Below are 55,886 nucleotides of genomic sequence, written 5' to 3'. Positions count from 1 at the left end.
CGGGAAGCGGCGGGCGACCGTCGGTCAGGCGCATCGCCGTGGCCGGGTCGAGGGCGCGGACGGGCGGGCGTTCGGGGCGGCGGGAGCCGCCGGTGGCGTGCTCGCCGTTCGCTCCCTGTGGGGCGTCGGGACCCGACTCTGACATCGACAACCTCCTGAGGGGCGGATGGTGTTGGAAAGACCCTTACACCCGACTGAGTGTCCGTACTCGTTTTCCTGATACATCGGGCCTCCCGAACTTTTTCCTCCCGAGACGTATCAAGCCCGGACGAGTCGACTCTGGGAGGTCAGGGGGAACGGTCACCGGGCTGCTACGGGGCGCTGCGGAGGGGCAGCAGGCCCGGTGACCTGCACAGGGGTTCGGGACTTCCAGGGGGCGGTCCCGTCCATGGGGCGCCGGGCCTGGCAGCACCGGCGCCCCTTCTCCCTGCCCATGGGACGAAAGGTGCCGTACCGGACACCGACCGCGTATGCCGTCGCCGCGCGTCGCGCTCGCGCGCTCGCTCCCGTCGGCGCATACTTCTCGGACGGCGCGGACGTCAGGGACCGCGACGTGAGCTCAGGGGAGTCAGGTGCACGGCATGGCAGGCGTTCGGAACGGTGACGGTCGACGGGGCGGGTTCGCCTCTGCTGCAGCGCTGGTCGTGCTCGGCCTCACGTTGACGGCCTGCAGCGGCACGACGCCGCAGACGACGTCGGCCGCCGAGTCCCCCTCGGTGACCGCCACGGCGACGGGCGCGGTCGACCCGGTCCCCAGCGACCCGGCCCCGATCCCGACCGTGACCGCTGACCCGCTGACGCCGACGAAGCCCACCCCGAGCGCGTCGGCCACGACGAGCGCCGCGCCGACGACGCCTGCTCCGACGCCGACCGACCCGGGAAGCGTCGCCGGTGCGTGCGAACGGACGCTGCCGGCATACCCCGTCCTCGAGCGCGGCGCGAAGGGTCCGGCGGTGCGGGCGCTCCAGTGCTTCCTCAACGACGCCGACTACGGCCCGGTCGTCGTCGACGGCGTCTACGGCGCCCAGACGCGTGCGGCGGTGAAGAAGGTCGAGGCGAGCCTCGAGGGGCCGGCGCCCAAGCCGGGGCGCATCGACGCCGGCATGTGGGTGCTGCTCATCTCACGGTCGCTCGGCGACGGCACGCTCGAGGTGGGCTCGAAGGGCGCCGACGTCGTGACCCTCCAGCGCGCGCTGCGGGCCGCAGGCGGCACCCTCACGGTCGACGGTGACTTCGGCTCCGAGACGAAGAAGGTCGTCCGGCGCTTCCAGCAGGCCAACCGGGTCGGGGACGACGGTGTCGTCGGCGACGAGACCCTCTTCCTGCTCAAGATGGGCGCGACGATCGGCTGACGCCGGTCGACGACGCTCGCCGGCCGGCCTCGGCTCAGGCGCGCAGGTCCTCGAGCCAGGTCCTGGCGCGGTCGAAGTCGTCGTCGGACGTGCCCGGCCGTGCGTCGGGGCGACCGCCGTCGGCGCGCGGGTAGGACCCGAGGAAGCGCACCTCGGCGCAGACCCGACGCAGGCCCATCAGGGTCTCGCCGACGCGCGCGTCGAGGACGTGGCCCTCGAAGTCGATGGAGAAGCAGTAGGAGCCCATGGCCGCGCCCGTGGGTCGCGACTCGAGACGGGTCATGTTGACGCCGCGGACCGCGAACTGCTCGAGCAGCTCGAGCAGGCCACCGGCGTGGTCGTCGCGCTGGAAGAGCACGACCGTCGTCTTGTCGGCGCCGGTCGGCTCGGGCAGTGTGCCGGGTCGCGCGACGAGGACGAAGCGCGTGACGGCCGACGCGTTGTCGCCGATGTCCTCCGCGAGGATCTCGAGCCCCTCGTTGCGTGCCGCGACCGGGGCGCAGACCCCGGCGTCGAACATGACGTCGCCCGGCTGCCCGAGCGCGGCGGCGCTCGCGGCCGTCGACAGGGTCGGCACGTACTCGGCCTCAGGCAGGTGCTGACCCATCCAGCCCCGCACCTGGGCCCACGCGTGCGAGTGGGTGCCCACGGTGCGGACCCCGGCGAGCGGCGTACCCGGTCGGGCGCACAGGACGAAGGTGATCGGGACGAGCACCTCGCCGATGACGACGAGCGGCTCGCCCGTCGCGAGCGAGTCGAGCGTCGCGGAGACGCCACCCTCGACGGAGTTCTCGATCGGCACCATCGCGGCGTCGATGTCACCGGCCCGCAGCGCCGAGAGCGCCGCGTCGACCGAGCCGAACGGCAGGTGGTCGCGACCCTCGGCGGCGTCCCACGCGTCGAGCGCCATCTGGGTGAAGGTGCCCCGCGGACCGAGGTAGCCGAAGCGGTGCAGCTCGTCTGGGGTGCGGGGCGGCGTCACGACGCGTCCTTCGTCCGGTCGGACTGGCCGGCGGGACGCCGGGGTCGACCCCTGCCCGGCTCGTCCTCGGTGGCCGAGGCCAGCGCCTGCTGCTCCTCGGGGGTCAGGCTGATGCTCGACTTCCCGCCGACGATGCCCTTGGCATACGTGCGGGACTCCCCGCGGGCGTGGATCGAGCTGATGACGATGCCGTCACCGAGGTCGTCGACGATCGCGGCGGAGAACGACAGCCGCCCACCCATGTCGCCGAAGGCGTCGTAGCGCACGACCGCGACGTTGCGCAGGCTCTGGCGCACGTCGTCCTCGGCGCTCGCCACGTGGTCACGCAGGCGGGTCAGCTCGGCCGTCAGCCGGTCGATGCGATGGTTCTGCGTGGCCGCGACGCGCGCGATGTCGGTCTGGCCGTCGTCGCCGAGGGCGGCGAAGTCGCGGCGGACCCCGGCAAGGCGGAGCTGGGCCCCGACGGCCAGGGCGAGGGCGAGCAGGGCGACGACGACGGCGGCGATGGCCAGGGTCGTCAGCGTCGAGGCGTCCACGATCGGCAAGGGTAGCCGCGCCCGTCGCGGGGGGCCCTTCGATTCCAGCCCGTGACCTCGCCCTACACGGACAGCCGCGGTTTGTAGTCTGTCCCCCGTGATCCGCCGCCACCCCGTCAAGACGCTCGTCGTCCTGCTCCTGGTGATGGTGGCTGCGCTCACGCTCGCCTACGTCAAGCGCACCACCGTCCCCGTCCCGCCCACCACCGCGCCGGAGCCCGGCGAGTCGCTCGTCGTCGTGGGTCTCGGTGGCCTCTCGTGGGACGACGTCTCGGCCGAGGACACCCCCATCCTCTGGGGCCTGCTCCGCGACGGCTCGGCCGGCTCGGTGTCGGTCAAGAGCCTGCGGCTGACGACGTGCCCGACCGACGGCTGGGCCACGGTCTCGGCCGGTGAGGCGGCCGGCCCGGACACCACCGAGTCCCGGCCCCAGTGCACCCCGCTGCCGCCGGTCGCGGGTGACGCCACCACGGGCTACCGCGTCATCGGCTTCGACGCCCTGGCGGCTGCGTCACGCGAGGCGGAGTTCCGGGCGCAGCTCGGGCTGCTCGGCGACAGCTTCGCGGCCGACAAGACGTGCATCCAGGCCGTCGGCCCGGGCGCCGGCCTCGCGGCCGCGACGTCCGACGGCAAGGTCGCGAAGTACTCCCCCTTCCAGGCGACGACCCTCGTGTCCGACCTGGCGCAGTGCCCGGTCAGCATCGTCGACGTCGGCGGCATCGACTCGACCGACCCCAACCCGACGCGGCACCTCGAGAAGATCAACGGCATCGAGCGCCGGATCGAGCTCGTCATGGACGCCATGCCCAACGGCGCCGACCTCGTCGTGGCCGGCCTCGCCGACCGTGACCAGCAGGAGCGCCTGCGGCTGCTGACGGCGAGCGGGCCGCACTACGCACCCGGGCTGCTCGCGTCGGCCTCGACCCGCCTCGTCGGCGTCGCCCAGCTCTCCGACGTCACCGCCACGATCCTCCAACGCGGTGGCGTCGAGCCGCAGTCCGCCATCGGGGGTCGAGCGCTCAGCGTCGTGCCGTCGGCCAACAACAGCGAGTCGACGGCCGCGGCCAAGCTGACGGTGCTCACCGACATCGACACCAAGGCCGACGCGATGCACAACGTCGTCGCGCCCTTCCTGCTCATCTGGCTCGTCGGCACGGCCCTGGCGATGGTCGTGCTGTGGCTCGTGATGCGCCGTGCCCGCCCGTGGAACCGCCGCTTCACCCGGGCGCGGGTGCTCCGGATGGTGCGCCTCGTCGGGCTCGTGTCGGCCGCGATGCCGGCGGCGACCTTCCTGGCCAACCTCGTCCCGTGGTGGCGCTGGTCGACCAACACGTTCGTGCTCGTGGCGGTGCTCTTCGTCCTCGTCCTCGCGATCAGCTCCGCGCTGACCCTCGGCTGCCTCAAGGGACCGTGGAGCAGCTCCGCCCTGGGGCCGCTGGCGGCGATGTCGGCGGTCACGGCCGGTGTCATCGGCACCGACCTGCTGACCGGGTCGCACCTGCAGATCTCGTCGATCTTCGGCCTCCAGCCGCTCGTCGGAGGCCGCTTCTACGGCATGGGCAACGTCGCCTTCGCGTTGTATGCCGCCGCCGTCCTGCTGCTGTGCGCCGCCATCGCGCACGCGCTCGTCAGGCGGGACTCCCCGCGGCTCGCCGTCTTCGCGGTCGTCGTCATCGGGGGCGTGGCGCTGGCCGTCGACGTGCTGCCGGCCTGGGGCGCCGACTTCGGCGGCCCGATCGCGCTCGTGCCGGCTCTCGGCTTCCTCCTCATGGGCGTGATGGGGTGGAAGACGTCGGTGCGCAACGTGTCCATCGTGTTCGTCGTGGCGGGCCTCGTCGTCGGGCTCGTCTGCTACCTCGACTGGCGTCGGCCGGAGTCCGAGCGCTCGCACCCGGGCCGCTTCCTGCAGACCGTCATCGACGGCGGAGCCTGGGACGTCATGTCGCGCAAGCTCGGGGCCAACATCTCCCTCGCGTTGCACCTGCCGGTGCTGCTCGTCATCGTCGTCGTGCTCATGGTGCTCGCCGTCATGATCGTGCTGCGCCCCGGCATCCTCGGCACCGAGCCGCTGCGCCGCCTGCTCGAGGAGGCCCCGCTCATGCGACGCGGCCTGCTGTCGGTCATCGTCATGGCCGTCATCGGCTTCCTCACCAACGACTCCGGCGCGGCGATCCCGCCGGTCGCGGCGATCTTCACCGTGCCCCTCGTCGTCTCGGCGGTCATGCACTTCCTGTCCATCGAGGCGCGCAACGCCCCGGTGCGCCGACGGCGCGACCGCCACCACATCTGAGGAGCGACCCCGTGGACCCGCAGACGCCGGACCGGCACCCGGACCGTGTGGGGCTGGCCCGTGACATCGACCGCGTCTGCCGCCTCGAGGGCGAGTTCGTCGTCCGGTCCGGCGCCGTCGTGTCGGAGTACTTCGACAAGTACCTCTTCGAGTCCGACCCCGTGCTGCTGCGCCGGGTGGCCGAGGCCATGGTGCCCCTCGTGCCCTCCGACAGCGACCTGCTGGGCGGCCTGGAGCTCGGCGGCGTGCCGATCGCGACGATGATGAGCAGCCTGACCGGCCTCCCGGCGCTCTTCGTCCGCAAGGCGCCCAAGGCGTACGGCACACGCCGGCTCGCCGAGGGAGCCGACGTGGACGGTCGGCGCATCACGCTCGTCGAGGACATCGTGACGACGGGCGGCGCCGCCCGCGATGCGACGGTCGTGCTCCGGGAGCAGGGCGCCACCGTCGAGGTGGTCGTCTGCACCGTCGACCGCAGCGAGCCGGGGGCGAACCGCCTCCACGAGCTCGGCCTCGAGACCCGCTCGGTGCTGACCCGCGCCGACCTCGACGCCGCCCGAGCGGGCCGAGCGGGCCGAGCGGGCTGAGCGGGCTGGGTCAGCCGGGGCCGAGGCGGCGACGCAGCCGGCGGACGCCGAGGGCGAGCGCGACGTCGCGGTACTGACCGGCCCGGTGCACCTGCGCGCGCCAGTCGGTGCCGGTGACCCGGTGCTGCAGGTCGCAGGGGACCTCGAGGATGGTCAGACCCGCGTCGAGCACGTCGACGGTCATGCCGACCTCGACACCCCAGCCGCGGGCGAAGGGCGTGGCCGCGGCGATCGCGGCCGGCGAGAGGCAGCGCATGCCCGAGAGCGGCTGTCTCGGCGACCACCCGGTCAGCTCCTCGATGCCGCGGCGGGCCAGGCCGACGACGAGGCCGTGCCCCCCGGCGCTGCCCTTCTGCTCGGGGAGCGTCGCGATCGTGAGGTCGGCCTCGCCGCGCGCGACGGGACCGACGAGGGCGCCGACGGCCTGGGCCGACGCCTCGAGGTCGGCATCGACGAAGAGGATCGACGTGCTGGCGTCGAGACGCCCGACACGACGCAGCCCGGTGACGCGACCGAGGCCGCTCATCATCGCGTCGGCCTTGCCGTGGTTGCGCACGTGACGGACGACCTCGGCACCCTCCCGGGCGGCGATGACGGCGGTCCCGTCGGTCGAGCCGTCGTCGACGACGACGACCGCGGAGACGCCCGGGATGGTGCGCACGCCCCGGATCGTCTCGGCGATCCGGGCCGACTCGTCCTTGGCCGGGATGACGACGGCGACGGACAGCGGTGGAGTCGTCGTCATCGGGGCGCGTCCTCTCAGCGCAGGGTGACCTGGCGGTTGGTCAGGCCGGCCTTGGCGCCGCGCTCGGCTGCGGTGAGCGGCTCGGTCGACGCGGCCGCGGCCTCGATCCGCGTCTTCATCGCGGCGACGGCGTCTTCGAAGTCGGCGGCCGAGGAGCCGGGGTCGACCTCCCACACCGGGATGAGCAGGCCGCTCGAGCGGAAGCAGCCGAGCAGGCGGCCGTCCTCACCGAGGTGGCTGTCGCCGGCGGCGTGGAGCCGCGCGAGGGCGCCTGTGGCCGTGTCCTCGTCGAAGGGCAGCACCCAACGGACGTAGGTGCGCTCGCCGATGCGGCACCAGAAGGCGGACGGCGCGGCGTCGAGCTTGACGGTCGGGATGGCCGACTCGTTGGCACGCTCGAGCGACTCCTTGCCGTCGGCGTCGAGGTCGGCGTCGGCGACCCAGAAGTCGAAGCCCTCGTGCAGCTGCATCTCGAACGCCGAGTCGGTGTCGAGGATGTCCTGCAGGCGCGGGGTGTCGGCCATCGACACGGGCAGCGTCGTCACCGGCGAGCCGGCCTCGGCGACCGACGCGAGGGCGATGGCCTGGGCGATGTCACGGCTCGTGTCGCCGCTCGCGTTGCCGGACTGGATGCCGACGAGCACCTCACCGCTCTCGCGGTGCAGGCCCGGCCACGCCAGCGGGAGCACGGTCGCGATCGTCACCTCGTCGGGCGCACCCTCCGGGGTCTTGCCCTCGGCGAAGCGGACCGTCGCGGTCGCGGCCGGCACGATCTCGCGCATCGCGACCCAGTCGGTCTCGTTGGGCAGGCCCTCGAAGGGGCGGGCCACGAAGGGGGCCGGAAGCGGACGTGCGGAACGGTCTGCGCGCTCGCTGCGCGGTCGTCGTGATGCCTTACCCATGCGCGCCACCCTAGTGGCCGGGCCGGGGTCAGCCGAACGCGGTCGCGAGCGGGGCGAGGGCCAGCACGTCGTCGGGGCCGTCGAGCCCGACCGGCGCGACGAAGGCCGTCGTGACGCCGAGGTCGGCGAGGCCCGCGAGCCGGGCCGCGTGCTCCGTCGACGTGCCCGCGTGGTGCCGGGCCGCGAAGGCCGCTGCGGCGGTGGGGCCGCGGTGCCGCTCGACGCGGGACCAGACGTCGTCGCGGTCGCGGCCGACGAGCGGGAGGTCGAGCACCGTCGCGTGGACCGTCGAGCGGTCGCGTCCTGTCTCCGCGACGAGCGCGAGGTAGCGCGCCACCTTGGCGAGACCCGCCTCGTCGGACGGCACGTTGCAGCCGTCGCCGAGGCGGGCCGCGATGCGCAGGGTGCGGTCACCGCCACCACCGACGATGACCGGGATGTCGCCGACCGGTCGGGGGTAGGACGTCGTCTCGGGCAGCGAGACCCGCCGTCCGGCATACGGCTTGGTGCCCGGGGCCCAGAGGGCCTTCATCGTCTCGATGCCCTGCTCCAGCGCGTCGAGCCGCGCTCTCGCGGAGGGGAACCCGAGGCCGTATGCCGTGTGCTCGCGCTCCCACCAGCCGGCACCGACCCCGACGAACGCCCTCCCACCCGTGAGCGCCGAGAGCGTCGCCACGGCCTTGGCGGTGATGCCCGGGGCGCGGAAGGTGACGGGCGTGACGAGGGTGCCGAGCTGGAGCCGCGACGTCGAGGCGGCGAGGGCACCCAGGGTCACCCACGGCTCGGGGATCGGGTCCCACGCCCGGCCGACCTGCGGGATCTGGATGAGGTGGTCCATGAGTGCGAGGCCTGCGAGACCGGCCTCCTCGGCGGCCCCGGCCATGTCACGCAGCCAAGCGAGCAGGTCGCCCTCGGCGGGGAAGCGCGAGAGCTGGAGCACGACGCCGCGCAGGTCCTCGTGCTGAGCGGGCGAAGTCGACGCGCGAGCGGACTCGGCCGCGTCACCGGTGGCGGCCCGCTCGTCCGTGGCGACACGGACGACCTGCCACCCCTCGGCCTCGAGCAGGTCGACCGTCGCCGCGACCGACGCCAGCTGGCTCGTGAGGACGCGGGAGGGGACCGGGCGGTCGCGGGCGGCGTTGCGCGAACGGCACACGCCGGCAGGGGTGTCGAGGAAGACGGCGACGGCCGGAAGGCCGACGGCCCGGGCGGCGTCACGCCAGCCGCGGCGGCGGGCGGGGTCGGTGCCGAGCGTGTCGACGACGGTCGTCAGGCGTCGGCCGAGGCGGGCCGCGACCACCTGCTCGAGGAGCGAGAAGGCGTCGGCGGAGGCGTCGAGGTCGTGCTCGCCGCTGCCGACGACACCGCGCAGCGCATCCGAGGAGACGACCTCGTCGGCGCGGTATCGCGAGGCGGCCCACGTCGACTTCCCCGACCCGGAGGCGCCCACGAGGACGACGAGCGCCGGGTCGGGAAGGGACACGGCGCGGGCTGCCCGTCGGCTCAGTGCGAGCGGCGGCGCGAGGGCCCGCCGAGGGACGCCCAGACCGTGCGGCCGTTGGGCTCCTCGATGACGCCCCACTCGTGCGCGAGCGAGCGGACGATGCGCAGCCCGCGTCCGCCGGGTGCCCACGTGGTCGGCGGTGCTGGGCGCGGGGCGGTCGGACCGCCACCGTCGGAGACCTCGACCTCGACGACGTTGTTCTTGACCTTCCAGTGGATGCGGATCGCACCGTCGGACAGGGGTTTTGCGTGGCGGATGGCGTTGGCGACGAGCTCGCTGACGACGATCTCCGCCTCGTCGATGACCTGCGGCGAGACCTCACGTGCCAGGAGGTCCTCGACGAGCTCCTTGCGGATGCGGGGAGCCGCGGACGGGGCCCACTGGATGCGGACCGTGCGCTTCTCGCCCAGCGGAACGGCTGGGACGTTGCTCATGGATCTCCTCGCGATCGCGTTGGCTCGTCGGGCGTCCACGTTCATGTGGGACGCCGAGCCGCTCCCCTGTGTGCTCGCCACGTCAGTCCTCCTCACGGGCGATTCGCATGCCCCCGTCGTTGAACGCTAACGAAACCTGCGCCGGACCTCAATGAAGTGTGAGTTTTTCCCGTGCCGCTGACCTGTCGATTCGTCCATATCAACCTCTCTAGCGCGGAGACTAGAGAAGGCGATACGGCCGCATCGACGGAGGCGGCGCGACACACCCGGCGTTCGACTCGATCCGCCCCGTACCCATGTGTCCGCCTCTTGCACAGCGAACAGTCGCGATATATCGTCGACCTATCGCGACTGTTCGTGAGTCGCGTTCACAGAAGGAGAACCACCATGCACGGACACCACCACCACCGACGTGAGTCCGGCTGGGACGGCAACTGGGGCGGCGGCTGGGGAGGCCAGGGCAACGGCCCCGGCTTCGGACCCGGTCGAGGCCCCTGGGGCGGTCCCGGAGGACCCGGCCCCGGCGGCCGTGGCCGCCCCGGGCCGCCCCCGTGGGTCGCCGACCTCGTCCGCCACTTCGGCGGACCCGGGTTCGGCTCCGAGTTCGGCGGACGCCGCGGGCCCCGCGCCCGACGCGGCGACGTCCGCGCCGCCATCCTCGACGTCCTCGCGGGCGACGAGATGAACGGCTACCAGCTCATCCAGCAGATCTCCGAGCGCACCGGCGGCGCGTGGAAGCCGAGCCCCGGCTCGGTCTACCCGACCGTCCAGCAGCTCGAGGACGAAGGCCTCGTCGAGGGCCGCGACGTCGAGGGCCGGCGACTGCTGCGCCTCACCGACGCGGGTCGCACCTACGTCGAGGAGAACGCCGAGGAGATGGCCGCCACCTGGCGGCCCTTCGAGGAGTCGACCGAGGAGGAGGCCCCCCGCCCCTCCGGCGGCGCCAACGACCTCATGCCGCTCGTCGGCCAGGTCATGGGCGGCATGTGGCAGGTCGTCACGACCGGCACGTCACAGCAGCGGGCGGAGGCGGCGGAGATCCTCACGGAGACCCGGCGCAAGCTCTACCGCCTGCTCGCCGACGGCGACCCCGAGTAGGCCGGAGTACGCCCGAGAACGCCGGAGCACGCCGCTCCGCCTGCACCCCGAGCGCGTTCAGTCGCGCTCGGGGTGCAGCACGAAGAAGCCGAGGTCGCGCCCGCCGGCGCGCTCCTCGTACGCCGTGTAGCCGCGGTAGAAGTCGAGCGCCGCCTCGCGCACCCGCTCCTTGTCCGGGCCCTGCACCTGCTCGGCCCGGACGCGGTGCACGACCCCGTCGACCTCGAGGGAGGCCTGCGGGTGGGCCCGGAGGTTGAAGTACCACGCCGGCGGGGTGGCCGACCCGTAGTGGGAGGCGATGACTCCCCACCCGTCGTCGAGCGGCGCGAGCATGAGCGGCACGGTGCGGGGCTGCCCGGNGGGGGGGAGCCACTGGCTCGGCAGGGTCCGGCCGGGCGCGAACCGGTGGGCCAGCAGGTCGAGACGGTGCAGCGTGCGCTTCGAGACCCACGCTCCGGGTTTGGACGCGACGAGCCGTCGGAGGGCGCGCTGGACCGGGTTGGCGTCGTCGACGGGGCGCAGCTGCATGCCTGCAGCGTAGGACCCGTCGGGACCATGCGGGCCTCGTCCGGCAGGATGGCTGGGTGCTCCCGTCCGCGCCCTCCGAACGCTCCGGCCCGTCCGGCCTCCTCGTCGCCGGCACGTCGTCCGATGCCGGCAAGTCCGTCATCGTCGCGGGACTCTGCCGGGTGCTCGCGCGCCGCGGTGTCCGGGTCGCCCCGTTCAAGGCACAGAACATGTCGAACAACTCGATGGTCTGCCTCGACGGCGGCGAGATCGGCCGAGCCCAGTGGCTCCAGGCCGTCGCCGCCCGGGTCGAGCCGACGACGGCGATGAACCCCGTCCTGCTCAAGCCCGGCACCGACCGCCGGTCGTTCATCGTCGTGCGCGGCGAGCCCGCCGGGACGCTCGAGGCGGGACAGTATGCCGCCGGGCGGGCCCACCTGGCCGACGCGGCGTTCACGGCCTACCGCGAGCTCGCCGACGCGTACGAGCTCGTCGTGTGCGAGGGCGCGGGCTCCCCCGCCGAGGTCAACCTCCGCTCGGGCGACTACGTCAACATGGGACTGGCCCGCGAGTTCGGACTGCCGGTCGTCGTCGTCGGCGACATCGACCGCGGCGGGATCCTCGCCGCGCTCTACGGCACGTGGGCGCTCCTCGACGAGGACGACCGGGCACTGCTGAAGTCCTTCGTCATCAACAAGTTCCGCGGTGACGTGTCGGTGCTCGAGCCGGGGCTCGACACCATCACCGACCGCACCGGCGTGCCGTTCCACGGCGTCATCCCGTGGCTGCTCGACGTGTGGCTCGACAGCGAGGACACCCTCGAGGTCGGCCACTGGCGTGCCTCGACGGCCCTGTCGGCGACGTCACGGGAACGGCTCAAGGTGGCCGTCCTCCGGCTGCCCCGCATCTCGAACGCCACCGACGTCGACGCGCTCGCTGCCGAGCCCGGCGTCGACGTGCTGGTCACGATCGACCCGGCCGTCGCCGACTCGGCCGACCTGCTCGTGCTGCCCGGATCTCGTTCGACTGCAAGCGATCTCGCGTGGTTGCGGGAGCGCGGCCTTGCTGACGTCGTCGCCCGGCGTGTCGCATCCGGGCGGCCCGTGCTCGGCGTCTGCGGCGGCTACCAGATGCTCGGGCACGAGATCGAGGACGACGTCGAGGGCCGGGTCGGGGTCGTGCCGGGCCTCGGACACCTGCCCGTCCGCGTCGAGTTCGGTGCGGACAAGGTGCTCGCGCGTCCGGTGGGTTCGTGGTCCGGCCACGGTGTGGACACGGCCTACGAGATCCACCACGGGATCGCGCGCCGACTGCCCGCGGACGACCAGGTGGTCGCGAACTCGCCTGAGCCGCATGCCTTCCTGGACGGCTGGAACGTCGGTGAGGTGTGGGGCACGATGTGGCACGGAGCCTTCGAGAGCGACGACTTCCGCCGCGCCTGGCTCGCGCAGGTCGCCCGAGCGGCCGGCTCGCACTGGCAGCCCGACGCGGACGCTCTCGGCTTCACGCAACGTCGCGAGCGGATGCTCGACACCCTCGCCGACGCCCTCGAGGAGCACGTCGACATCGACGCCCTCCTCTCGTTCACCCGGATGGGAGCCACACCATGATCGAGCGCATCCGCGTCATCGGGATCGGGATGGGCGATCCCGGGCACGTCACCGGCGAGGCGACGCGGGCCCTGGCCACCGTCGACGCCTTCCTCGTCGCCGACAAGGGCGACGCGAAGTCCGACCTCGTCGCCGCCCGGGACGCCGTCTGCGACGCCCTCATCCCCGCCGACCACGCCTACCGCGTCGTGGAGGTCACCGACCCGCGACGGGGGCCGGACGCCGAACGCGACGCGGCGGCATACGACCGCGGCGTCCGGGACTGGCACGCGGCGCGCGTCGAGGCGTACGCCGTCGTCATCGACGGGCTCGCCGACGGCGAGACGACGGTCGGCTTCCTCGTGTGGGGCGACCCGGCGTTCTACGACTCGACGATCCGGGTCGTCGACGCGCTCGTCGAGCGGTACGCCGCGGCCGGCGTCCGCGTGGAGCACGACGTCATCGCCGGGATCAGCGCGCCGCAGCTGCTCGCCGCGCGCCACCGCATCCCGCTCAACCGCATCGGTGCGCCGATCCACATCACGACCGGTCGCCGGCTCCTCGACGAGTACGACCCCTCGCTCGGCGACGTCGTCGTCATGCTCGACGGGCACCTCGCGTGCGCGGAGCTCGCTGGTGCCTACCCCGACCTCGAGCTGTGGTGGGGCGCCTACCTCGGCACGCCCGACGAGCAGCTCGTGCACGGGCGACTCGCCGACGTCGTGGACGAGGTGCGCCGCGTGCGCGCCGAGGCCCGCGAGCGGCACGGGTGGGTCATGGACACCTACCTGCTGCGACCCCCGGCCGGCGCACCGGAGCGCCCTGGCCCGCCGCCGTTCCCCGAGACGGAGCCGCTGACCGACGGCGTCGTCACGGTGCGCCCCCTCACGGCCGCCGACTGGGAGGTCGTGCGCGACGAGCACAACAACGAGGAGTCGCTGCGCTGGGACTTCGCGGGCGAGCCGCTGACCGACGAGGACGCGCGGCGCAAGACGGCCGCGGCCAGGCTCGAGTGGCGACGCGGACGGGCGGCGCGCTTCGTCATGACCGACGCGGAGTCCGGTCAGGGCGCCGGCGTCATCGGGATCATGCGGATGGGGCCCCCCGGGACCGGGCTCGTGGGCTACGGCGTGCTGCCCGCCTTCCGTGGCCGCGGTTTCACGACGCGGGCCCTGCGGCTCGTCTCGAAATGGGCGCTGGAGGACGCGGGTCTTGCACGCCTCGAGCTCGGTCACAAGGTGGGCAACGAGGCGTCAGGTCGGGTGGCCGCGAAGGCCGGCTTCCGGGCCGAGGGTCGGCTCAGCGGGCGCCTGCCCAACCCGGACGGAACCCGCTCCGACGAGATCTACTACTCCCTGACGCGCGAAGCACCAGCCGCGACCGGGCCCGCTGAACCCGGCGAACCCACCGAGCCCAACGGACCCACCGACCGGCCCGCCGGCTGACCACGGTCCACCCGAAGTGGTCCCGTGGGTGGTCACGAGGGTCCCTCGACGGTCCCGTCAGACCCGGGCGAGGAACTCGAGGACGCGCTCCCGCACGAGCGCCGCAGCGTCGGGGTCGTAGGCCGACGTGCTGGCGTCGGCGAAGAGGTGGCCGCACCCGGCGTACGTGAAGAGCTCGCCGTCCGCGGCGGCCGCGACGACGGCCCGGGCCGCGTCGACGTCACCCTCGTCCATGAAGAACTCGTCAGCCTCGCCGCCGTGCACCTGGACGGGAACGCCCGTGGGCCAGTCGGGCGCGAACTCCCCGAGCGGGATGGCCGAGTCGAGCAGGACGGCACCACGGGCCCCGGGCCTGGTCTGGGCGAGCCGCTGCGCCGCCATGACGCCGAGCGAGAATCCGGCGTAGACGAGGTCGTCGGGCAGGCCCTCGGCCGCGGCGACGCCCTGCTCCTGCAGGTTCCCGAAGCCGATCGACCGCGCGTTGGCCATGCCCTCGTCGAGGGTGGTGAAGCTCTTGCCGTCGTAGAGGTCCGGCGCATGGACGGTGTGCCCGGCGGCGCGCAGGGCGTCGGCGAAGGCGAGGAAGCCCGGGGTCTGGCCCTGGGCGTGGTGGAGGAGGAGGACGTCAGCCATGCTTGCTCCTGTGCTCGATGGATACCGCGCTGTTGATCCAACAATCTAGACTGATCCAACAATGTCGACCAATAGCCCGCAGCTGCCCGACTACGAGCTCCCCGACGCGGTGGAGCTGACGACGCCTGCCCAGCTGCGCGCGATCGCCGACCCCCTCCGGTCCTCGCTCCTCGACCTCGTGCTCGAACGGGCAGCAACGGTCTCCGAGCTGGCCACCGCCGTCGGCCGGCCCAAGAGCACCGTCGCGCACCACGTCGGCGTGCTCGTCGACGCCGGCATGCTCCGGGTCGTGCGCACCCGCCGCGTCCGGGCCATCGACGAGCGCTACTACGGTCGCACCGGACGCACGATCGCCATCGGCGTCGCCCGCCACCCCGGCGACCCGACGATCCCCGTGTGCGTCAACGGGCTCTCGGTCGCCGCCGCCGAGTCGGTCCCGGCCCACGAGGACGACACGCTCTACAGCACCCTGCGCCACGTCCGCATCCCCAGGGAGAGTGCGTCGGAGTTCTGGCGTCGGGTCGAGGGGCTGGTGCGCGAGTTCACCGCGCTGCCCCGCTCGGGTGACACGGTCTACGGCCTCGCCGTCGGCCTCTACCCCACCGACCAGCCCGTCCTCCCCGAGGCAGTGGCGACCGACGAGGAGCAGTCTTGACCCAGCCGCCACTCCCCCTTCGCGTCAGCGCCGTGTCGATCGACTGCGCCGACCACGTGGCGCTCGCGGCCTTCTACGCCGAGCTGCTCGGCGGCACCGTGCTCTGGTCCCACGACCACGCGTCGGCGGTCGAGGTCGACGGGCTGGTGCTCGTCCCGCAGGCCGTCGCCGGCTACGTGGAGCCGGAGTGGCCCGGCACGTCCGTCGTCCACCTCGACGTGACCATCGCCGCCGACGACCTCGACGCCCAGACGGAGCGCGCCGTGGCTCTGGGAGCCCGCCTCGCGGCACCGCAGCCCGACGGCCGCTGGCGCGTGCTGCTCGACCCCGCCGGCCACCCGTTCTGCCTGACGCCGTTCGCTCCCTGACAAAACGACCAGACGGGGCCCGTTCCCGTCATACGCTCGGAGTCACACCGCTGACGAGGAGTCGAGCATGAACGAGGGACCTTCGGCTCCCCCCGGCTGGTACCCGGCCGGTGAGGGCGAGCGCTACTGGGACGGTCGTGCGTGGACGCCGCACACCCGCCCTCCCATGGCCCCACCCGTGGTGGCGACGGACGCCCACGGGCTCCCCCACAACGTCCCGAACGCGCCGTGGGGACAGGCCGGGTGGCCACCACCGTCACGACCGTCCGGGCAGTCCGGGCCGCCCGGCATGGTCGGGACGCCGGTCTACTACACCCAGGTCGCCCCGAAGAACCCGGCCCTCGCCCTCATCGCGTCGTTCTTCGTGCCGGGTCTCGGCAGCATCATCAACGGCGATGTCGCCAAGGGGATCGGGATCTTCATCGGCTACGTCCTGAGCTTCGTGCTCGTGATCGTGCTCGTCGGGATCGTCGGCGTGTTCGGCTTCTGGGTCTGGGGCATGGTCGACGCCTACCAGGGCGCCCGCCGCTGGAACGCCGCCCACGGGATCCTCAGCTAGCGCGATTTCGCTCCCGCGACGGCGCCACCGGAGGAGACTCGGAAGATGGCGCGACGAAACCTCAAGTGCCTCATCCTCGGCCACCGCTACACGCGGTTGAAGCTGAAGGGACGCACGATCCTGACCTGCAAGCGGTGTGGTGACGTCGATGTCGTCGAGCACGACATGCGCGGCCTGCAGTTCTGACCCCACCCTCGAGAGCGTGATCACGCGCGCGATCGCGCTCTTCAGGGTGGGTCGACGTCGCCGCTGGGGCAGGGGTTGTAGAGGAATGTCCCACCGAAGGCGGTGTAGCAGCGGCTCGTCCGGTCGACGGACACCGGCGCTGTCGGCGCCGCCAACGGGAACTGCACCACGCGCGGCGACACGTCGAGTCCATGCCCCAACGGAGGACCGGGCAGGGGCGCCGTCTGGGAAACCCCGGGATGGCCACGCGACGTCGAGCCGGACAGGTCAGTCCTCGAGGTCGCCCTCGACGTCGAGGTAGACCTGCTGCAGGTCGGCCATCAGCTGCGGGTCCGGCTCCTTCCACAGCCCCCGGTCGACGGCCTCGTGGAGCCGCTCGACCATGCCGTGCAGCGCCCACGGGTTGGCCTGCTGGAGGAAGTCGCGGTTCTCCTTGTCGAGCACGTACGTCCGGGCGAGCTGCTCGTACATCCAGTCCGTCACGACTCCGGCCGTCGCGTCGAAGCCGTAGAGGTAGTCGACCGTCGCGGCGAGCTCGAACGCCCCCTTGTAGCCGTGCCGCCGCATCGCCGCGATCCATCGCGGGTTGACGACGCGGGCGCGGAAGACGCGCGCCGTCTCCTCGGTGAGGCTGCGGGTCCGCACGGAGTCGGGCGTCGTCGAGTCGCCGACGTACGCCTTGGGCTCGCGACCGGTGAGCGCGCGGACCGTCGCGACCATGCCCCCGTGGTACTGGAAGTAGTCGTCGCTGTCGGCGAGGTCGTGCTCACGCGTGTCGATGTTCTTCGCCGCGACGTCCATCCGCGCGTACGTGCGTTCCATGTCGGCCCGAGCGGGTATGCCGTCCAGCTCGCGCCCGTAGGCGAAGCCACCCCAGGTGGCGTAGACCTCCGCGAGGTCGGCGTCCGAGCGCCAGTTGCCCGACTCGATGAGGGGCAGGATGCCGGCGCCGTAGGAGCCCGGCTTGCTGCCGAAGATCCGGGTCGTCGCGCGGCGGGCGTCGCCGTGGTCGGCGAGGTCAGCGGCGACGTGGGCGCGCAGGTAGTTGTCGTCGGGTGACTCGTCGAGGTCGGCGACGAGGCGCACGGCGTCGTCGAGCATCGCGATGACATGCGGGAAGGCGTCACGGAAGAAGCCGGAGATGCGCACCGTCACGTCGATGCGCGGTCGGCCGAGCTCGGCGAGCGGGATCGCGTCGAGACCGACGACGCGGCGGGACATCTCGTCCCAACGCGGGCGAACGCCGAGGAGCGCCAGCACCTCGGCGATGTCGTCGCCCGACGTGCGCATCGCCGACGTGCCCCACACCGACAGGCCGACCGAGCGCGGCCACTCGCCCGTGTCGGCGCGGTGCCGGGCCAGCAGGTCGTCGGCGAGGAGCTGCCCGGTCTCCCAGGCGAGACGAGACGGTATCGCCTTCGGGTCGACGGAGTAGAAGTTGCGCCCGGTCGGCAGGACGTTCACCAGTCCACGCAGGGGCGACCCCGACGGACCGGCCGGGACGTAGCCGCCGTCGAGCGCGTGGAGGACCGCGTCGATCTCCCCCGTCGTGGCCCGCAGCCGCGGGACGACCTCGCGGCACGCGAAGGCCAGCGAACGGCATACGCCATCGGTGTCGACCTGCGGGTCGGCGCCCAGCTGCTCGCGGACGATCCCCGGCACGGCCGCCTCGTCCCAAGCGGCCTCGGCGAGCGCGGCGACGAGCGCGCTCGCCTGCTCCTCCGCGTCGTCGACGGACGAGCGCTCGGCGTGCCCCTCACTCAGACCGAGCGCCGTCCGCAACCCCGGCACGGCGCCGACGGCACCGGCGAAGACCTGGTTGGCCCGCAGGATCGCGAGCACGAGGTTGGCGAGGCCCTCCCCCGCGGGGGCCTCGCCAAGGACGTGGAGGCCGTCGCGGATCTGGACGTCCTTGACCTCGCAGAGCCAGCCGTCGACGTGCATGACGAACTCGTCGAAGGCGTCGTCGTCCGGTCGGTCCTCGAGCCCGAGGTCGTGGTGCATCTGCGCGGACTGGATGAGCGTCCAGATCTCGGCGCGCAGGGCCGGCGCCTTGGCCGGGTCCATGACGGAGACGTTGCCGTACTCGTCGAGCAGCTGCTCGAGTCGGGCGATGTCGCCGTAGGACTCGGCGCGCGCCATCGGCGGCACGAGGTGGTCGACGATCGTCGCGTGGGCGCGCCGCTTGGCCTGGCTGCCCTCGCCGGGGTCGTTGACGAGGAAGGGGTAGACGAGCGGGAGCGCGCCGATCGTCGCGTCAGGACCGCAGGCGGCGGAGAGCGCGAGGTTCTTGCCGGGGAGCCACTCGAGGTTGCCGTGCTTGCCCATGTGGACGACGGCGTGCGCGCCGAAATCCCTGGCGAGCCAGTCGTAGACGGCGAGGTAGTGGTGCGTCGGCGGCAGGTCGGGGTCGTGGTAGATCGCGATCGGGTTCTCGCCGAAGCCGCGTGGGGGCTGGACGAGGACGACGACGTTGCCGGCGCGGATGCTCGCGGCGACGAGCTCGCCGTCGGGGTCGGTGTGGCGGTCGACGAAGACCTCGCCGGGCGCCTCGCCCCAGTGCCGGGTCACGGCGTCGCGCAGCTCGGTGGGCAGTGCGTCGAAGTGCTCGCGGTAGCGGGCGGCCGGGATGCGCACGGGCTGCCCGCTCAGCTGCTCCTGGGTCAGCCAGTCCTCGTCCTGCCCGCCGGCCTCGATGAGGGCGTGGATGAGGGCGTTGCCGGCCGTCGTGTCGGGCGTCTCGCCGTCGACGGGCTCGAGCGGCCCGGTGCCGGGGATCTCGCCGGGCTCGCCGAGGTCGTAGCCCGCGTCGCGCATCGCCCGCAGCAGCCGGATGATCGAGACGGGGGTGTCGAGACCGACGGCGTTGCCGATGCGTGAGTGCTTCGAGGGGTACGCCGACAGGACGATCGCGATGCGCCGCTCGGCGGCTGGGGTGTGGCGCAGCCGGGCGTGGTTGACGGCGAGCGTGGCGAGCCGGGCGCAGCGCTCGGCGTCGGGCACGTAGTGGGGCAGCCCGTCGGCGTCGGTCTCCTTGAAGGAGAACACACCCCCGATGATGCGGCCGTCGAACTCGGGCACGGCGACCTGCGTCGCGACGTCGAGCGGGCTCATCCCGTCGTCGCTCGCGTCCCACTGGTCGCGGCTCCACGTCAGGCACAGCCCCTGGATGATCGGGACGTCGAGCGCGGCCAGGGCCTGCACGTCCCACGCCTCGTCGTCCTCGCCGGCACTGGCGGTGCCCGGCTTCGTGCCGCCCGCGGCGAGGACGGTCGTGACGAGCACGTCGTATGCCGTGAGGTGCTCGAGGAGGTCGGCGGGGGCGTCGCGCAGCGACGAGACGTGGACCGGCACCCCGATGCCGCCCGCCGCATCGACCGCGTCGGCGAGGGCGTGGACGTAGGCCGTGTTCTCGGCGGCGAACTGGGCTCGGTAGAAGAGGATCCCCACGCGGGGGCGGGTCCCGGACCGGTCGAACGGCCGGGGCTCAGGACGCTCGAGGACGCCCCACGTCGGCAGGGTGACGGGCGGCTCGAAGCCCTCGCCCGTCATGAGGAGCGTGTCGCCGAGGAAGGCGTGCAGCTCGCGCAGGTTGGCGGCCCCGCCCTCCGCGAGGTAGCGGTGCGCCTCGGCGACGACGCCGGGCGCGACGGTCGAGAGCTCCATGAGGGCGGCGTGCGGGGTCTGCTCACCGCCGAGCACGACCATGGGCTTGCCGCCGGCGCGGATCCGCCGGAAGCCCTCGCAGAGGTCCTGGGGCCCGCCGAGGATGCGGGCCACGACGACGTCGGCGGCCTCGATGGCCTCTGCCATCGAGGTGTGACCGGGACGCGACGGGTTGGCGAGCAGGTAGTCGGCACCGCTCCCGCGGGCACACAGCAGGTCGGTGTCGGACGTCGAGAGCAGCGCGATGCGCGTCACTGGAACTCCTCGGCGGGGTGTCCACGCCCCGCGGTCGAAAGGAAAGAGAAGCGCTGCCGGCAGTTCCTGACTCACCGCCTCCCTCACGGGTGGCGGCTCACAGTGGCGGGACCGTCCCGGATTCTCACCGGGTTCCTGGGTCGACGACGCTGGGCCCACCCTAGCCCGTGCCCGTCCCACCGTCGCGACGGAGGCCGCTCGATAGCGTGACCGGGTGCGCATCCTCGACCTCACCGACCTGACCGGACGTCCGGTTTCCGACTTCGGGAGCGAGGGGTTCTCGGTCGCCGGGCTCGCCCGGGGCACCGACACCCACGTCGTCGTCCTCGCGCTGGAGCCCGGCGGCATCATCGGCCGGCATCCCGCCGTGGGCCGCCAGCTGCTCCTCCTCGTGGCGGGCAACGCGCTCGTCAGCGGCGACGACGGGGTGCCCGTCGAGCTCGCCGCCGGACACGCGGCCGTCTGGGATCCGGGCGAGAGCCATGAGACCAGGAGCGCGACCGGGATGACCGCGCTCGTCGTCGAAGGTGACGTCACCCTGGCCTGAGACGGGCGTCTTGACCTCCTCGGGCTCGGGCCTACCATGTGCCGCGTGACCGCCCCGACGAGCCGAGAGCGCCGGGCAGGCGATGCCTGTCCCGGGGTCAGTCGACCCTTCGTCGCGGTCGACGGCTCCATCGTGCGGCTCCGTCCTGCTGCTCAGCCGGTGCGCCTCGAAGCGCTGTCCGGACTCATGGATATCGTTGCAGGACAGACAGATCCGGCGATCCAGCTGACGTCCCGCGGCGCGCTGCAGCTGAGAGGGCTGCCCGACCCGCTGACGCCGCGGATCCGCGACGCGATCCGGGCGACGGGCCTCGTCCCGTCCGCGACCCACGAGCTGGTCCGCAACGTCGTCGCCTCACCGCTCTCAGGTCTCGACGGCGCCGGGCACTGTGACCTGCGTCCCGTGACCCGAGCCCTCGACACCGCGCTCCGCGCCGACCCCGACCTCGCCCACCTCGGTGGCCGCTTCCTCTTCGTCCTCGACGACGGGCGTGGCGACGTCCTGGGCGAGTCGTTCGACCTCGGGGTGATCGCGACCGGACCCGGTCGCTGCGTCGTCCTGGCCGGAGGCACCAGTCGGGGCTGGGAGGTGCCGCTGGCCGCTGCCGTCCCACGACTCGTCGCGCTCGCCCACGAGTTCGTGGAGCGAACCGGCGGCGACGAATCCGTCTGGCACGTCAGCGAGCTCGCAGAGCCCCTCGGGCCCGAGCCGACGGCTCTGGTCGACCTGCCGCCGGCCCCGGAGCGCCCGCTGGGGGCAGTCGGGGAGCACGTCGTCGTGGCCGTGCCGCTCGGTCTGCTGCGGCCCGACCACCTCGCCGCGCTCGCGCGGGTCACGGATCGCGTGCTCGTCACCCCGTGGCGCTCCCTCGTCGTCGAGAACGCCGCCGCCGCACGTCCCGAGCTGGAGGGCGCCGGCCTCGCGACGCACACCGGCTCGCCGTGGACGCGACTGCACGCCTGCACGGGCCTCCCGGGCTGCGCGCGGTCCGCCCTCGACACCCGCGCCCTGGCCCGCGAGCTCGCCCCCGTCCTGCCCGGCGGGCACCTCCCTGTGCACGTCAGCGGGTGCGAGCGTCGCTGCGGCACGCCCGCGACGGCATACGTCGACGTGCTGGCCCCGACCTCAGTCGACGCGGCACTGCGACAGATCCGCGACAGCAGCCCACCACGGCACGACCAGGAGACCCCGTGAACGTCCGGACCGAGACCGTCACCCCACCGACGCGGCGCTACGACTACCTGACGGACGGCGCGGAGATCTACCGCCGCTCGTTCGCGACGATCCGCGCGGAGGCTCACCTCGACCACCTCCCCGAGGACGCCCGCGTCGTGGCCGTCCGCATGGTGCACGCGAGCGGCGACGTCGACCTCACGGAGCACATCGCCGTGCACCCCGGGGTCGTCACCGCCGCGCGAACCGCCCTTCGGGCCGGCGCGCCGATCCTCACGGATGCCCACATGATCGCCTCGGGCATCACCCGAGCCCGCCTGCCGCGCGACAACGAGGTCGTCTGCACGCTCCGCGACGAACGCGTGGCGGCACTCGCACAGGCCTGGGGCACCACGCGATCCGCCGCCGCGGTCTCACTCTGGGGAGATCGGGTCGAGGGTGCCGTCGTCGCCATCGGCAACGCGCCGACCGCGCTCTTCCACCTCCTCGAGACCATCGCGGACGGTGGTCCGCGACCAGCAGCCATCGTCGGCATCCCCGTGGGTTTCATCGGCTCGGCGGAGTCGAAGGTCGCCCTCGCCGAGAACCCCTTCGACATCCCGTGGCTCGTCGTGCACGGCCGCCGCGGGGGGTCCGCGCTCGCGGCGTCGGCCGTCAACGCGCTCGCCCAGGAGGAGGAGCTGTGAGCGGCTGGCTGCGCGGCGTCGGCGTCGGGCCCGGCGACCCCGAGCTCGTCACCGTCAAGGCCGCGCGACTGATCGGTGAGGCCGACGTCGTCGCCTTCCACAGCGGACCACGCGGCGACTCGATCGCCCGACGCATCGCGGCGTCGTACCTCCGCGAGGGAGTCGTCGAGGAGCTGCTCGTCTACCCCGTGACGACGGGCGCGACGGACCACCCGCTCGGCTACCACGGGCTCATGGCCGACTTCTACGACGAGTCCGCGGATCGCCTTGCAGCGCACCTTGACTCGGGCCGCAACGTCGTCGTGCTCGCGGAGGGCGACCCGCTCTTCTACGGCACCTACATGTACCTCCACGACCGCCTCGCAGACCGCTACGACACCGTGGTCGTCCCCGGCGTCACGTCGGTCAGCGGTTCGGCCGCGACCGTCGCGACGGGGCTGTGCAGGCACGAGGACGTGCTGACGATCCTCCCGGGCACGCTGCCGGTGCCGGAGCTCGCGCGCCGCCTCGCCGACACGCAGGCCGCTGTGGTCATGAAGCTCGGCCGCACCTTCGAGAACGTCCGCGAGGCCCTGCGCCAGGCCGGACGGCTCGACGAGGCGCGCTACGTCGAGCGGGCGAGCTCCGACTCCGAGCGGGTGCTTCCCGTGGCCGACGTCGACGCCTCGACCGTGCCGTACATGTCGATGGTCGTCGTCCCCGGTCGCGACCTCCGGGCCGACGCCGCCGGACGCGCGGCGGCCTCACGCACCGTCGATCCCGTTGTCCCGCAAGCTCACCCGGAGACGGGCCGCGGCGAGGTCGTCGTCATCGGCCTGGGTCCGGGGCCGGAGCGGTGGCTCACCCCGGAGGCGTCCGCGGCCCTCGCCGAGGTCGGTCACGTCGTCGGCTACGCCCCGTACGTCAACCGGGTGCCACAGCGCGAGGGACTGACCCGCCACGCGTCGGGCAACACCGTCGAGGTGGACCGCGCCCGTGACGCCCTCGAGCTGGCCCGCAAGGGCGAGCGCGTCGGCGTCGTCTCCGGTGGCGACGCCGGCGTCTTCGGCATGGCGTCGGCCGTGTTCGAGGCCGCCGAGACGCACGGCTACGCCGACGTCCGCGTACGCGTGCTGCCCGGTCTCACCGCCGCGCAGGCGGTCGCGGCCCGCGCCGGCGCACCTCTGGGTGGCGACTTCGCCGTCATGTCGCTCTCCGACCGGCTCAAGCCGTGGACGGTCATCGAGAGGCGTCTGCGCGCCGCTGCGTCGGCCGACCTCGTCGTGGCGCTCTACAACCCCGCGTCGCGCAGCCGCACCGAGCAGGTCGCCCGCGCCCGGGAAGTCTTCCTCGAGGAGCGCGACCCCGCGACCGTCGTCGTCGTCGGCCGCGACGTGGGGCGTGCCGAGGAGTCCTTGACGGTGACGACGCTTGCCGACCTCGACCCGACGACGATCGACATGAAGTGCCTCGTCATCGTGTGTGCCTCGGGTTCCCGCGTCACGGATGCCGGCCAGGTGTGGACACCCCGCTACGTCCACTGACGCGCGTGCCGGCGGTGCGACGTGCCCGAGGACGCGAGCAACACTCGACAGTCGTGCGTGTCCGTCCGCTGGTCGTGCACGGAGGGCGGTGGCGTTCTATGGTCCGGCCATGTCCTCCCAGTCGCCTTCCCAGTCGCCCTCCCCGACGAGCTCGGGGCTTCCGGCAGAGTCCCGCCGACTTCCCGTGATCGGTTTCATCGCGCTCGTCGTCCTCTACCTCGTCATCGTCCAAGGCCTCGGCCTCCTGCTGACTCGCGGCCTCGACACGAAGTACGCGGCGCCCACCAGCGTCAACGAGCTGTGGCGCAGCATCACCGTCCCGGTGGGGCTCTCGGTCGTCCTCGTGGCCGCGGTGATCTCGTGGCTGCGTTGGTGGCGACCGGTGGTTCACGACGACCGGCCCGTCCAGCGCTGGCTCGTCATCGTGCCCGTCCTCATGCTCGCCTCCGTCCTCATCGTGACGAACTACGCAGGGTTGGCCGACCGCGGCCTCGGCTTCGCCGTGCTGCTGCTGCTCTCGACGCTGTTCGTCGGCGCCGGTGAGGAGCTGATGTTCCGCGGACTGGGCGTCACCGTCTTCCGCTCCAACGGGTTCACCGAGGGCAAGGTCGCCCTGTGGTCGACCGTCATCTTCGGACTGGCACACGCCTCGAACCTGATCAGCGAGGGGCCCGGGGCGTTCGTCCAGGTGCTGGTCACCATCGCCGCCGGCTACTTCTTCTACCTGATCCGCCGGCGCTCTGGGGGAATCTGGCTGCCGATGCTCGTGCACGGCCTGTGGGACTTCTCGCTGGTCTCCGCCGGGGTCGTTCCGGGCAAGAGCTACCCGCTCGTCATCGTCGCGATCCTGACGATGATCGGCCTCGTCGTCCTGCTGCTCGTTCGCCGCCACCACATCGAGCCGGTAGATCGACCCGCCGCCGTCTGAGACGCGACCACCCACCGTAGGAGCACGATGTCCGCCGCACCGCCCCGCCGCGCCACACCTCGCATCGAACCCTCTCCCCGCGTCGGACTGATGATGTTCGCCGCCTATGCCATCGTGGTCGTCGGGCTGATGAGGATCTCGGGGATCGGCTACGAGCACTTGTTCGACTCCACCTCGAACACCCTGCGTGCGGCCGTGCTCCCGTTGGCCGTGGGTGCCGTGCTCGTCATCGCGTTCCTGCGATGGGCGCGGTGGGACGGGGTGTTCCACGAGCTCCAGGCGCTCTCGAAGGGGAAGCTGCTGGCCTCCCTGCCGGTCGTGATGATCGTCGTGATCGTCCTGACCCTCATGGGCGTCAGCTGGAGCCAGTTCGCCACCGGACAGGCGCTCGTGATCGCCCTGGCGGCAGCGCTGGTCGGCTTCACCGAGGAGACCGTGTTCCGGGGGATCGTGCTGCGCTCTCTCCGCACCGGCCGGCGGACCGAGGCCGCAGCCCTGGCCTGGACCGCGCTCGTCTTCGGCCTCTTCCACCTGACCAACCTGGCCCTCGGCGAGATGGGGGCACCCCTGCAGGTCGTCTTCGCCGGGCTTTCCGGTGTGTCGTTCTACCTGGCCCGCCGGCTCACCGGCACCCTGTTCGCCGCGATGGCCCTGCACGCGTCGTGGGACTTCTCCACGTTCCTCGCCGGGGTGCACCCCGGCGAGGGGGTCTTCGTCAGCACGGCAGCCTTCGGCCTGGTGGTGATCTACGCATGGGCCCGTCATCCTCATCGTCCTGGTCCGGCGCGACCGGCACACTCCGGCCAACCCCCGCGACGCGGATGCGGTCGGGACCCGCACTCGGGACTGACCGGTTGTCATGCGGCATCCTGTGGGCATGGAGCTGGAGTTCACCGGCGAGGTCTGGCAGTGGCGCGGCCCGGCGCCGTACTACTTCGTCACCGTCCCCGAGGACGAGTCCCTTGCACTCCATGACGTCGCCCACGTCAGCTACGGCTGGGGCATGATCCCCGTCACCGCACGCATCGGACGCACTCGGTGGGCGACGTCGCTCTGGCCCAAGGACGGCGGCTACGTCGTCCCGCTCAAGGTCGCCGTCCGTCGGGCCGAGGGCGTCGAGGACGGCGACATGGTCGACGTGGGGCTGGACGTCCGCGTCGACTCGTGACGCGGCATGCTGGATGTCATGGACGACGAGACCACCCTCGACGACGAGACCGGCCCGGGCATCGACGCGCCGGCGGACGACGCCTTCACCGACCACTTCACGAGCCCGATCTACGACGACGCGGGCGACGAGCTCGCGCCGTTCGGCACGGACGAGGGAGCAGACCTGCTCGCCGACTGGGCAGCCCGCACGGACGAGCTCGGCCCGACGACGACCGTCCGCGACCTGCTCGCCGACGGTCTCGACGACCCGGCTGACGTCGACGGCATGCTCGCCGAGCTCGACGACGAGGACGGGGTCGACGCCGCGACCGTCGTCGTGGGGGCTGGCTTCACGCTGCTGCGCCTGACCGGGCAGATCGACGACGAGGGCCGCACAGCCGTGCTGCGCGCCCTCGCCGCGCTGGAGGCCTTCCACGGCGAGCAGCCCCAGCTGAGCCGGATGCGCGACGACCTCGAGTCCTTCGTCTGACCGGCGGTCCGCAGGCCGGCCTCAGACCGCCGTCCACGTCAGCGACAGCCCGCTCGGCGCGAAGACCTGCGGGGCGAGCGACTCGGGGGTCGCCGCGATCCCCGGGCCGCCGAGCGCGACCCACCCGGTGATCGCGTCGACCGTCGCGTCGTCGAGCACGCCACGCACCCATGCGGGCCGTCCTCCCGAGCGTCGCCCGGCCACCGACGGTGTCACGACGACGACGTTCGACTCGTCGCACGCGAGGAGGCACGCGCTGCGCAGCACGCGGGCGCGACCCCGGGTGCCGACCTCGAGCCGGGCGAGGAGCCCGTCGTGGTCGACCCCGGGGTGCTTGCGCTCCGTGCCGCAACAGCAGTCACGGCAGACCCGGACGATGCACATGCGCGCGGATTCGGTGTCAGCAGAGGCGTGCTCGTATGCCGTCACGCCGCCACGGGCTCGAGGGCCCGCTTGGGTGCGACGACGCGTTCCATGAGCAGGCCGAAGACGAGGCCGAGGGTGAGCCACATCGTCGCGAGCTGGGCCAGGGACGCGAGCCGGAAGTCCCACAGCAGGGCCGCGGGGACGTCGGCCGGCACCGTGTCGGGCGAGCCCGGCACGAGCACCAGCACCAGCACGACGAGCGCCACGGTCGCGACGACGTCGACGGCCCAGCGCGTGGACGGCACCGTTCCCCGCGCCGCGAGGCGCCGGTCGAGCACCGGCACGAGCAGCGCGATCGCGACCCCGAGGAGCAGGACGACGGCATACAGCATCGTGCGCCGGCCCACGGTCTCCGGGTCACCCACCGCAGGCGGGTTCGACGGGATCTTCAGTGCCGGAAGGAGACTCACGGCCGCGAAGCCGATGGTCGCGAGCACCATCGAGCGACCGAAGTCGCCTCGTCCGGGCAGACGCTCACGCATCCGGGCGAAGACGACGGCGAAGATCACACCGACCGCGACCCCGACGAGGACCGCCGTGACGGCACCCCCGACGACCTGCGCCGACCGCGACACGAGCGGCTCGTCGCCGCCGTGGGCGGGCAGGCGGGTCGACGCCGACTGGCCTCCGTGCACGGAGCGCAGGTCCTCGACGGCGAGGGCGCGGCGGATGACGGGCTCGACGACGAGCCAGATGACGACGGCTGCCGCCAGGCCCGCGGACACGCCGGCCAGGACCCCGCGCCGCAGCACGGAGCCGAAGCTCAGCCCCACCTCAGTGGCAGGGGACGCCGAGAGCGTGACGCGCGTCGTGCGTCAGCTCGTGGAGCATCTGCGCAGCGGGCGCGCTGAGCAGCGCACCGTTCTCCTGCGAGACGAAGTAGAGCGCGAAGACGGCGAACGCGAGCAGGGCCCACGCCCAGACGGGGACGCGGACGCTGGTGGACGGGGAGACGGCAGACGCCGATGCAGCAGTGGTCATGGCAGATTGACCCTTTCGTTCCATGCCTCGTGGACAGATCGCGCCGCAGCCGGTCTCCTGGCTTCCAGATCGTCACGCCTCCCCAGCCTTCCCAGCGACCCGGCGTCAACCTGCGGTCACCAGTGGCGAATGGTGGGGACTTGCTCCCTGGTCACAGTGGCGAGGACCACGTCGGAATCACACCGACTTCCCGTGCACTGCGGCACTCGCATCCTGACACAGCCCGTCCGGACATGCCACGGGGACCCTAGGGGCCCGGCGTGTTTCGCGTGGCCCGGTTGATCCGCGTGCCGTAGAGGTGCGACTCCACGAAGTCGTCGGTGTCGCGTGCCGCGAGCGCACGGCCGACGAGGATGACGGCGGCCTGGCGCAGGCCGGCGGCCTCGACCTGGTCGGCGATGTCGGCCAGCGTGCCGCGCAGCACGAGCTGGTCGGGCTGCTCCGCGTTGGCGACGACGACCACGGGGCAGTCGGGGCCGTAGTCGCCGACGAGAGACGCCATGAGCTCGCGCGTGCGCCGGATCGCGAGGTGCAGCACGAGCGTGGCCCGCGACCGCGCGAAGTGCGCGAGCGACTCGCTCTCGGGCATCTGCGTCGAGTCGCGGTGCGCCCGGGTCAGCACCACGGACTGCGCGACCTCGGGCACCGTCAGCTCGCGGCCGATGAGGGCGGCCGCCGCCGCATACGCCGGCACGCCCGGTGTCACGTCCCACGGCACTCCGGCGCGGTCGAGGCGCCGGGTCTGCTCGGCGATGGCGGAGTAGAGCGACGGGTCGCCCGAGCAGAGCCGGGCCACGTCGTGCCCAGCCCCGTGCGCGCGGACGCAGTGCTCCGTGATCACGTCGAGGTCGAGGTGCTGGGTGTCCACGAGCTCGGCACCCTCGGGGCAGTGCGCGAGCACGTCGGCGCCGATGTAGGTGCCGGCATAGAGGCACACCCGTGACTCACCGACGAGCCGCACCGCCCGGAGCGTGAGCAGGTCGGCGGCGCCCGGGCCGGCACCGATGAAGTGAATGGTCATGAGTCGGTCTCCGAGTCTCCTTGTGACACAGCCTTCTCCACCGACCACTGCACGATCGACCGGGCCGGCTTCCAGCCGTGGAGCGATCCGATGGTGTCGAGGTCCTCGACGGCGATCCGGGTCATCGACCCACCGAGCCGGCCACGCATCTCGTGCACCAGCACCTCGGTCTCGACCGTGACACCGTGCACGACGAGCCGTCCACCGGGCACGAGCGCCGCCCAGCACGCGTCGAGCAGCGGGCCCGTGGCCCCGCCCCCGACGAAGACCGCGTCGGGCCGCGGCAGCACCCCGACGGCCTCGAGCGACGCCGCCTCGACCACCCGAAGCCCGGGCACCCCGAGGGCACGCGCGTTGCGCCGCACCCGTGCGGCCCGCCCCGGGTCGCGCTCGACGGCGTGCACCTCGTTGCGCGGGTGCGCCCGGGCGAACTCGATCCCGACGGAGCCGGCACCCGCCCCGAGGTCCCACAGGACGTCGCCGGGCTGGGGCGCCAGGTGCGCCAGGGCCGCGGCCCGGACGACACGCTTGGTCAGCTGCCCGTCGTGCTCGTATGCCGTCTCGCTGAGTCCCGGCACGAGCGACCTGGCGCTCCGCGTCGGGTGCGGGTCGCACTCGACGCACACGAGGTGCAACCGAGGGGTGGGACGCCCGTCCCACGATGCGGCAACGCCCTCGGTGCGGGACTCGGCCGGCGAGCCGAGGTCACCGAGCACCGTGAGGCGGCTCGCGGCATACCCCTCCTCGACGAGCAGGGACGCGACGCGGGCCGGGGCGTCGTCCCCCGAGGTCAGCACGACGAGCCGTGCCCGCGGCGCGAGGTCACGGCGCAGTCGGTCGACGTCTCGTCCGACGAGCGTCACGACGTCGGAATCCTCTGCGGCCCAGCGCATCCGGGCGCGGGCCAGGGCGACCGACGAGACCCCTGGGTGGATCCGCACCGCGTCGGCCCCGAGCTCGCGCACGAGAGTCGAGCCGATGCCCGAGACGAGGGGGTCCCCGCTCGCGAGCACGACGACCCGACACGTGCCGGCCTCGTCGAGCACCTGTCGCAGGGCAGGGAGCAGGGGCGACGGCCAGGGCACGAGGCGACGGCCGGGACGCTCGTCGAGCATGGCGAGATGTCGCGCGCCGCCGACGACGACCTCGGCCGCATCGACGAACCGACGGCCGTCGGGGCCGAGGGACTCCAGCCCGGACGCACCCACGCCGACCACCTCGATCACAGCGGTGACCCTAGCGCGACGGATCGGGTGCCATTCGTTGTGACCGTTCCGGCCCGATACGCCCCATGTCGGCCCCATGATGTCCTATCGCACGTCGTCGGGGGACGGCAGGCAACCAAGATGCGACACAGGGGAGGAACACGAGGATGACTCACATCCACCCGGGGTCGGGGCGGCTCCCGCTGCCCCGACTGACCACGGTGACCACCCGCGGTGGGAGCGTGTCGTTCGACGTGCCCGCCGACTGGGACACGATCGAGCCGTCGCCGGACGGGGACGTGGTCGCCGCCGTCGAGCCCGACGAGTCGGACCGTTTCCGCACCAACGTCGTCCTCACGTTCGCCGACGTGGAGGGTTCGCTCGCCGAGTGGCAGCGCACGACGCAGCGCCGGGAGGCCGAGGAGCTCGACGGCTACGTCCTGCTCGACCACGACGAGGTCACCATCGGCGGCCACCTCGGGCTGCGCCGGCTCTCGACCCACTCGACCCCGGCCCACGAGTCCGTGACGACCGAGACGTGGACCACCCTCGTCGACGGCGTCGGCGTCACCCTGACCGCCCGCGTCGGCACCCTGCGCCTGGCCCAGCTGGCTCCCGTCATCGACGCCGTCGCGGCGAGCCTCGTCATGCGCGCCGACGGACTGGTGCCCGCATGAGCGTGACCTTCGACGCAAGCACCTCCCGCCTTCGGCTCGACGCCGACGCCTTCATCACGCTCGTCGAGTACGCCACCGACCCCGAGGGAGCGTGTGAGGACGTCGTCGCGCGCCTCAGGGAGGCCGGAGCGGTCGCCGACGGGGCACCGCACCCCGTCCTGCGCAACGCCCTCGCAGCGGTCACCAGCTCCCTCGGCTCGCTCCAGGTGCTCGTCACCGGTCCCGACGGGGTCCGCCTCCACCAGGCCTGGGTCGCGTTCGTCAGCGCGATGCTCACCGACCTCGCCGACGGCACCTACGACTTCGCGGCCGTGAGCACGGAGTTCGTGCCCACGACCATCGGCCGGCTGACGGGGCTGCAGGCCCGACCCCGGCTCGACCCGGCCTCGGCCGTCGTCGACGAGTCGCTGCTCGACGACCTCGCCTCCAACTCCGAGGCCGCCCGCGCCGCAGGCAGCGAGGCCCTCGCCGACCTGCTCGCGCCCTGGCCCCCGGCCGCGGCGGCGGTGCGCGCCGGACTGTGGCAGCTGTCGGTGGTCGACATCGCCTTTCCGGCGCGCGACCGCACCATCGTGCGCCGGCTCGCGTGGGTCGACGTGGACGCCGGACTGCTCCGGGTCGAGGCCGACGAGCACGGCCCGACCCTGGTGCCGACGACGTCGACCGCCGTGTGGCGGGCCATCGTCTCGATCCTGCCGACCGACGCCGAGACCGGCCCGGCGGCGCAGTCGGCCTGAGCCGCCCTGCGCCGGACCCCGCGACGTGGCAGACTGCCCGTGGCGACTGGGAGAGGAATCCGGTGCGAATCCGGAGCGGTCCCGCCACTGTGAACCTCCGACCACGCGGTCGGCGGAAGCCAGGGCATCTCCCGTCGCTGGTCGCGCCCGCCGGGCGCGTCCGGTCCACCGACGCGGGCGCGGCACCCGCAGGAGGCTCGCAGTCACGTGCGCGACGGTTCGAACGACCCTGACCACACCGGGTCACGCCCCGGCATCTTCCCCTTCTCGGCCGTCGTCGGCTCCGACGACCTGGCCCTGGCGCTCGTCCTCACGGCCGTCTCGCCCGAGGTGGGCGGCGTGCTCGTGCGCGGCGAGAAGGGCACGGCGAAGTCGACGATGGTGCGTGGCCTCGCCGCCGTGCTCCCCCGTCAGGCGGTCGTCAGCGGCTGCCGTTTCGGCTGCGCCCCCGGTGACGGCGCCGGCTGCCCCGACGGACCGCACGACGTCGGCGCCGAGGCCGGCACACGCGCCGCTCGCCTCGTCGAGCTGCCCATCGGCGCGACCGAGGACCGCGTCGTCGGGTCGCTCGACCTCGAGCGGGCGCTGGGACGCGGCGAGACGGCATACCAGCCGGGGCTGCTCGCGGCCGCGAACCGCGGCATCCTCTACGTCGACGAGGTCAACCTCCTCCACGACCACCTCGTCGACCTGCTCCTCGACGCGGCGGCGATGGGCCGCAACACCGTCGAGCGCGACGGGGTCTCCGTCTCGCACGCCGCACGCATCGTGCTCGTCGGCACGATGAACCCCGAGGAGGGCGAGCTGCGCCCGCAGCTGCTCGACCGCTTCGGCCTGACCGTCGAGGTCGCCGCGCCCCGGGAGCCCGCGCTGCGCGCCGAGGTCGTACGCCGCCGGCTGGCCTTCGACGCGTCGCCCGGCGCGTTCGTGGCGCGGTTCGAGGACGACCAGCAGGCGCTGCGCGGGCGGATCGCCGACGCTCGGTCGAGGGTCGGCGCGGTCACGCTGACCGACGAGGTGCTGACGAAGATCGCGACCGTGTGCGCCGCCTTCGAGGTCGACGGCCTGCGCGCCGACATCGTCACGGCCCGGGCTGCCGTTGCGCACGCGGCGTGGTCGGGCCGCACGACGGTCACCGTCGCCGACGTCCGGGCCGCTGCCCGGCTGGCCCTGCCGCATCGCCGGCGCCGCAACCCGTTCGACTCCCCCGGCCTCGACGAGGACCTCCTCGACCAGCTCCTCGGCGACGACGCGCCCGGTCCGGAGCCCGAGCCCGACCCGGGTCCGGGCGACGGCGGCGAACCAGAGCCAGGCGACCACGACGACGCTCTCGGCGGCGAGGCGCAGCCGAGCACGTCGTCGGAGAGGGCACACGCCGGGGACCGCGAGCCGGATCGACAGCCCGAGCCCCAGCGCTCCGAGCTCGAGCCGGGACCCGGCGAGAGCAGCGCTGGCGGCAAGCGCGAGGTGCCCACGGCTTCAGCAGTGAGCGCCGCCGAGGAGCCCTACCGGGCACAGCTCTTGCGTGCCAAGGGGATCGGCCACGGGGACCCCGGCCGGCGCTCAGCCGCCCTGACGAGCACCGGCCGCCGCGTCGGCTCGACGAGCGCCACCACCGGGCCCGTCCACCTGCCTGCGACGATCCGCGCCGCCGCCGCACGCGGCGAGGCCGGCACGGGCGCCCGGCTGCGCGTGCTGCCCCGCGACCTGCGCCGCTCGGTCCTGCAGGGCCGCGAGTCGAACCTCGTGCTGCTCTGCGTCGACGCGTCGGGGTCGATGGCCGCCCGCCGGCGCATGGAGGCCGTGAAGTCGGCGGTGCTGTCCCTGCTGCTCGACGCCTACCAGCGGCGCGACAAGGTCGGGCTCGTGACCTTCCGCGGGTCCGGCGCCGAGCTCACCCTGCCGCCGACCGGATCGGTCGACATCGCCGCCCGCCGGCTGCGCGACCTCCCCCACGGCGGACGGACGCCGCTCGCGGAAGGGCTCGTGACGGCATACGACACGTTGCGCGTCGAGCGCCTGCGCGACCCGAACCGGCGCGCGCTCCTCGTCGTCGTCACGGACGGCCGGGCCACGAGCGGCACCGACGCACTGGGTCGGGCCGCCCGCGTCGCCACGCAGCTGCGGCACGAGAGGGTCGAGAGCGTCGTCCTCGACTGCGAGTCGGGTCGCTTCCGGATGGGCCTGGCCGCCCGGCTCGCCGAGCACCTCGGCGCCGAGCACCTGCCCGTCGGCGAGCTCGCCGCCGCGGCGATCGTCGGGGCAGCGCGCGCCACCGTCGACGGCCGCCCGACGACCGGGAGGGCTGCCTGATGCGCGGGCAGCCGACCACCGTGCCCGAGGACGGGCTCACGACCCGTCAGCGCCGCAACCGGCCGCTGCTCATCGTCAACACCGGTGACGGCAAGGGGAAGTCGACCGCCGCCTTCGGCCTGGCACTGCGCGGCTGGAACCAGGGCTGGTCGGTCGGCGTGTTCCAGTTCGTCAAGAGCGCGAAGTGGCGCATCGGCGAGCAGACCGCGGTCGAGACGCTCGCCGAGCTGCACCGCGAGACCGGCAGGGGCGGCCCCATGGAGTGGCACAAGATGGGCGCCGGCTGGTCGTGGACCCGCAAGGAGGGCACCGCGGACGACCACGCCGAGGCGGCCCGCGAGGGCTGGGCCGAGATCAAGCGCCGGCTCGCCGCCGAGACGCACGCCGTCTACGTGCTCGACGAGTTCACCTACCCCATGGTCTGGGGGTGGATCGACGTCGACGACGTCGTGGCGACGCTGCGCGACCGTCCGGGTCACCAGCACGTCGTCATCACCGGCCGCCGATGCCCGGCGGGGGTCCTCGACCTCGCCGACCTCGTCACCGAGATGACGAAGGTGAAGCACCCGTTCGACGCAGGGCAGAAGGGGCAGAGGGGGATCGAGTGGTGAGCGCCTTCAGCAGCGCGGTCGACGCGGCGGTCGGCGTGGCGCTCGGCCGCCTCCCGGCCGAGCCGGAGCAGACCGGCGCCACCGTGCTGCCGCGCCTCGTCGTCGCCGCCCCCGGCTCCGGGCACGGCAAGACGACGGTCGCGACCGGGCTCATGGCAGCGCTGCGCGCTCGGGGGCTGGGCGTGTCCGGGTTCAAGGTGGGGCCCGACTTCATCGACCCCGGCTACCACTCGCTCGCGACGGGCCGCCCCGGCCGCAACCTCGACCCCTTCCTCTGCGGGCAGGACCGCGTCGCTCCACTCCTGGTCCACGGTGCGGCGGCGAACGGGACGACCGACGTCGCCGTCATCGAGGGCGTCATGGGGCTCTTCGACGGCCGCATCGGCGGGGACGGCTACGCATCGACCGCGCACGTCGCGACCCTCACGCGCACACCGGTCGTGCTCGCTCTCGACGTCAGCCACATGACCCGCACCGCCGCGGCGATCGTCCACGGCCTCGCGACCTTCGAGCCCGGCGTCCACGTGGCCGGGGTCGTGCTCAACAAGGCGGCGTCCGGCCGGCACATGCGCGAGGTCTGGTCGGCGCTCGAGGCCACCGGTGTCCCCGTGCTCGGCGTGCTGCCGCGCGACGCGGGCATCGAGGCACCGTCCCGTCACCTCGGGCTCGTGCCTGCCGCCGAGCGCGAGGAGGCGGCCCGCTCGGTGCGGCTCCTCGCCGAGCGCGTGGCCGAGCACGTCGACCTCGACGCCGTGCTGGCGATCGCCCGGTCCGCTCCCGATCTCGACGTCCCGGCGTGGGACCCCGTCGCCGCCCTGGGGGGCGGTGCCCGGACGTCCGCGGTGGGCCGGCGCCCGGTCGTGGCCGTCGCCGGCGGCCGCGCCTTCACCTTCCGCTACGCCGAGACCGACGAGCTGCTCCGGGCGGCGGGCCTCGAGCCCGTCGTCTTCGACCCGCTCCACGCGCGGTCGCTCCCCGTCGGCACCGCCGGGCTCTACCTCGGCGGCGGCTTCCCCGAGGTGCACGCCGAGACGTTGTCCGCAAACTCGGCGCTGCGACAGGAGATCCTGCGCGCCGTGCGGGCGGGACTGCCGACGGTCGCCGAGTGCGCCGGGATGCTCTACCTGTCCGAGTCCGTCGACGGCCACGAGATGGTCGGCGCCATCCCGGCCGTCGGGGCGATGGGCCCCCGCCTGACGCTCGGCTACCGCACCGCGGTCGCGCCCGGCGACTCGGTGCTCGGGGTGGCCGGCACGCGCGTGACCGGCCACGAGTTCCACCGGACGACGGTCGGCGGCGACGCGGGGTCGGCCACGGCGGGGTGGCTGCTCGACGGCACACCCGACGGCTTCGCCCTCGACCCCGCCGACACCGGCCGAGCGACGCTGCACGCCTCCTACCTCCACACCCACTGGGCGGGCCACCCCCGGCTCGCCGTCCGCTTCGCCGACGCCGTGCACGCGTATGCCGTCGGCGCGGGTTCGCGCCGGAGGGCGTCGTGAGCGACGGCGAAGGTCTCGTCGACCTGCACCACCACGGCGACCGCGACGCCGCCCCGGGCCTCGTCGACCTCGCCGTCAACGTCCGCCTGCCCGCCCCGCCGCCGTGGCTCGCCGACGTCATCGCGGGCTCGCTCCGCGACCTGGGCCGCTACCCCGACCCCACCCCCGCGGTCCTGGCCATCGCGGCACGACACCGCGTCGACCCGGCGTGCGTGCTGCCGACCGCAGGCGGGGCCGAGGCGTTCACGCTCGTCGCCCGAGCCGTGGCCGGCTACCGTCCGGTCGTCGTGCACCCGCAGTTCACCGAGCCGGAGGCCGCGCTCGCCGCCGCCGGGCGCCCCGTCATGCGGTGGGTGCTGGAGCGCGACGACGGCTTCCGCCTCGACCCGGCCACCTTCTCCCCGTCCGGCGACCACGCCCACTCCGACCTCGTCGTCGTCGGCAACCCGACGAACCCGACCGGCGTCCTCCACCCGGCCGACGACCTGCGGGCGCTGCGTCGTCCGGGGCGGGTCGTCGTCGTCGACGAGGCCTTCATGGACGCCGTTCCCGGCGAGCCCGAGTCGCTCATCGGAGCGGACCTCGAGGGCCTGCTCGTCATCCGGTCGCTGACGAAGACCTGGGGGCTGGCCGGCCTGCGCGCGGGCTACGTCGTGGGCGACCCCGCCCTCGTCGCCGCCCTCCGCGAGGCACAGCCACCGTGGTCGGTCTCGAGCCCTGCAGTCGCTGCGACCGTCGCCTGCCTGTCAGAGCGCGCCGTCGCCGAGGCCGAGGCCGCAGCGGTCGCGTTCGCCGGCGACCGCGCCGTCCTCGTGCGCGAGCTCGCTGCCGTCGGGCTCAGCACCGGAGCATCCTCGGCCGCACCCTTCGTCCTCGTCGACACGAGCCCGCTCGGCGACGCCTCGGTCCGGGAGGACCTCGCCCGTCTCGGGATCGCCGTGCGACGCGGCGAGACCTTCCCCGGACTCGGGCCGACGTGGGTCCGCCTCGCCGTCCGCGACCCCGAGACCTCGCGCGCCGTCGCCGCGGCGCTCGACGACCTGAGGAGACTGCGCCATGTCGCCTGAGCTGAGCTTCGCCGGCCTGTCGGTCCTCGTCGCGCAGATCGGACCGCACTCGGTCGCGACCGTCCACGCGCTGCTGCGCGACGGGGCCCGCGTGAGCGTCGGCGCCGCCCTGGCCGACCTGCCCACCTCGCTGCGCGACCTCGCCGAGCGCGGACTCGTCACCCCGGACACACAGGCCGACTCGACGGCATACGACGTCGTCCTCCGTGGGGAACCGTCGACCTCTCCCGCCCCACCCACCGAACCCCTTGTCGCCCAGGGCGACTCGTCGGTCGGAACGGTGACGCTCCTCGGTGGCGGGATCGGCGACCCGGGGCTGCTGACCGTCGCGGGCATCGAGGCCATCCGGCAGGCCGATGTCATCGTGCACGACCGTCTCGCACCGCTGAGCGCGCTGCGTCACGCTCGCGACGACGTGCACGTGGTCGACGTCGGAAAGATCCCGCGTGGCGAGTTCACCCCTCAGGAACGCATCAACGACCTCCTCGTCGAGCACGCGCTCGCGGGGCGCAACGTCCTGCGACTCAAGGGGGGCGACAACTTCGTCTTCGGCCGGGGCGGCGAGGAGGCCGAGGCCTGCGTGGCGCGCGGCATCCCCGTCGTCGTCATCCCGGGCATCTCGTCGAGCATCGCCGCACCCGCCCTCGCCGGAATCCCCGTGACGCACCGCAGCCTCGTGCAGGGCTTCACCGTCGTCAGCGCGCACGTGCCGCCGGGCGACCCGCGCAGCACGCTGGACTGGGCAGCCATCGCCCGCAGCCGCACCACCCTCGTCGTGCTCATGGGCGTCGCGACGCTCGGGGCGGTGGCCGACACCCTCGTCGCCGAGGGCCTGCCGCCGACGACGCCCGCCGCCGTCGTCGCGGACGCCGGCCTGCCGAGCATGCGGACCGTCCGGGCCCCACTCTCGGAGATCGACGCGACGGCCCGACGCGACGGTCTCTCGGCGCCTGCCGTCGTCGTGATCGGCGACGTCGCGGCGCTCGACGTCCTGCGATGAGCCGACCCCTCGGGCTCGCCCTCGGCTGGGCGCTCGACCAGGCGGTCGGCGACCCGGGTCGCTGGCACCCGGTGGCCGGGTTCGGCTCGGTCGCAACGGCTCTCGAGCAGAGGACGTATGCCGCCCGGCGCGCCGACGGGGTCGCGCACGTCGCGCTGCTCGTGGCCGCCACGGCCGGTCTCGGCGCTGTGGCGGAGCGCACCGCCCGGCGCAGCGATGTCGTCCACACCCTCGTGACCGCCGCCGCGACGTGGGCCGTGCTCGGCGGTCGATCCCTGACGCGCGAGGCCGCCACCATCGACGACCAGCTGCGCCGAGGTGACCTCGACGCCGCCCGGGTGCAGGTGCGCAACCTCGTCGGCCGGGACACCACACGGCTCGACGGCGACGAGGTCGCCCGCGCCTGCATCGAGTCCCTCGCCGAGAACACCTCCGACGCCGTCGTCGCCCCGCTCCTCTGGGGCGGTCTGCTCGGCGTCCCGGGCCTGCTCGGCTACCGCGCCGTCAACACCCTCGACGCGATGGTCGGGCACCGCAACGACCGCTACCGCGAGTTCGGCTGGGCCGCAGCGAGACTCGACGACGGCGCCAACTGGGTCCCGGCACGGGTTGCCGCCGCCATGGCCTTGGCGGGCGCGGGGTCGCGCGAGCGGGCGCTGCGGGGCTGGGCGGCGATCCGGCGCGACGCCCCGGCCCACCCGAGCCCCAACGGCGGCGTCGTCGAGGCGGCCTTCGCCGGCGTCCTCGGGGTGCGGCTCGGCGGGTCCAACGCGTACGACGGCCTGGTCGAGGACCGTGGCACCCTCGGCGACGGGCCGGTGGCGAGCGTCCAGGACATCGCCCCGGCCACCCGACTCGCCCGCCGGGTGGGCGCGGGATCGCTCGTCGTCGCCGTCATCTGGTCGGTTCGAGGCCGACCTCGTCGCCGACGCTGATCGTCCCGGACGTCAACAGGCGGAACACCGTCCCGGCCCGGGCGTGCAGGGCCCGCGCCGCACCGGGGCCGAGGTTGTCATCGAGCAGCCGGCAGGGTGCGGCGATGCGCACGACCTCGAGCTCGACGTCGCCGATCGTGATGCGATCTCCCGGCCTCGTCGGGATCGCGCCGCCTGAGATCGTCATGTTGCGGCGCGTCAGGCCCGGGTCCACCGGGCGCCCGAGCTCGGCGGCGGCCGCCTCGAGGTCGGGCAGCGACTGGATCGTCACGTGCCGGTGCTTGCTGCCGTGGTAGCGGTCGCCGACGAGGCCCGCTCCCGCCTCCGCCTCGACGCTCGGCACCGAGCGCGTCGGCAGCCGGCGCCCCTTCGCGACGTGGATGGCGACGACCGTCGGGGTCTCGGTGGGCGGCTCGGGGTGCATGTCGACCAGGCTAGGCATCGGTCTCCGGCTGCGTCGGGACGGGTGGGATGCGCAGCCCCGGCGGCCCCGCGCCGTGCTCGCGCTCGTACCACGCGGCATACGCAGCGACGGCGGTGGGCAGGGTCGGGAAGATCAGGTCGGCGCCCACCTTCTCGACGAACCCGCCGGCGTCGAGCGACAGGCGCATGTCCTCCTTGACCCGAGCCATCGCGAAGCGGATGCCGCGGTCCGAGAGCGTCGAGCGCAGCGTCTCGAGGGCGTCGACCGCCGTGAGGTCGACCTCGGTGTTGGCCTCCGCGTTGAGCAGGAACCACTCGACCCGGCCGTGGTGCCTCGCCTCGTCGACGACCTGGATGGCGCGCGTCACGAAGTCGTCGGAGTTGGCGAAGAAGAGGGGCGAGTCGTAGCGGTAGACGACGAGCCCGGGCACCTGCACGGCGTTCGGGTGGTCGTCGATGTCGTGCATGCCCGCGACGTCGGGCACGTAGCCGAGCACACCGTCGTGCGGGTGGACGATGCGTCGCAGCAGGTCGAGCACCGACAGCGCGATCGCCGCGCCGATGCCCGGCAGCACCCCGAAGAGGAGCACGGCGGCCGTCGTCGAGAGCGCCAGCACGAGCTCGCTGCGCCGGAAAGCCCCGATGCGCCGCATCTCGGGGATGTCGACGAGACGCACGGCGGCATAGACGACCACGGCGCCGAGGGACGCGGTCGGGAAGGCTGCGATCACGGGTCCGAGCCACAGCAGGGTCGCGACGACGAGGACGAGCGAGACGAGGGAGTGCAGCTGGGTGCGCGCCCCCATGGAGTCGGCGATGACGGTGCGACTGCCGCTCGAGCTGATCGGGAAGCCCTGCAGCAGACCGGTCGCGACGTTGGCGCCGCCCAGGGCGAGGAACTCCTGGTTGCTGTCGATGGTCTCGCGGTGGCGCCCCGCGAAGGCCCGCCCGGTGAGCACGTTGTCGGAGTAGGCGACGACCGCGACGCCGAGGGCCGCCGGGAGCAGGGCCCACACGTCCACCGCCGAGACGTCCGGCACGGTGAAATCGGGAAGTCCCTGCGGTACGGGACCCACGAGCGTGATCCCGAACCGGTCGGCGAGGTCGAGGACGGCGACGAGCACCGTCGACCCGAGCATCGCGATGAGCGGCCCCGGCCAGTGCGGCGCGAAGCGCTGGAACGCGAAGAGGACCACGAGCACCCCGAGGGCGAGCAGCAGCGTCGGCACGTGGACGTCGCGGAGATGCGTGACGGCATACCTCAGCTCCTGGAGGAAGGAGTCGCCCTCGACGTGGAGCCCGGTCAGCTTGCCGATCTGGCTGACGATCATGAGCGCGGCGATGCCGGCCATGTAGCCGACGAGCACGGGCTTGGAGAGCAGGTCGGCGAGGAAGCCGAGCCGCCCGACGAACCCGACGAGGCAGATGAGCCCGACGGCGATCGCGAGGAGGGCCGCCATCTCCTGCCGCATCGCCATGCCGCCGGCCGCCGTCACCAGCGCGCCGACGCCGGCGGCCGTCATCAGGGCCGTCGTCGACTCGGGCCCGACGGAGAGCTGTCGCGACGACCCGAGCACCGCGTAGACGAGCAGCCCCGGACCGACGGCCCAGAGCCCGCTGACCGCGGGCAGCCCGGCCACCTCGGCGTACGCGAGCACCTGCGGCACGAGGTAGGCGGCGACCGTGATGCCGCCGAGCACGTCGCCGCGCAGCCACACCTTGTCGTAGCGGCGCAGGACGGCCACCCCCGGGAGCAGCCGCTCCCACCGTGCCCGCTGCTGCAGGTCCGCCGTCACCTCTCGAACCGTACGCGAGGGCGTCTGCCGTCAGGCTGGTTTCGCGTCGACCGCCCCGATGGCCCCCTGGCCCCCGTGACCTCCATGGCCCGGACGGCTTCCCCCACCGTCTCGACGACGCGGACCCCGTCGGGGACCGGTGGCCGGCGCACGACGACGACGGGCACGCCGAGGTCGTGGGCTGCGCCCAGCTTGGCCTCGGTGAGGGCGCCGCCGGAGTCCTTGGTCAGGAGCACGTCGACGGCCCGGCTCTCGAGGAGGTCGCGCTCGGCGGCATACGGGTAGGGCCCTCGGGCCCGCAGGACCTCCCAGCCCGCCGGGACGTCCCAGTCGGGCGGGTCGACGACGCGGGCCAGGACGTAGCGGTCGTCCCAGACGGCGAAGGTGTCGAGCTGCTGGCGCCCGGTCGTGAGGAAGGGCCTGACCCCGAGACCCTCGGCCGCGACACGCGCGGACTCGACGTCGTCGACCCACGTGAACTCGCCGGCGAGCGGGTGCCGGGTCCACCCCGGCCGCTGGAGGCGCACGAGCGGCACCCCGGCCCGGGCGCACGCGGCGACGGCGTTGCCGGTGATCTGCGCGGCGAAGGGGTGGGTGGCGTCGACGACCACGTCGTAGCGGCGGTCGACCAGGTGGTCGGCCAGACCCTCGACCCCACCGAAGCCTCCGGTGCGCACCTCGCCGACGGGCAGCGCCGGCGCGCTGACCCGGCCCGCGAGGCTCGACACGACGGAGTCCCCGCGCTCGACGAGGCGGGCGGCGAGGTCTCGCGCCTCACCGGTGCCCCCGAGGACGAGGACGTGCACGGTCAGGCGGGGACGCGCAGCCGGCGCGTCATCTCGCCCACGGCGACGGTGATGGAGTGGCCGAGGTGCACGCAAGGACCGCTGATCTCGTTCTGCTGGCTGCCGCCGAGCCCGATGACGACCTCGGGATGGGCGCGGCCCACGGTGTCGACGATCTCCTGGGCCGCGGTGATGTCGATGTCGCGCGGCACGGCCATGACCATGCCGCTCGCCCGACGGGCCTCGATGGCGCGCAGCCAGTCCTCGGCCGGCAGGTCGGCGCCGACGTAGACGGTCGCGAAGCCCGCGCGCCGGGCGGCCACGGCGAAGGCGAGCAGGCCGAGCTCGTGGCGGGCGCCGGGCGGCAGGCCGATGAGCAGGGTCGGGCCGTCGACCCGGCCCGACGCGGCCTCGTAGGCGGCTGCGAGACGGCGCTGGACGGCATACGACACGAGGTGCTCGCCGGCGACGGTGAGGCGACCGTGCGCCCACGCCTCACCGACGAGCTGGAGGGTCGGCATGAGCCAGTCGTCGACGACGTGCTCGAAGGTGCCGAGCGCGAAACGGGCGTCGAGGACGGCCGTCGCCGACGCGGAGTCGAGCCGCTCGGCCGCCCGTATGAACGCCTCGGCGTCCTCGGACTGGTAGCGGCCGCCGGGGCGCAGGGGCGCGACGCGGCTGGCCCGGCTCTCGCGGTCACCGCGGCCGAAGGGGGTCTCGCGGCCGGCGGGGTCGCGGCTGGAGAGCCGACGCGTCGTCTCGGCAGCGGCCTCGCGGGCCGACCAGCCCTCGTTGACGAGGGAGTTCATGATCGCGAGGGCGCGGACGTCCTCGGGACCGTAGAGGCGGTAGCCGCCGTCGGAGCGCTGCGGGCTGACGACGCCGTAGCGACGCTCCCACGCGCGGAGGGTGGCGACGCTGATCCCGGTCAGCTCGGCGGCACGCTTGATGGTGTACATCGACTACCCCAACCTGCCCAACGCGTCGCGCATCCCCTGTTCGGCCTCGTCGCCGAGCTTCTTGAAGGCCGGAGCGAACAGCGGGGCGATGAACTTCGCCAGGCCCTTGAACTCGAAGTCGGCCCGGTAGGTGACGGTCGTGCCCTCACCGGGTGTGGCGCCCGACCCCGTCACCGTACGCACGAAGGTCATGGTGTCCTTCGCGACGACCGTCGCGTTCTCGCCTCGGAGCGCGAACCGCTCGCCGGGCACGCACTCGACGACGAGGTAGTCGAGCTCGGTCTCGCGACCGAGGAACTTCGACACGTTGTGATAGCGCGTGCCGACCCCGCCCTCGCCCGCCACCCGCTCGGTGCGGACGGTTCCGGGGTCCCATTCGGTGGTGTTGGTGAAGTCGCTGAGGTAGGCGAAGACGCGGTCGACCGGATGTCCGACGGTGACGCTGCGCTCGATGTCCATGCCTTCTCCAACCTTTGACAGACCTTGAACAGCCACTCTACGGTGTGGACGAAGGATGGACAACGCAACCTCTCGAGAACCATCCCTCTGAACAGTCGAACCATCCGGTCGGGGCGTCGCGCCGAACCACACGGGACCACATCAGCCAGGAGGCCTCGGTGACTCGACCGAACCGCAACACCCGACCGACCGCAGCGGTGATCGGGGCCGGAGTGTCCGGCCTGACCGCCGCGCACGTGCTCGGCGCCACCCACGACGTCACCCTCTTCGAGGGCGACTCGCGGCTCGGCGGCCACGCGCACACCCACGACGTCCCCGGTCGCGACGGCAGCCTGCGCATCGACAGCGGCTTCATCGTCCACAACGAGAAGACCTACCCGCACCTGCTCCGCCTCTTCCGCGAGCTCGACGTGCCGACCCAGCCCACCGAGATGAGCATGAGCATCACGTGCGAGGGCTGCGGGCTGTCGTATGCCGGTGGGCGCGGACCCCGGGGGATGTTCGCCCAGAAGCGCCGCCTCGCCGACCCGCGCTTCATCCGGATGCTGCGTGACGTGCCGCGCTTCCACGCCGCCGCGTGCGCCCTTCTGGCCGACGAGTCGCAGGACCCGACATGGGGCGAGTTCCTTGCAGCGCAAGGCTTCTCCGACTACTTCGTGCGCCACTTCGCCATCCCGCTCGTGGCCTGCGTCTGGTCGTGCGGCGACCTCGACGCGACCTCCTACCCGGCGCGTCACCTCTTCCGGTTCCTCGACCACCACGGCATGCTGACGGTGACGGGGTCGCCCACGTGGCGCACCGTCACCGGCGGGTCGGCGACCTACGTCGACCGGCTCGTCGAGCGTCTGCCCGATGTGCGCAGGGAGAGCCCGGTGACCGCCGTGACGAGGCACGACGACGGCGTCGACGTGCTGGTGCGCGACGGGCACACGACGACCTTCGACCGTGTCGTGGTCGCCACCCACGCCGACCAGGCCCTCGACCTGCTCGCCGACGCGACACCCGACGAGAAGGGTGACCTCTCCGCGATCCGCTACTCCCGCAACGAGACCTGGCTGCACCGTGACTCCTCGGTCCTGCCGAAGCCGCGCCAGGCGAAGGCCTCGTGGAACTACCGCATGCACGCGTGCGACGCGCCGGCCCCCGACGTCACCGTCAGCTACTGGATGAACCGCCTCCACGGCATCACCGACGCCGACGACCACGTCGTGACGCTCAACCCCGCTCGCAGCATCGACGAGTCGCTCGTGACGGCGCGGATGTCCTACGACCACCCGATCTTCACCCGCGAGGCCGTCGAGGCCGCGTCGCGCCTGCGCGAGGGCGGCGGCGAGCGCCTGGCCTTCGCCGGCGCGCACCTCGGCTGGGGCTTCCACGAGGACGGCTGCCGCTCCGGCGTGGAAGCCGCCGAGTCCTTCGGGGTGCGCTGGTGACGGCCGTCCTGACGCCACCCACGGTGCCTGCCCTCGTCGACGGCACCGTGGCCCACTCGCGCCGCACGCCGCTCCACCACAGCTTCACCCACGGCCACTACCAGTGGCTGGTCGACGTGGACGACCTGCCGCGACTCCCTTGGCCGACAAGGCTCCTCGCCCGTTTCGACGTCCGCGACCACCTCGACGGGGGTCGGCTCGGGGGCGGCATCCGCGGTGACGTCGAGCGGTTCCTGACGGCACGGGGCGTGACACTGGCCGCTGACGACCGCGTGCTCATGCTCGCGAACGCGCGGGTCCTCGGCCACACCTTCGACCCGCTCTCGGTCTTCTGGTGCCTGCGCCCCGACGGCTCGCTCCTCGCCGTCGTCTTCGAGGTGCACAACACGTACGGCGAGCGCCACGCATACCTCCTCGACGTCCACGACGACGGCACGGCGACCGTCGACAAGGCGTTCTACGTCTCCCCCTTCAACGACACCCGCGGGGAGTATGCCGTCCGCCTCGTCCTCGAGCCCGATGCCGTCAGCGTGACCGTGGCCCTCGACCGCGACGGCGAGCGCGTCATGACCGCCGTCACCCGCGGCACCCCGGAGCCGGCCACGCCCCGCGCACTGCTCCGCCTCGTCCGCCGTCACGGCCTCGTCACGCAGAGGGTGACCGCCCTCATCCGGGTCCACGGCATCCGCCTGTGGCTGCGCCGCCTGCCCGTCGTGCCCCGCCCCCGCCACTCCAAGGAGGCTGTCCGATGACCGCCCTGTCCCCCACCATGGCCCAACCGCTGTGCCTGCGCCGACCCACCCTGCGTGTGCTGTGCGTGCGCGCCCGCCTCGCCCGCAGCATCCTCGCCCAGGTCGCCAAGCGCGTGCCGGTGGACGTCGTCATGCCCGACGGCTCGCTGCTCGGCGGCGGCACGCGCCGCGCCGACCGCCCCGGGCTCGAGATCGTGCGCCCCACCGCGGTCTTCGAGCGGCTGGCCCACCACCCGAAGATCGGCATCGGCGAGGCCTACATGGCCGGCGACTGGAAGGCGGCCGAGGGCACCGACCTCGCCGAGCTGCTCATGCCCTTCGCCGAGCGCATGACGACGGCGGTCCCGGGGGGCTGGCTGCGGCTGCGGGGCTTCGTCGACCGCCGGATCCCGAGCATCCAGAACAACTCGCTGCTCGGCTCGCGCCGCAACATCGAGGCGCACTACGACCTGTCCAACGACCTCTTCGCGACCTTCCTCGACGAGACGATGAGCTACAGCTCGGCGATCTTCGACGAGGACGAGCCGCTGCGCACGCAGTCCTTCGAGCAGGCCCAGCTGCGCAAGGTGCACGCGATCCTCGACATGGCCAAGGTGGGCCAGGACACGCGGGTGCTCGAGATCGGCACCGGCTGGGGCACGCTCGCCCTCGAGGCGGCGCGCCGCGGGGCCACGGTGACGAGCGTGACGCTCTCCAAGGAGCAGGCGGCGCTCGCCCGCCGGCGTGTCGCCGACGCCGGCTTCGCCGACAGCGTCGACATCAGGATCCAGGACTACCGCGAGGTCGAGGGCGTCTACGACGCCGTCGTCAGCGTGGAGATGATCGAGGCCGTCGGCGAGGAGTACTGGGAGACCTACTTCCGCACCATCGACGAGCGCCTCGCCCGGGGCGGCATCGCCGCCGTCCAGGCGATCCTCATGTCGCACGAGCGGCTCATGGCGACGAAGCACTCCTACGGCTGGATCCAGAAGCACATCTTCCCCGGCGGGCTGATCCCGAGCCTCCAGGCGATGAGCGAGACGACCGACGCCGCGACGACGCTGCGGATGTCGGCCGTCGAGGCCTTCGGCACCGACTACGCCGAGACCCTGCGGCGCTGGCGCGAGACGTTCCTCGCCCGCTGGCCCGAGGTCCACGCCCTCGGCTTCGACGAGACCTTCTGCCGCAAGTGGGAGTTCTACCTCGCCTACTGCGAGGCGGGCTTCGCGACGGGGTATCTCGACGTCGCCCAGGTGCGCTTCGAGCGCGAGGGCGCCACGGCCGCGGCCTCGTGATGGCACCGGCGACGACGTCGATCCTGTGGTTCCGGCGCGACCTGCGCCTGAACGACCACCCGGCGCTGCTCGCGGCCGTCGACGCGGCGAGCCACGTGCTGCCCGTGTTCGTCCTCGACCCGCGTCTGCTCGAGACCGAGACTCCCCGCACCCGGCGGCTGCTGGCCTCCCTCGCGTCGCTGTCGAAGGACACCCGTGGCGCCCTCGTCGTCCGGCGCGGTGACCCCGTCGACGTCATCCCCGCGCTCGCCGCGGAGGTCGGCGCGCAGCAGGTGCACGTCTCCCGCGAGACGACGCCCTACGGCCGCCGCCGTGACGAGGCCGTCGAGAAGGCACTGGCCGACGAGGGACGCCGGCTCGTCGCCACCGGCACGCCGTATGCCGTCGGACCGGGTCGCATCGTCAACCAGTCGGGCTCGCCGTACAAGGTCTTCACCCCCTTCTCCAAGGCGTGGCACCAGCACGGGCGGCCTGCGCCGGCCGGCCGCCCGAAGCGCATCCCGTGGCTGCGCGACGACGTGCGCAGCGACACCCTGCCGGAGGCTCCCCACCTGGAGGCCGGCGAGGCCGCCGCGCTCAAGCGGTGGGACCGCTTCCTCCACGACGGGCTGACGGCGTACGACAAGGAACGCGACCGACCCGACCTCGACACCACGAGCAGGCTGTCGGCACCTCTGAAGTACGGCGAGATCCACCCGCGCACCCTGCTCGCCGACATCGCGGCGCACTCCGCGGGGCGCTCGCAGGCCGCGAGCACCTTCGTCACCGAGCTGATCTGGCGCGAGTTCTACGCCGACGTGCTCTGGCACCACCCCGACTCGGCGTGGCACGACCTGCGGCCCGAGCTGGCGAGGCTGCCCTACGACTCCGGCGCCGAGACCGACCGGCTCGTCGACGCGTGGCGCGAGGGGCGCACCGGCTACCCGGTCGTGGACGCCGGGATGCGCCAGCTGCTCGAGGAGGGCTGGATGCACAACCGGGTCCGGATGATCACGGCGAGCTTCCTCACCAAGGACCTCCACGTGTGGTGGCCCGTCGGCGCGCAGCACTTCCTCGACCACCTCGTCGACGGCGACATCGCCTCCAACAACCACGGCTGGCAGTGGGTCGCGGGCACCGGCACCGACGCGTCGCCCTACTTCAGGGTCTTCAACCCGGTGACGCAGGGGAGGAAGTTCGACCCCGACGGCGACTACGTCCGGCGCTGGGTCCCCGAGCTGGCGCACCTGCCGGGTGCCGCGGCCCACGAGCCGTGGAAGCATGACAACGGGTACGACCAGGACTACCCCCGGCCGGTCGTCGACCACGACGACGAGCGCAGGGAGACCCTGGCCCGCTACGAGCGCGCCCGAGGCTAGGAGGCGAGATGCGGGGCCCCGTGACCGAGCTGCGTGCGTTCGTCAACGCCGCGCTCATCGAGAAGGTCGACCGCGACCACCGCGATCCCGACGACGTCTTCCGGCGCCGTCAGGTCGTCGTGGCGCTCACCTTCGTCGTCGGGACCGCGGTGCTGGCCTGGGCGCTGCGGATCACGCCGGGCGACCCGCTCTTCTACGTCGCGACGCTCACCCTCGCGGGAGTGTGGCTCGTCGGTGCCCTGCTGTCGGGTCCCCTGCACGCCGGCATGGGTCACACGCGTCGGGGTGAGAGGGCGCGGCCGATCGTGCAGTCCCTCGTGCTCGGCGTGCTCCTGCTCCTCCTCTTCCTCGTCGGCGCGCTGGTCGTGGCACGCATCCCGGTGCTGCGCGAGCCCGTCGACCAGCTGCTCGACCACGCGCGGTTCGGGGCGTTCGCGGCCGTCCTCGCCATCACCTTCGTCAACGGCGTCGTCGAGGAGCTCTACTTCCGCGGCGCGCTCTACGCCGCCCTCCCGCGCCACCAGGTGACCCTGACGACCGTGCTCTACGCCCTGACCACCGTGGGCAGCGGCATCCCGCTGCTCGTCCTGGCAGCTACCGTCATCGGCCTCGTGACGGCCCTGCAGCGCCGCGTCACCGGGGGCTTCCTCGGGCCGATCATCACGCACGTCGTGTGGTCGACCGGGATGCTCCTACTCCTCCCACCCACCCTCGAGCTGACCAGGTGACCCCATGACTGCCACCCCGAACGACACCACCCCCGACACCACCGCGCGCCGGGCCCTCGTGACCGGTGCCTCCGGCTACGTCGGCGGACAGGTGGTCCCGCGATTGCTCGACGGGGGCTGGACCGTGCGGGTGCTCACCCGACGCCGGGGCTCGATGGACGACAAGCCGTGGGTCGACCGGGTCGAGGTCGCCGAGGGCGACGTCGGGTCCGCCGACGACATGCGCCGAGCGCTCGAGGGCGTCGACGCGGCGTGGTACCTCGTGCACTCGATGGACGACCAGCCCGACTTCCAGGAGCGCGACCGCGAGGCGGCGACGCACTTCGCGGAGGCGGCCAAGGAGGCCGGGGTCTCGCGCATCGTCTACCTCGGCGGCCTGCACCCCGACGACGAGGTCCTCTCGCCGCACCTCGCCTCACGCGTCGAGGTCGGCCGCATCCTGCTCGGCTCGGGCGTGCCGACCGCGGTGCTCCAGGCTGCCGTCGTGCTCGGTGACGGCTCGGCGTCGTTCGACATGCTGCGCTACCTCACGACCCGGCTGCCGGCGATGGTCGCGCCGAAGTGGCTCGACAACGAGATCCAGCCGATCGCCATCGACGACGTCGTGACGCTGCTCGTCGGCGCCGGGAGCCTGCCGCCGGAGGTCAACCGCACCTTCGACATCGGCGGTCCCGAGGTCCTGACCTACCGCGAGATGATCGCGCGCTTCTCCGACGCGACGGGACGGCGCCGACCGGTCGTCGTGACCGTGCCCGTGCTGACCCCGCGTCTCGCGAGCCACTGGGTCGGCCTCGTCACCCCCATCTCGGCGGGCTTGGCCAAACCGCTCGTCGGCAGCCTCGTCCACGAGGTCGTCGCCAAGGAGAACGACCTGCTCGAGCACGTGGACGTGCCCGGCGGCTTCACCGACTTCGACACCGCCGTCCGCTCGGCCATGCGCACGGCCCAGCCCGACACCGCGATGCGCAACCTCGCCCTGACGAGTGCCGCGACGGTTGCGAGCGCGGTCGTGGGTTCCCTTGCGACGCAACCGGACTCGGCGTGGTACCGCTCGCTCGACCTGCCCGACTGGCAGCCGCCGACGCTCGCCTTCCCCGTCGTGTGGACCGCGCTCTACGCCGACATCGCGGCGACCTCGGCGACGGCGCTCAACGCGTACGACAAGGCCGGTGACACCGAGGGTCGCAACGCCTACCTCAAGGCCTTCGGCACCAACCTGGCCCTCAACACGGCGTGGAGCGTGGTCTTCTGGCGCGTGCGCAAGCCGTGGGTCGCCGCCGCCGAGGCCGCGCTGCTCACCGCGAGCTCGGCCGACCTCGCCCGGCGCGCCGGCACCGTCAGCAAGGGCGCCGGGATCGCCCTGTCGCCGTATGCCGTGTGGTGCGGGTTCGCGACCGCGCTCTCGATCGCGATCGCCCGCCGCAACCGCTGACGCGGACATCGGCGATGGCGTGGCGCGGTCGACGCACGGCGGACCAGGGAGACCCTGGTGCTTGCTGCCGGCAACCTGACCGGTCAGAGCCACCAGCAGTCGGAGACCTGCGGGAGCCCGGAGACGCGCGCCTCGAGGAAGGCGTACTGCTTGGCGAACGACGGCACGGCCCCGCCGACGTGGGTCGGGGTGATGTTGGCCGAGAAGGCGACATTCGCGCCGCGGTCGCACCAGTCGCGCGCGAGACCGCGCCCGACGGCGTACGGGATGACGTCGTCGAGGACCGAGTGCGTGACGAGCACCGGGACGGCGGGCTTGAGCCGCCCGATGCGCTGGTCGGCGATGATCGAACGGAACGGCTCCGACGCGGCGAGCTCGGTGAGGGAGCGGCCGTCCCTGGTCAGGTCGCTCGAGCGGGTGAAGGCGTGCAGCGCGATCGACTCGGCGACACACTCGCCCTTGACGGCTGCGATGACCGAGGTGCCCCGGGCGTTGAGGAAGCTGTCGAGGTCGACCCCGTAGGCGGCGGACTGGCCGGCGACGGCATAGAGCGCGAAGGCCGAGTAGAGGCTGCCGTCGAGGTGGTCGGCGACGGCCCCGAGCTCGGCGGGCACGGCGCCGGCGACGGCACCCTCGAGCCGGAGCTCGGGCGCGTAGGTCGGCGCCAGCTCGACGGCGGCTGCCGTGGCACCACCACCCTGGCTGTAGCCGGCGAGCATGACCGGGCCGTTCGTCGGCAGGCCGGTGCCGGGGAGTCGCTGGGCGGCACGGACCATGTCGAGGACGGCGTGCGCCTGGGCCTCGCGGACCATGTAGGTGTGGGTGCCGGGCGTGCCGAGGCCCTGGTAGTCGGTCATAGCCACGGCATAGCCGCGGGTCAGCAGACCGGAGATGAAGGCGCCTTCGTACTCCGACCCGGCGGCGAGCTGACGGCTCGGGGCGCACTGGTCACCCATGCCCTGGGTGCCGGCGGCGTAGCCGATGACCGGACGCTGGCCCGCACCGACCCACGGGACCGGGGGCACGAGGACGGTGCCCGTGACGGCGATCGGGGCGCCTCTGCGGTCGCGCGTGGCGTACATGACGCGGGTGGCGCGCGCGGTCGAGGGCACGGCCCCGAGCGGGTCGACGTAGAACGTCATCGGCTCCGCCTTGAGCACCGCGCCGGGGGACGCCGTGACGGGGTTCGGCGGGTCGTAGAAGCCTGCAGCCCGGGCCGTGGTGACCGGGGACATGAGCGCGGCGGCGACGGCGAGCACGACGACACCGACGACACGGCGGGTGCGGGACAGGCGAAGCGTCGAACGAGGCATGGCGGCGTGCTCCTCAGGCGGGGGGACGACGTCGGTGGCGTCCACTCACCAGTAACCTACTGGCGGTAACCATGCATGTCGCGCCGAGACGGCGCGGGGCTCCGCGGCGTTCTGTCGTCGTCTGCGGTCGTCTAGCGTCGCGTCGATAGTCCGTGATACGACGCTCGCGTGGTCAGGCCGAGGCCGGCTGCTTCGTGAAGGCGCGGCGGTAGGCGACGGGCGGGATGCCGATCTCCCGCTGGAAGTGGTGGCGCAGCACCGCAGCAGTGGCGAAGCCGCTCTCGCGCGCGATCCGCTCGACGTCGAGGTCCGTCGACTCGAGCAGGTGGCGGGCCCGGAGTACCCGCTGGCTCGTGAGCCACTTGTGCGGGGTCGTGCCGACCTCGGCGGTGAAGCGGCGCGCGAAGGTGCGCTCGGACATGGCCGCCCGCCTGGCGAGTGACGGGATCGAGTGCTCCTCGTCGAGGCGCTCGGCCACCCACTCCATGACGTCCTGGAGGCCCTCGCACGGCTCGGACGGGAGTGGGGTCTCGACGAACTGGCGCTGACCGCCGGAGCGGTGCGGCGGGACCACCATGCGCCGCGCGATGCGGGTCGCCACCTCGGAGCCGAGCTCGGTGCGCACGATGTGGAGGCACGCGTCGATGCCTGCTGCCGTGCCGGCACTCGTCAGGACCGGACCGTCCTCGACATAGAGGACGTCGAGGTCCACGCAGGCGCGCGGGTGCTCGTCGGCCAGCCGGGCGGCATACCTCCAGTGGGTCGTGCACTCACGACCGTCGAGCAGGCCGGCGGCCGCGAGCTGGAAGGCGCCCGAGCACACGGACAGGACGCGCCCGCCCCCGTCCGCGGTCTCGCGCAGGATGTCGAGGACCTCGGGGTCGTAGGGGCCGTCGACCGCCCCGCCCGGGATCGCGACGAGGTCGGCGCCGCGGGCCGCCTCGAGCGGGAAGGGCGCGACGATGCTCATGCCGCTCGTCGTGCGCAGCACCTCGCCGGGACGCGACGAGCAGACCCGGAAGTCGAACGCCGGGACGCCGTCGTCGGTGCGGTCGATGCCGAAGACCTCGCAGAGGACGCCGAGCTCGAACATGGCCACGGGCTCCTGGGCGATGACGGCGATGGTGCGCAGCATCCGGCCAGCATGGCACGTTTGGCAGGATCTTGTCGATCAACGACAGTTCTGCCACTCGTGGCGGGATCCTGATGAGCGCAGACTTTCTGCCATGGACATCATCTTCTTCATCCTCATGATCATCGCCATCGTCGCGGCCCTCGAGCCGCACCACCGTCGCACGTTCTCACTGCCCCGGGCCCCCTTCGGTGCAGACGCCGAGGTCGACCGCGACATCGAGCGCGTGCTGCACGACGTGCCCGTCATCCGCTGAGTTCGACTGCGGCACATCGGCACCCGGTCTCAGCCGACGCGTCGCCAGAGGGCGTGCAGGTCGGCGCCGGCGCGGAACCCGCAGGCCTCGGCCAGGTCCGAGGCCTCGCGGAAGCGGCGGGCCAGCTCCGCCGGCTCGTGCGCGTCACTGCCGAAGGTGACCGCATCACCGCCGGCCTCGTGCCACCAGCGGACGACCGTCGGGTGCAGCGGCAGCACCGTGTTGATCTCGAGGGCCTTGCCGGCGTCCGCCACGGCCGCGAGCACGTGGCGGAACTCGACCTCGAAGTCAGCCGGCTCGAAGGGGCCGTCCGTCGCCTCGTCCCAGGAGCGGACGGGGTAGTCGATGTGGGCGAGGACCTCGAAGGTGTCGTCCGCCGCCACCATGGTCGCGACGTCGCGCAGGTAGGTGCGGACGATCTCCGCCGCGGGTCTGCGCCCGAAGAGCTCGCCGGGCTCGGTCCAGCCGTCCCCGTCGGACAGGCAGTGCAGCGAGCCGAGGACCCGGTCGAAGGTGCCGGCCGCGAGCACCCGGGCGACCGCCGCGGCGTGCAGGTGCGGTTCGCCGAGCTCGAGCCCGCTGAGGATGCGCAGGGCCGGGTAGCGCTCCCGACAGTCGGCGACCGCCTCGAGGTAGCCCGCGGCATCGAAGGGCGACGGCGTGACCAGGCCTTCCGACGACGTGAACGACAGCAGGTGCGCACCCGCCTCGACGTGCGACCGGTCGAGGGACCAGACGGTGTGGTCGACGTGCTCGGTGAAGGCGACCGCGGGCAGACCCAGCTCGAGCGCCCGCGCGCAGGTGCGGTCCATCGACCCGCGCGCAGCGTCCCAGGACCACTCGGTGTGCACGTGGCTGTCCGCGGGAAGCGACATCACGCCACGCTAGGGCACCGGGCGAGCCCGGTGCGGGTCACCGGCGTCCCACCTGTCGCGACACAGGCACGTAGAGGGACGGAGAGGCGTCAGAAGGGTGGTGGATCGTCACGTGGACGAGGCGCCGGGCCTGGACGTGGTGTGGGGTGGCGGTGGGGTGGTCCCGAGCCGGGGTCGCGGAGTGCCTCACGCCAGTCCTTCGGGTAGGTGATGTAGTCCCGGCCTGCGGGCGAGGTCCACGAGATGCCGTCGTCGTCGACCCGCCGGACCTGCCAGACCCGGGCCGTCTTGCCGTTGTGGCAGCCCCGACTCAGGGAGTCGACGTTTGAGATGTGCGTCGCCCCCACCGGCCAGGGCACGAGGTGGTCGACGTCGCAACGGTCGGCGGTGACCTGGCAGCCGGGCCCGCGGCAGACGCCGTCGACCGCCCTGACGTGCTCGACCATCTCGCGGGTCGGGGTGTAGCAATCGGTGGAGAGCTCGAGGGTGCGGCCGGTGTAGACGTCGACCGCGAGGCGCTGCCACATGGAGCCCGGAGCGGTCATGATCTGGCGGGCATGGGCGGCAGTGACCCACCCGTGGCCCGGCAGCTCGCACGCGGCGTCGGACAGACCGACCGCGACCTCGAAGGGCACGACGAGGCGGACCGTCGCCGGTGCCGCATCCGACAGCCAGCCCGAGCACGTGGGCCCGTCCCCGACGCCAAGGTCGCCGCCGGAGGGGACGACTCCGAAGAGGGCGAGGTCGCAGAGCAGGTCGCTGCGCAGCTGGTCGAGGCTGCGGTCGTCGCCGGCGGCGCGCGCCGCCCGGGCCAGGGCATCGACCCGGTCGAGCACGCCGACGACGCGCTCGGCCGGCGCGACGACGGTGAACGTCCCCATGCCGTCCTCGACGATGCGGCCGTAGGCGGTGCGACGGACGGCCGACGAGCGGCGGCGCTCCTCCGCCGCACGGGAGTCCGCCGAGCGGACGCATCGCTGCAACCGCGTCGCGAAGAGTCTCTGCGAGGCCACCGAGCCATCGGGCGCCGGAGCGAGCACCGTGGCCTCGAGGTCGGGGACGACATCGTCGTCCAGAGCCCGCGTCTCGACGACGATCCGCAGCGCCCGCTGGAGGCTGACGGCCCCGGACCGCAACCGCTCGCGCAGCACCCGATGCCGGCGCGGCGCCAGGGCGAGCTCGAGCCGGCGGGCGACCTCCGTCGCACCCACGCCGGTCGCACAGGTGATCTCCTGGACGGCGACCTGCTCGGACGTGATCGGGACCGGCGAGCTCGTCGTCAGCCGCGCGAGCGCCTGCTCCTCGATCGAGTGCAGCGCAGCGTACGCGTCGACGATCCGGCCCTCGAGACGAGCCTTCCGGACCTCGAGACGCTCGATCTGCGACAGCACCGCGTCGGCTTCGTCGTCCAGCGAGACCGTCGTGCTGGACGCCTGCGCACGCTCGGCGCGGGCCTTCGCCTGACCGAGGAGCCAGACCACTCGGGGATTGAGGGTGCTGCCACCGGCAGTCGCGTCAGGCGCCGGACGCCCGGTGTCGAGGAATGGCACGAACTCACTCCTCCCGCTCGGGTCGCCGACTCCTCAATTAGAACACATGTTCTGCATATCTGCTTGGGAGAAGTAGGATCTGTGGATGACCGCGAAT

56 protein-coding genes, 1 pseudogene and 3 riboswitches (1 of these 60 running past the window's edge) are annotated in these 55,886 nt (G+C 73.1%); of the genes and pseudogenes, 33 read left to right on the top strand and 24 right to left on the bottom strand.

Annotated elements, in window-relative coordinates:
* Positions 1 to 145 carry the 5' portion of a S8/S53 family peptidase gene (locus tag ASG96_RS05415; protein ID WP_057587156.1) on the bottom strand. The gene continues 1,430 nt to the left of window position 1, outside the view, so 145 of the gene's 1,575 nt are visible here — the first part of the coding sequence; its start codon is at positions 143 to 145; the stop codon falls past the left edge of the window.
* A gap of 436 nt (positions 146 to 581) precedes the next feature.
* Between ASG96_RS05415 and ASG96_RS05410 the strand changes: the two genes are divergently transcribed.
* Positions 582 to 1,352, top strand: a complete 771-nt coding sequence (locus ASG96_RS05410; RefSeq protein WP_082591646.1) for a peptidoglycan-binding protein — start codon at positions 582 to 584, stop codon at positions 1,350 to 1,352.
* Positions 1,353 to 1,386: 34 nt separating this feature from the next.
* On the opposite strand, the gene pheA is transcribed toward ASG96_RS05410, so the two are convergent.
* The gene (gene pheA, locus ASG96_RS05405; RefSeq protein WP_255359543.1) at positions 1,387 to 2,334 is read right to left on the bottom strand and encodes a prephenate dehydratase; all 948 of its coding nucleotides are present in this window, start codon (positions 2,332 to 2,334) and stop codon (positions 1,387 to 1,389) included.
* Positions 2,331 to 2,870: a DUF4446 family protein gene (locus tag ASG96_RS05400; protein ID WP_157610658.1), complete on the bottom strand. Its 540-nt coding sequence runs from the start codon at positions 2,868 to 2,870 to the stop codon at positions 2,331 to 2,333. The genes pheA and ASG96_RS05400 overlap by 4 nt, the downstream gene beginning before the upstream one ends.
* A 97-nt stretch (positions 2,871 to 2,967) precedes the next feature.
* Here ASG96_RS05400 and ASG96_RS05395 point away from each other — a divergent pair, with 97 nt between their 5' ends.
* Together ASG96_RS05395 and pyrE are read left to right on the top strand one after the other, a co-directional pair.
* Positions 2,968 to 5,160 carry a hypothetical protein gene (locus ASG96_RS05395; protein ID WP_057587150.1) on the top strand — a complete coding sequence of 731 codons (2,193 nt, stop codon included), beginning with the start codon at positions 2,968 to 2,970 and terminating at the stop codon, positions 5,158 to 5,160.
* Positions 5,161 to 5,171: 11 nt separating this feature from the next.
* On the top strand, positions 5,172 to 5,747 hold the full coding sequence (gene pyrE / locus ASG96_RS05390) for an orotate phosphoribosyltransferase (protein WP_200958595.1): 576 nt from the start codon (positions 5,172 to 5,174) through the stop codon (positions 5,745 to 5,747).
* Positions 5,748 to 5,757: 10 nt separating this feature from the next.
* On the opposite strand, the gene ASG96_RS05385 is transcribed toward pyrE, so the two are convergent.
* From ASG96_RS05385 to ASG96_RS05370, 4 genes are read right to left on the bottom strand one after another with little or no spacing between them, the layout of a single operon-like run.
* Positions 5,758 to 6,492 (bottom strand): glycosyltransferase family 2 protein, encoded by a 735-nt coding sequence (locus tag ASG96_RS05385; protein WP_056755425.1) that lies wholly within the window; start codon positions 6,490 to 6,492, stop codon positions 5,758 to 5,760.
* Between the two features lie 14 nt (positions 6,493 to 6,506).
* Complete coding sequence (locus ASG96_RS05380) at positions 6,507 to 7,394, bottom strand: DUF5926 family protein (RefSeq protein WP_057587148.1); 888 nt, start codon at positions 7,392 to 7,394, stop codon at positions 6,507 to 6,509.
* Positions 7,395 to 7,422: 28 nt separating this feature from the next.
* The gene (locus ASG96_RS05375; protein ID WP_056755421.1) at positions 7,423 to 8,877 is read right to left on the bottom strand and encodes an LLM class flavin-dependent oxidoreductase; all 1,455 of its coding nucleotides are present in this window, start codon (positions 8,875 to 8,877) and stop codon (positions 7,423 to 7,425) included.
* A gap of 20 nt (positions 8,878 to 8,897) precedes the next feature.
* Positions 8,898 to 9,332, bottom strand: a complete 435-nt coding sequence (locus tag ASG96_RS05370; RefSeq protein ID WP_056755418.1) for an ATP-binding protein — start codon at positions 9,330 to 9,332, stop codon at positions 8,898 to 8,900.
* A gap of 387 nt (positions 9,333 to 9,719) precedes the next feature.
* Between ASG96_RS05370 and ASG96_RS05365 the strand changes: the two genes are divergently transcribed.
* Complete coding sequence (locus ASG96_RS05365) at positions 9,720 to 10,430, top strand: PadR family transcriptional regulator (protein WP_056755415.1); 711 nt, start codon at positions 9,720 to 9,722, stop codon at positions 10,428 to 10,430.
* A gap of 57 nt (positions 10,431 to 10,487) precedes the next feature.
* Here the strand turns inward: ASG96_RS05365 and ASG96_RS24610 are convergent.
* Positions 10,488 to 10,789: pseudogene (locus tag ASG96_RS24610) on the bottom strand (nitroreductase/quinone reductase family protein); the annotation flags it as partial.
* Positions 10,790 to 11,014: 225 nt separating this feature from the next.
* Here ASG96_RS24610 and ASG96_RS05355 point away from each other — a divergent pair.
* Together ASG96_RS05355 and cobF are read left to right on the top strand one after the other, a co-directional pair.
* Positions 11,015 to 12,547 carry a cobyric acid synthase gene (locus ASG96_RS05355; RefSeq protein WP_057587142.1) on the top strand — a complete coding sequence of 511 codons (1,533 nt, stop codon included), beginning with the start codon at positions 11,015 to 11,017 and terminating at the stop codon, positions 12,545 to 12,547.
* Entirely contained in the window at positions 12,544 to 13,971 is a 1,428-nt protein-coding gene (gene cobF / locus ASG96_RS22570; protein WP_082588622.1) for a precorrin-6A synthase (deacetylating), read from the top strand. Before ASG96_RS05355 ends, cobF begins: the two co-directional genes overlap by 4 nt.
* A 57-nt stretch (positions 13,972 to 14,028) precedes the next feature.
* Here cobF and ASG96_RS05345 read toward each other — a convergent pair whose 3' ends face one another.
* The gene (locus ASG96_RS05345) at positions 14,029 to 14,604 is read right to left on the bottom strand and encodes a dienelactone hydrolase family protein (protein ID WP_057587141.1); all 576 of its coding nucleotides are present in this window, start codon (positions 14,602 to 14,604) and stop codon (positions 14,029 to 14,031) included.
* 61 nt (positions 14,605 to 14,665) lie between these two features.
* On the opposite strand from ASG96_RS05345, the gene ASG96_RS05340 reads away from it, so the two are divergent.
* From ASG96_RS05340 to ASG96_RS23115, 4 genes are all read left to right on the top strand, one after another.
* On the top strand, positions 14,666 to 15,259 hold the full coding sequence (locus tag ASG96_RS05340; RefSeq protein WP_057587139.1) for a transcriptional regulator: 594 nt from the start codon (positions 14,666 to 14,668) through the stop codon (positions 15,257 to 15,259).
* Complete coding sequence (locus ASG96_RS05335; protein WP_056755402.1) at positions 15,256 to 15,627, top strand: VOC family protein; 372 nt, start codon at positions 15,256 to 15,258, stop codon at positions 15,625 to 15,627. The genes ASG96_RS05340 and ASG96_RS05335 overlap by 4 nt, the downstream gene beginning before the upstream one ends.
* Before the next feature lie 67 nt (positions 15,628 to 15,694).
* The gene (locus ASG96_RS23740; protein ID WP_200962652.1) at positions 15,695 to 16,186 is read left to right on the top strand and encodes a DUF2510 domain-containing protein; all 492 of its coding nucleotides are present in this window, start codon (positions 15,695 to 15,697) and stop codon (positions 16,184 to 16,186) included.
* Between the two features lie 45 nt (positions 16,187 to 16,231).
* Positions 16,232 to 16,372 (top strand): hypothetical protein, encoded by a 141-nt coding sequence (locus ASG96_RS23115; protein ID WP_157610656.1) that lies wholly within the window; start codon positions 16,232 to 16,234, stop codon positions 16,370 to 16,372.
* A gap of 267 nt (positions 16,373 to 16,639) precedes the next feature.
* Here the strand turns inward: ASG96_RS23115 and cobN are convergent, their stop codons facing one another.
* A complete protein-coding gene (cobN, locus tag ASG96_RS05325; protein ID WP_057587137.1) occupies positions 16,640 to 20,293 on the bottom strand; it encodes a cobaltochelatase subunit CobN in 3,654 nt (1,217 codons plus the stop codon).
* A 40-nt stretch (positions 20,294 to 20,333) separates the two neighbouring features.
* A riboswitch (cobalamin riboswitch) is annotated at positions 20,334 to 20,462 on the bottom strand.
* Positions 20,463 to 20,507: 45 nt separating this feature from the next.
* Between cobN and ASG96_RS05320 the strand changes: the two genes are divergently transcribed.
* From ASG96_RS05320 to ASG96_RS05285, 8 genes are all read left to right on the top strand, one after another.
* Entirely contained in the window at positions 20,508 to 20,840 is a 333-nt protein-coding gene (locus ASG96_RS05320; protein WP_057587135.1) for a hypothetical protein, read from the top strand.
* Between the two features lie 45 nt (positions 20,841 to 20,885).
* Positions 20,886 to 22,034, top strand: coding sequence for a precorrin-3B synthase (locus ASG96_RS05315; RefSeq protein ID WP_235509074.1), 1,149 nt, complete (start codon positions 20,886 to 20,888; stop codon positions 22,032 to 22,034).
* A complete protein-coding gene (locus tag ASG96_RS05310; protein WP_057587133.1) occupies positions 22,031 to 22,699 on the top strand; it encodes a precorrin-8X methylmutase in 669 nt (222 codons plus the stop codon). The genes ASG96_RS05315 and ASG96_RS05310 overlap by 4 nt, the downstream gene beginning before the upstream one ends.
* Positions 22,696 to 24,222, top strand: a complete 1,527-nt coding sequence (locus ASG96_RS05305) for a precorrin-2 C(20)-methyltransferase (RefSeq protein ID WP_057587131.1) — start codon at positions 22,696 to 22,698, stop codon at positions 24,220 to 24,222. The genes ASG96_RS05310 and ASG96_RS05305 overlap by 4 nt, the downstream gene beginning before the upstream one ends.
* A 184-nt stretch (positions 24,223 to 24,406) precedes the next feature.
* A complete protein-coding gene (locus ASG96_RS05300; RefSeq protein WP_057587129.1) occupies positions 24,407 to 25,150 on the top strand; it encodes a CPBP family intramembrane glutamic endopeptidase in 744 nt (247 codons plus the stop codon).
* A gap of 27 nt (positions 25,151 to 25,177) precedes the next feature.
* The gene (locus tag ASG96_RS05295; protein ID WP_082591644.1) at positions 25,178 to 26,125 is read left to right on the top strand and encodes a CPBP family intramembrane glutamic endopeptidase; all 948 of its coding nucleotides are present in this window, start codon (positions 25,178 to 25,180) and stop codon (positions 26,123 to 26,125) included.
* Complete coding sequence (locus tag ASG96_RS05290) at positions 26,028 to 26,318, top strand: DUF1905 domain-containing protein (protein ID WP_056755380.1); 291 nt, start codon at positions 26,028 to 26,030, stop codon at positions 26,316 to 26,318. The genes ASG96_RS05295 and ASG96_RS05290 overlap by 98 nt, the downstream gene beginning before the upstream one ends.
* An 18-nt stretch (positions 26,319 to 26,336) precedes the next feature.
* Positions 26,337 to 26,789 carry a hypothetical protein gene (locus ASG96_RS05285; RefSeq protein WP_057587126.1) on the top strand — a complete coding sequence of 151 codons (453 nt, stop codon included), beginning with the start codon at positions 26,337 to 26,339 and terminating at the stop codon, positions 26,787 to 26,789.
* Between the two features lie 21 nt (positions 26,790 to 26,810).
* On the opposite strand, the gene ASG96_RS05280 is transcribed toward ASG96_RS05285, so the two are convergent.
* The 5 genes from ASG96_RS05280 to ASG96_RS05260 form a co-directional block, all read right to left on the bottom strand.
* Positions 26,811 to 27,218, bottom strand: a complete 408-nt coding sequence (locus ASG96_RS05280) for a hypothetical protein (RefSeq protein WP_235509073.1) — start codon at positions 27,216 to 27,218, stop codon at positions 26,811 to 26,813.
* Entirely contained in the window at positions 27,215 to 27,988 is a 774-nt protein-coding gene (locus ASG96_RS05275) for a CbtA family protein (protein WP_057587119.1), read from the bottom strand. Before ASG96_RS05275 ends, ASG96_RS05280 begins: the two co-directional genes overlap by 4 nt.
* 1 nt (position 27,989) lies before the next feature.
* The gene (locus ASG96_RS05270) at positions 27,990 to 28,196 is read right to left on the bottom strand and encodes a CbtB-domain containing protein (RefSeq protein WP_020143588.1); all 207 of its coding nucleotides are present in this window, start codon (positions 28,194 to 28,196) and stop codon (positions 27,990 to 27,992) included.
* 29 nt (positions 28,197 to 28,225) lie between these two features.
* A riboswitch (cobalamin riboswitch) is annotated at positions 28,226 to 28,413 on the bottom strand.
* 30 nt (positions 28,414 to 28,443) lie between these two features.
* On the bottom strand, positions 28,444 to 29,217 hold the full coding sequence (locus ASG96_RS05265) for a cobalt-precorrin-4/precorrin-4 C(11)-methyltransferase (protein ID WP_057587118.1): 774 nt from the start codon (positions 29,215 to 29,217) through the stop codon (positions 28,444 to 28,446).
* Positions 29,214 to 30,443 (bottom strand): bifunctional cobalt-precorrin-7 (C(5))-methyltransferase/cobalt-precorrin-6B (C(15))-methyltransferase, encoded by a 1,230-nt coding sequence (locus ASG96_RS05260; protein WP_057587115.1) that lies wholly within the window; start codon positions 30,441 to 30,443, stop codon positions 29,214 to 29,216. Before ASG96_RS05260 ends, ASG96_RS05265 begins: the two co-directional genes overlap by 4 nt.
* Before the next feature lie 146 nt (positions 30,444 to 30,589).
* Between ASG96_RS05260 and ASG96_RS05255 the strand changes: the two genes are divergently transcribed.
* From ASG96_RS05255 to cbiB, 8 genes are all read left to right on the top strand, one after another.
* Entirely contained in the window at positions 30,590 to 31,099 is a 510-nt protein-coding gene (locus tag ASG96_RS05255) for a hypothetical protein (protein WP_057587113.1), read from the top strand.
* Positions 31,096 to 31,836: a hypothetical protein gene (locus ASG96_RS05250; RefSeq protein ID WP_056755360.1), complete on the top strand. Its 741-nt coding sequence runs from the start codon at positions 31,096 to 31,098 to the stop codon at positions 31,834 to 31,836. The genes ASG96_RS05255 and ASG96_RS05250 overlap by 4 nt, the downstream gene beginning before the upstream one ends.
* Positions 31,837 to 31,891: 55 nt before the next feature.
* Positions 31,892 to 31,963: riboswitch (cobalamin riboswitch) on the top strand.
* 80 nt (positions 31,964 to 32,043) lie between these two features.
* A complete protein-coding gene (locus ASG96_RS05245; protein ID WP_057587109.1) occupies positions 32,044 to 34,149 on the top strand; it encodes a VWA domain-containing protein in 2,106 nt (701 codons plus the stop codon).
* Positions 34,149 to 34,760, top strand: a complete 612-nt coding sequence (cobO, locus tag ASG96_RS05240; RefSeq protein ID WP_235506537.1) for a cob(I)yrinic acid a,c-diamide adenosyltransferase — start codon at positions 34,149 to 34,151, stop codon at positions 34,758 to 34,760. The genes ASG96_RS05245 and cobO overlap by 1 nt, the downstream gene beginning before the upstream one ends.
* Complete coding sequence (locus ASG96_RS24070) at positions 34,757 to 36,262, top strand: cobyrinate a,c-diamide synthase (protein WP_235509072.1); 1,506 nt, start codon at positions 34,757 to 34,759, stop codon at positions 36,260 to 36,262. Before cobO ends, ASG96_RS24070 begins: the two co-directional genes overlap by 4 nt.
* Positions 36,259 to 37,329, top strand: a complete 1,071-nt coding sequence (cobC, locus tag ASG96_RS24065) for an Rv2231c family pyridoxal phosphate-dependent protein CobC (protein ID WP_057587107.1) — start codon at positions 36,259 to 36,261, stop codon at positions 37,327 to 37,329. The genes ASG96_RS24070 and cobC overlap by 4 nt, the downstream gene beginning before the upstream one ends.
* A complete protein-coding gene (gene cobA, locus ASG96_RS05225) occupies positions 37,319 to 38,329 on the top strand; it encodes a uroporphyrinogen-III C-methyltransferase (RefSeq protein ID WP_057587105.1) in 1,011 nt (336 codons plus the stop codon). The genes cobC and cobA overlap by 11 nt, the downstream gene beginning before the upstream one ends.
* Positions 38,326 to 39,264, top strand: a complete 939-nt coding sequence (gene cbiB, locus ASG96_RS05220) for an adenosylcobinamide-phosphate synthase CbiB (protein ID WP_057587102.1) — start codon at positions 38,326 to 38,328, stop codon at positions 39,262 to 39,264. The genes cobA and cbiB overlap by 4 nt, the downstream gene beginning before the upstream one ends.
* Here cbiB and ASG96_RS05215 read toward each other — a convergent pair.
* Genes ASG96_RS05215 through ASG96_RS05195 form a run of 5 tightly spaced genes read right to left on the bottom strand, consistent with a single transcriptional unit; the run spans position 39,224 to position 43,686 of the window.
* Complete coding sequence (locus tag ASG96_RS05215) at positions 39,224 to 39,688, bottom strand: MOSC domain-containing protein (RefSeq protein ID WP_057587098.1); 465 nt, start codon at positions 39,686 to 39,688, stop codon at positions 39,224 to 39,226. The two genes, cbiB and ASG96_RS05215, sit on opposite strands and share 41 nt — an antisense overlap.
* A 10-nt stretch (positions 39,689 to 39,698) precedes the next feature.
* Positions 39,699 to 41,483 (bottom strand): SulP family inorganic anion transporter, encoded by a 1,785-nt coding sequence (locus ASG96_RS05210; RefSeq protein ID WP_082591642.1) that lies wholly within the window; start codon positions 41,481 to 41,483, stop codon positions 39,699 to 39,701.
* Positions 41,480 to 42,289 carry a cobalt-precorrin-6A reductase gene (locus ASG96_RS05205; RefSeq protein ID WP_082591641.1) on the bottom strand — a complete coding sequence of 270 codons (810 nt, stop codon included), beginning with the start codon at positions 42,287 to 42,289 and terminating at the stop codon, positions 41,480 to 41,482. The genes ASG96_RS05210 and ASG96_RS05205 overlap by 4 nt, the downstream gene beginning before the upstream one ends.
* Positions 42,290 to 42,291: 2 nt before the next feature.
* On the bottom strand, positions 42,292 to 43,227 hold the full coding sequence (locus tag ASG96_RS05200; protein ID WP_056755340.1) for a MerR family transcriptional regulator: 936 nt from the start codon (positions 43,225 to 43,227) through the stop codon (positions 42,292 to 42,294).
* A 3-nt stretch (positions 43,228 to 43,230) separates the two neighbouring features.
* A complete protein-coding gene (locus tag ASG96_RS05195) occupies positions 43,231 to 43,686 on the bottom strand; it encodes an SRPBCC family protein (RefSeq protein WP_057587096.1) in 456 nt (151 codons plus the stop codon).
* A gap of 158 nt (positions 43,687 to 43,844) precedes the next feature.
* Here ASG96_RS05195 and ASG96_RS05190 point away from each other — a divergent pair, with 158 nt between their 5' ends.
* The 6 genes from ASG96_RS05190 to ASG96_RS05165 are packed head-to-tail and all read left to right on the top strand — an operon-like array spanning position 43,845 to position 50,663.
* The gene (locus tag ASG96_RS05190; RefSeq protein WP_057587093.1) at positions 43,845 to 45,119 is read left to right on the top strand and encodes an NAD(P)/FAD-dependent oxidoreductase; all 1,275 of its coding nucleotides are present in this window, start codon (positions 43,845 to 43,847) and stop codon (positions 45,117 to 45,119) included.
* A complete protein-coding gene (locus tag ASG96_RS05185) occupies positions 45,116 to 45,871 on the top strand; it encodes a DUF1365 domain-containing protein (RefSeq protein WP_057587092.1) in 756 nt (251 codons plus the stop codon). The genes ASG96_RS05190 and ASG96_RS05185 overlap by 4 nt, the downstream gene beginning before the upstream one ends.
* Positions 45,868 to 47,145: a cyclopropane-fatty-acyl-phospholipid synthase family protein gene (locus ASG96_RS05180; RefSeq protein WP_057587089.1), complete on the top strand. Its 1,278-nt coding sequence runs from the start codon at positions 45,868 to 45,870 to the stop codon at positions 47,143 to 47,145. Before ASG96_RS05185 ends, ASG96_RS05180 begins: the two co-directional genes overlap by 4 nt.
* Positions 47,145 to 48,503 carry a deoxyribodipyrimidine photo-lyase gene (locus ASG96_RS05175; RefSeq protein ID WP_057587088.1) on the top strand — a complete coding sequence of 453 codons (1,359 nt, stop codon included), beginning with the start codon at positions 47,145 to 47,147 and terminating at the stop codon, positions 48,501 to 48,503. Before ASG96_RS05180 ends, ASG96_RS05175 begins: the two co-directional genes overlap by 1 nt.
* A gap of 8 nt (positions 48,504 to 48,511) precedes the next feature.
* Complete coding sequence (locus tag ASG96_RS05170; protein WP_057587087.1) at positions 48,512 to 49,231, top strand: CPBP family intramembrane glutamic endopeptidase; 720 nt, start codon at positions 48,512 to 48,514, stop codon at positions 49,229 to 49,231.
* A 4-nt stretch (positions 49,232 to 49,235) separates the two neighbouring features.
* A complete protein-coding gene (locus tag ASG96_RS05165; RefSeq protein ID WP_057587086.1) occupies positions 49,236 to 50,663 on the top strand; it encodes a tryptophan-rich sensory protein in 1,428 nt (475 codons plus the stop codon).
* A gap of 83 nt (positions 50,664 to 50,746) precedes the next feature.
* Here the strand turns inward: ASG96_RS05165 and ASG96_RS05160 are convergent, their stop codons facing one another.
* Together ASG96_RS05160 and ASG96_RS05155 are read right to left on the bottom strand one after the other, a co-directional pair.
* The gene (locus tag ASG96_RS05160; protein WP_082591651.1) at positions 50,747 to 51,976 is read right to left on the bottom strand and encodes a lipase family protein; all 1,230 of its coding nucleotides are present in this window, start codon (positions 51,974 to 51,976) and stop codon (positions 50,747 to 50,749) included.
* Between the two features lie 172 nt (positions 51,977 to 52,148).
* Positions 52,149 to 53,111 carry a GlxA family transcriptional regulator gene (locus tag ASG96_RS05155; RefSeq protein WP_056755318.1) on the bottom strand — a complete coding sequence of 321 codons (963 nt, stop codon included), beginning with the start codon at positions 53,109 to 53,111 and terminating at the stop codon, positions 52,149 to 52,151.
* Between the two features lie 91 nt (positions 53,112 to 53,202).
* Here ASG96_RS05155 and ASG96_RS23105 point away from each other — a divergent pair, with 91 nt between their 5' ends.
* Positions 53,203 to 53,364 (top strand): hypothetical protein, encoded by a 162-nt coding sequence (locus tag ASG96_RS23105; RefSeq protein WP_157610650.1) that lies wholly within the window; start codon positions 53,203 to 53,205, stop codon positions 53,362 to 53,364.
* Between the two features lie 29 nt (positions 53,365 to 53,393).
* On the opposite strand, the gene ASG96_RS05150 is transcribed toward ASG96_RS23105, so the two are convergent.
* Positions 53,394 to 54,239 (bottom strand): PHP domain-containing protein, encoded by an 846-nt coding sequence (locus tag ASG96_RS05150; protein WP_057587085.1) that lies wholly within the window; start codon positions 54,237 to 54,239, stop codon positions 53,394 to 53,396.
* Between the two features lie 89 nt (positions 54,240 to 54,328).
* Entirely contained in the window at positions 54,329 to 55,789 is a 1,461-nt protein-coding gene (locus tag ASG96_RS05145) for an HNH endonuclease signature motif containing protein (protein WP_082591640.1), read from the bottom strand.
* Between the last annotated feature and the right edge of the window lie 97 nt (positions 55,790 to 55,886).

The organism is Terrabacter sp. Soil810, from assembly GCF_001429645.1.
In the GTDB taxonomy this organism is placed as follows: Bacteria; Actinomycetota; Actinomycetes; order Actinomycetales; family Dermatophilaceae; genus Terrabacter.
The sequence above is the reverse complement of the archived record's forward strand: the minus strand, read 5'-3'. Positions and strand labels throughout refer to the sequence as shown.

Excerpts from the sequence above, each read along its gene's own strand:
- ASG96_RS05215 (WP_057587098.1), bottom strand. The coding sequence starts at position 39,688 with ATGCACCCCGAGCCGCCCACCGAGACCCCGACGGTCGTCGCCATCCAC.
- ASG96_RS05155 (WP_056755318.1), bottom strand. The coding sequence starts at position 53,111 with ATGCTGCGCACCATCGCCGTCATCGCCCAGGAGCCCGTGGCCATGTTC.
- ASG96_RS05290 (WP_056755380.1), top strand. The coding sequence starts at position 26,028 with ATGGAGCTGGAGTTCACCGGCGAGGTCTGGCAGTGGCGCGGCCCGGCG.
- ASG96_RS05385 (WP_056755425.1), bottom strand. The coding sequence starts at position 6,492 with ATGACGACGACTCCACCGCTGTCCGTCGCCGTCGTCATCCCGGCCAAG.
- ASG96_RS05265 (WP_057587118.1), bottom strand. The coding sequence starts at position 29,217 with ATGACCATTCACTTCATCGGTGCCGGCCCGGGCGCCGCCGACCTGCTC.
- ASG96_RS05175 (WP_057587088.1), top strand. The coding sequence starts at position 47,145 with ATGGCACCGGCGACGACGTCGATCCTGTGGTTCCGGCGCGACCTGCGC.
- ASG96_RS05165 (WP_057587086.1), top strand. The coding sequence starts at position 49,236 with ATGACTGCCACCCCGAACGACACCACCCCCGACACCACCGCGCGCCGG.
- ASG96_RS23115 (WP_157610656.1), top strand. The coding sequence starts at position 16,232 with ATGGCGCGACGAAACCTCAAGTGCCTCATCCTCGGCCACCGCTACACG.
- ASG96_RS05345 (WP_057587141.1), bottom strand. The coding sequence starts at position 14,604 with ATGGCTGACGTCCTCCTCCTCCACCACGCCCAGGGCCAGACCCCGGGC.
- ASG96_RS05250 (WP_056755360.1), top strand. The coding sequence starts at position 31,096 with ATGAGCGTGACCTTCGACGCAAGCACCTCCCGCCTTCGGCTCGACGCC.
- ASG96_RS05160 (WP_082591651.1), bottom strand. The coding sequence starts at position 51,976 with ATGCCTCGTTCGACGCTTCGCCTGTCCCGCACCCGCCGTGTCGTCGGT.
- ASG96_RS05150 (WP_057587085.1), bottom strand. The coding sequence starts at position 54,239 with ATGTCGCTTCCCGCGGACAGCCACGTGCACACCGAGTGGTCCTGGGAC.
- ASG96_RS05195 (WP_057587096.1), bottom strand. The coding sequence starts at position 43,686 with ATGGACATCGAGCGCAGCGTCACCGTCGGACATCCGGTCGACCGCGTC.
- cobO (WP_235506537.1), top strand. The coding sequence starts at position 34,149 with ATGCGCGGGCAGCCGACCACCGTGCCCGAGGACGGGCTCACGACCCGT.
- ASG96_RS05380 (WP_057587148.1), bottom strand. The coding sequence starts at position 7,394 with ATGGGTAAGGCATCACGACGACCGCGCAGCGAGCGCGCAGACCGTTCC.
- ASG96_RS05365 (WP_056755415.1), top strand. The coding sequence starts at position 9,720 with ATGCACGGACACCACCACCACCGACGTGAGTCCGGCTGGGACGGCAAC.
- ASG96_RS05180 (WP_057587089.1), top strand. The coding sequence starts at position 45,868 with ATGACCGCCCTGTCCCCCACCATGGCCCAACCGCTGTGCCTGCGCCGA.
- ASG96_RS23740 (WP_200962652.1), top strand. The coding sequence starts at position 15,695 with ATGAACGAGGGACCTTCGGCTCCCCCCGGCTGGTACCCGGCCGGTGAG.
- ASG96_RS05340 (WP_057587139.1), top strand. The coding sequence starts at position 14,666 with ATGTCGACCAATAGCCCGCAGCTGCCCGACTACGAGCTCCCCGACGCG.
- ASG96_RS05270 (WP_020143588.1), bottom strand. The coding sequence starts at position 28,196 with ATGACCACTGCTGCATCGGCGTCTGCCGTCTCCCCGTCCACCAGCGTC.
- ASG96_RS05170 (WP_057587087.1), top strand. The coding sequence starts at position 48,512 with ATGCGGGGCCCCGTGACCGAGCTGCGTGCGTTCGTCAACGCCGCGCTC.
- ASG96_RS23105 (WP_157610650.1), top strand. The coding sequence starts at position 53,203 with ATGGACATCATCTTCTTCATCCTCATGATCATCGCCATCGTCGCGGCC.
- ASG96_RS05255 (WP_057587113.1), top strand. The coding sequence starts at position 30,590 with ATGACTCACATCCACCCGGGGTCGGGGCGGCTCCCGCTGCCCCGACTG.
- cobA (WP_057587105.1), top strand. The coding sequence starts at position 37,319 with ATGTCGCCTGAGCTGAGCTTCGCCGGCCTGTCGGTCCTCGTCGCGCAG.
- cbiB (WP_057587102.1), top strand. The coding sequence starts at position 38,326 with ATGAGCCGACCCCTCGGGCTCGCCCTCGGCTGGGCGCTCGACCAGGCG.
- ASG96_RS05285 (WP_057587126.1), top strand. The coding sequence starts at position 26,337 with ATGGACGACGAGACCACCCTCGACGACGAGACCGGCCCGGGCATCGAC.
- ASG96_RS05295 (WP_082591644.1), top strand. The coding sequence starts at position 25,178 with ATGTCCGCCGCACCGCCCCGCCGCGCCACACCTCGCATCGAACCCTCT.
- ASG96_RS05370 (WP_056755418.1), bottom strand. The coding sequence starts at position 9,332 with ATGAGCAACGTCCCAGCCGTTCCGCTGGGCGAGAAGCGCACGGTCCGC.
- cobF (WP_082588622.1), top strand. The coding sequence starts at position 12,544 with ATGATCGAGCGCATCCGCGTCATCGGGATCGGGATGGGCGATCCCGGG.
- ASG96_RS05200 (WP_056755340.1), bottom strand. The coding sequence starts at position 43,227 with ATGTACACCATCAAGCGTGCCGCCGAGCTGACCGGGATCAGCGTCGCC.
- ASG96_RS05410 (WP_082591646.1), top strand. The coding sequence starts at position 582 with ATGGCAGGCGTTCGGAACGGTGACGGTCGACGGGGCGGGTTCGCCTCT.